Source organism: Mesorhizobium sp. B2-5-3, from assembly GCF_006441005.1.
In the GTDB taxonomy this organism is placed as follows: Bacteria; Pseudomonadota; Alphaproteobacteria; order Rhizobiales; family Rhizobiaceae; genus Mesorhizobium.
This window is the reverse complement of the sequence record NZ_VFUS01000014.1, coordinates 54,489-110,953: the sequence shown is the minus strand read 5'-3', so window position 1 is coordinate 110,953 and position 56,465 is coordinate 54,489. Positions and strand designations below refer to the sequence as shown.

The 56,465-nt window shown below is 63.9% G+C and carries 53 protein-coding genes (1 of these 53 only partly in view); 28 read left to right on the top strand and 25 right to left on the bottom strand.

Annotated features, from left to right (window positions below; genetic code table 11):
- Positions 1–90: 90 nt before the first annotated feature.
- The 4 genes from FJ867_RS25395 to FJ867_RS25380 are packed head-to-tail and all read right to left on the bottom strand — an operon-like array spanning position 91 to position 2,540.
- The gene (locus FJ867_RS25395; protein ID WP_181165134.1) at positions 91–351 is read right to left on the bottom strand and encodes a DoxX family protein; all 261 of its coding nucleotides are present in this window, start codon (positions 349–351) and stop codon (positions 91–93) included.
- A gap of 35 nt (positions 352–386) precedes the next feature.
- The gene (locus tag FJ867_RS25390; protein WP_140728201.1) at positions 387–1,235 is read right to left on the bottom strand and encodes a 23S rRNA (adenine(2030)-N(6))-methyltransferase RlmJ; all 849 of its coding nucleotides are present in this window, start codon (positions 1,233–1,235) and stop codon (positions 387–389) included.
- Entirely contained in the window at positions 1,232–1,843 is a 612-nt protein-coding gene (locus FJ867_RS25385; protein ID WP_140818889.1) for a hypothetical protein, read from the bottom strand. The genes FJ867_RS25390 and FJ867_RS25385 overlap by 4 nt, the downstream gene beginning before the upstream one ends.
- Before the next feature lie 37 nt (positions 1,844–1,880).
- Positions 1,881–2,540, bottom strand: a complete 660-nt coding sequence (locus FJ867_RS25380; RefSeq protein WP_140517860.1) for a TetR/AcrR family transcriptional regulator — start codon at positions 2,538–2,540, stop codon at positions 1,881–1,883.
- A gap of 84 nt (positions 2,541–2,624) precedes the next feature.
- Between FJ867_RS25380 and FJ867_RS25375 the strand changes: the two genes are divergently transcribed.
- Both FJ867_RS25375 and FJ867_RS25370 read left to right on the top strand, forming a co-directional pair.
- Positions 2,625–3,089 carry a carboxymuconolactone decarboxylase family protein gene (locus tag FJ867_RS25375; RefSeq protein ID WP_140494422.1) on the top strand — a complete coding sequence of 155 codons (465 nt, stop codon included), beginning with the start codon at positions 2,625–2,627 and terminating at the stop codon, positions 3,087–3,089.
- A gap of 140 nt (positions 3,090–3,229) precedes the next feature.
- Entirely contained in the window at positions 3,230–3,829 is a 600-nt protein-coding gene (locus FJ867_RS25370) for a YdeI/OmpD-associated family protein (RefSeq protein ID WP_140818887.1), read from the top strand.
- 91 nt (positions 3,830–3,920) lie between these two features.
- Here FJ867_RS25370 and FJ867_RS25365 read toward each other — a convergent pair whose 3' ends face one another.
- Positions 3,921–4,370: a DNA polymerase III subunit chi gene (locus FJ867_RS25365; protein ID WP_140494426.1), complete on the bottom strand. Its 450-nt coding sequence runs from the start codon at positions 4,368–4,370 to the stop codon at positions 3,921–3,923.
- 9 nt (positions 4,371–4,379) lie between these two features.
- Entirely contained in the window at positions 4,380–5,900 is a 1,521-nt protein-coding gene (locus FJ867_RS25360; protein ID WP_140520639.1) for a leucyl aminopeptidase, read from the bottom strand.
- Positions 5,901–6,262: 362 nt separating this feature from the next.
- Between FJ867_RS25360 and lptF the strand changes: the two genes are divergently transcribed.
- The 6 genes from lptF (at position 6,263) to rsmA (ending at position 13,867) form a co-directional block, all read left to right on the top strand.
- The gene (lptF, locus tag FJ867_RS25355; protein ID WP_140494430.1) at positions 6,263–7,465 is read left to right on the top strand and encodes an LPS export ABC transporter permease LptF; all 1,203 of its coding nucleotides are present in this window, start codon (positions 6,263–6,265) and stop codon (positions 7,463–7,465) included.
- Positions 7,462–8,547, top strand: coding sequence for an LPS export ABC transporter permease LptG (gene lptG, locus FJ867_RS25350; protein ID WP_181165175.1), 1,086 nt, complete (start codon positions 7,462–7,464; stop codon positions 8,545–8,547). The genes lptF and lptG overlap by 4 nt, the downstream gene beginning before the upstream one ends.
- A complete protein-coding gene (locus tag FJ867_RS25345) occupies positions 8,547–10,967 on the top strand; it encodes an LPS-assembly protein LptD (protein ID WP_181168442.1) in 2,421 nt (806 codons plus the stop codon). Before lptG ends, FJ867_RS25345 begins: the two co-directional genes overlap by 1 nt.
- 90 nt (positions 10,968–11,057) lie before the next feature.
- A complete protein-coding gene (locus tag FJ867_RS25340) occupies positions 11,058–11,990 on the top strand; it encodes a peptidylprolyl isomerase (protein ID WP_181167198.1) in 933 nt (310 codons plus the stop codon).
- 13 nt (positions 11,991–12,003) lie between these two features.
- On the top strand, positions 12,004–13,020 hold the full coding sequence (gene pdxA / locus FJ867_RS25335; RefSeq protein WP_181168441.1) for a 4-hydroxythreonine-4-phosphate dehydrogenase PdxA: 1,017 nt from the start codon (positions 12,004–12,006) through the stop codon (positions 13,018–13,020).
- Positions 13,021–13,030: 10 nt separating this feature from the next.
- Entirely contained in the window at positions 13,031–13,867 is an 837-nt protein-coding gene (rsmA, locus tag FJ867_RS25330; RefSeq protein WP_140520644.1) for a 16S rRNA (adenine(1518)-N(6)/adenine(1519)-N(6))-dimethyltransferase RsmA, read from the top strand.
- Between the two features lie 57 nt (positions 13,868–13,924).
- Here rsmA and FJ867_RS25325 read toward each other — a convergent pair whose 3' ends face one another.
- The 10 genes from FJ867_RS25325 to fabD form a co-directional block, all read right to left on the bottom strand.
- Entirely contained in the window at positions 13,925–16,174 is a 2,250-nt protein-coding gene (locus FJ867_RS25325; RefSeq protein WP_140818884.1) for a molybdopterin cofactor-binding domain-containing protein, read from the bottom strand.
- A complete protein-coding gene (locus tag FJ867_RS25320) occupies positions 16,174–16,677 on the bottom strand; it encodes a (2Fe-2S)-binding protein (RefSeq protein ID WP_140520646.1) in 504 nt (167 codons plus the stop codon). The genes FJ867_RS25325 and FJ867_RS25320 overlap by 1 nt, the downstream gene beginning before the upstream one ends.
- Entirely contained in the window at positions 16,674–18,050 is a 1,377-nt protein-coding gene (locus FJ867_RS25315; protein WP_140818882.1) for a c-type cytochrome, read from the bottom strand. The genes FJ867_RS25320 and FJ867_RS25315 overlap by 4 nt, the downstream gene beginning before the upstream one ends.
- Positions 18,051–18,277: 227 nt before the next feature.
- Entirely contained in the window at positions 18,278–18,934 is a 657-nt protein-coding gene (gmk, locus tag FJ867_RS25310) for a guanylate kinase (protein ID WP_140494448.1), read from the bottom strand.
- Between the two features lie 3 nt (positions 18,935–18,937).
- Positions 18,938–19,828 carry a YicC/YloC family endoribonuclease gene (locus FJ867_RS25305; RefSeq protein WP_140818880.1) on the bottom strand — a complete coding sequence of 297 codons (891 nt, stop codon included), beginning with the start codon at positions 19,826–19,828 and terminating at the stop codon, positions 18,938–18,940.
- Between the two features lie 170 nt (positions 19,829–19,998).
- Positions 19,999–21,207 carry an endolytic transglycosylase MltG gene (gene mltG / locus FJ867_RS25300; RefSeq protein ID WP_140494453.1) on the bottom strand — a complete coding sequence of 403 codons (1,209 nt, stop codon included), beginning with the start codon at positions 21,205–21,207 and terminating at the stop codon, positions 19,999–20,001.
- A gap of 102 nt (positions 21,208–21,309) precedes the next feature.
- On the bottom strand, positions 21,310–22,572 hold the full coding sequence (gene fabF / locus FJ867_RS25295; protein ID WP_140494455.1) for a beta-ketoacyl-ACP synthase II: 1,263 nt from the start codon (positions 22,570–22,572) through the stop codon (positions 21,310–21,312).
- 34 nt (positions 22,573–22,606) lie between these two features.
- On the bottom strand, positions 22,607–22,843 hold the full coding sequence (locus FJ867_RS25290; RefSeq protein WP_006203723.1) for an acyl carrier protein: 237 nt from the start codon (positions 22,841–22,843) through the stop codon (positions 22,607–22,609).
- Between the two features lie 269 nt (positions 22,844–23,112).
- Positions 23,113–23,850 (bottom strand): 3-oxoacyl-[acyl-carrier-protein] reductase, encoded by a 738-nt coding sequence (gene fabG / locus FJ867_RS25285; protein WP_140494457.1) that lies wholly within the window; start codon positions 23,848–23,850, stop codon positions 23,113–23,115.
- A 132-nt stretch (positions 23,851–23,982) separates the two neighbouring features.
- Positions 23,983–24,924, bottom strand: coding sequence for an ACP S-malonyltransferase (gene fabD, locus FJ867_RS25280; RefSeq protein ID WP_140517846.1), 942 nt, complete (start codon positions 24,922–24,924; stop codon positions 23,983–23,985).
- Between the two features lie 276 nt (positions 24,925–25,200).
- On the opposite strand from fabD, the gene FJ867_RS25275 reads away from it, so the two are divergent.
- Complete coding sequence (locus FJ867_RS25275; RefSeq protein WP_224646406.1) at positions 25,201–27,129, top strand: LTA synthase family protein; 1,929 nt, start codon at positions 25,201–25,203, stop codon at positions 27,127–27,129.
- A 45-nt stretch (positions 27,130–27,174) separates the two neighbouring features.
- Here FJ867_RS25275 and FJ867_RS25270 read toward each other — a convergent pair whose 3' ends face one another.
- A complete protein-coding gene (locus tag FJ867_RS25270; protein WP_140624555.1) occupies positions 27,175–28,884 on the bottom strand; it encodes a pilus assembly protein in 1,710 nt (569 codons plus the stop codon).
- Between the two features lie 449 nt (positions 28,885–29,333).
- Between FJ867_RS25270 and rpsF the strand changes: the two genes are divergently transcribed.
- The 13 genes from rpsF to FJ867_RS25205 all read left to right on the top strand — a co-directional run bounded on the left by rpsF (position 29,334) and on the right by FJ867_RS25205 (position 41,170).
- Positions 29,334–29,828: a 30S ribosomal protein S6 gene (gene rpsF, locus FJ867_RS25265; protein ID WP_140494463.1), complete on the top strand. Its 495-nt coding sequence runs from the start codon at positions 29,334–29,336 to the stop codon at positions 29,826–29,828.
- Positions 29,828–30,076: a 30S ribosomal protein S18 gene (gene rpsR, locus FJ867_RS25260; RefSeq protein WP_006203718.1), complete on the top strand. Its 249-nt coding sequence runs from the start codon at positions 29,828–29,830 to the stop codon at positions 30,074–30,076. Before rpsF ends, rpsR begins: the two co-directional genes overlap by 1 nt.
- Before the next feature lie 214 nt (positions 30,077–30,290).
- Positions 30,291–30,875 carry a 50S ribosomal protein L9 gene (rplI, locus tag FJ867_RS25255; RefSeq protein WP_140494465.1) on the top strand — a complete coding sequence of 195 codons (585 nt, stop codon included), beginning with the start codon at positions 30,291–30,293 and terminating at the stop codon, positions 30,873–30,875.
- A gap of 216 nt (positions 30,876–31,091) precedes the next feature.
- On the top strand, positions 31,092–32,384 hold the full coding sequence (locus FJ867_RS25250; protein WP_140517844.1) for a cyclopropane-fatty-acyl-phospholipid synthase family protein: 1,293 nt from the start codon (positions 31,092–31,094) through the stop codon (positions 32,382–32,384).
- An 85-nt stretch (positions 32,385–32,469) separates the two neighbouring features.
- A complete protein-coding gene (locus FJ867_RS25245; protein ID WP_140624554.1) occupies positions 32,470–32,793 on the top strand; it encodes a YnfA family protein in 324 nt (107 codons plus the stop codon).
- A gap of 3 nt (positions 32,794–32,796) precedes the next feature.
- Positions 32,797–33,768 (top strand): small ribosomal subunit Rsm22 family protein, encoded by a 972-nt coding sequence (locus FJ867_RS25240; RefSeq protein WP_140624553.1) that lies wholly within the window; start codon positions 32,797–32,799, stop codon positions 33,766–33,768.
- 225 nt (positions 33,769–33,993) lie between these two features.
- Positions 33,994–35,484 carry a replicative DNA helicase gene (locus FJ867_RS25235; protein ID WP_140494474.1) on the top strand — a complete coding sequence of 497 codons (1,491 nt, stop codon included), beginning with the start codon at positions 33,994–33,996 and terminating at the stop codon, positions 35,482–35,484.
- 87 nt (positions 35,485–35,571) lie between these two features.
- A complete protein-coding gene (radA, locus tag FJ867_RS25230; protein ID WP_140624552.1) occupies positions 35,572–36,975 on the top strand; it encodes a DNA repair protein RadA in 1,404 nt (467 codons plus the stop codon).
- 43 nt (positions 36,976–37,018) lie between these two features.
- On the top strand, positions 37,019–37,690 hold the full coding sequence (locus FJ867_RS25225) for a CvpA family protein (protein ID WP_140494478.1): 672 nt from the start codon (positions 37,019–37,021) through the stop codon (positions 37,688–37,690).
- 121 nt (positions 37,691–37,811) lie between these two features.
- On the top strand, positions 37,812–39,281 hold the full coding sequence (gene purF, locus FJ867_RS25220) for an amidophosphoribosyltransferase (protein WP_140555758.1): 1,470 nt from the start codon (positions 37,812–37,814) through the stop codon (positions 39,279–39,281).
- Positions 39,282–39,329: 48 nt separating this feature from the next.
- Positions 39,330–40,085: an SDR family NAD(P)-dependent oxidoreductase gene (locus FJ867_RS25215; protein WP_140494482.1), complete on the top strand. Its 756-nt coding sequence runs from the start codon at positions 39,330–39,332 to the stop codon at positions 40,083–40,085.
- Between the two features lie 82 nt (positions 40,086–40,167).
- Positions 40,168–40,803, top strand: coding sequence for a hypothetical protein (locus FJ867_RS25210; protein ID WP_140555762.1), 636 nt, complete (start codon positions 40,168–40,170; stop codon positions 40,801–40,803).
- Positions 40,804–40,951: 148 nt separating this feature from the next.
- Positions 40,952–41,170 carry a hypothetical protein gene (locus tag FJ867_RS25205; protein ID WP_140633408.1) on the top strand — a complete coding sequence of 73 codons (219 nt, stop codon included), beginning with the start codon at positions 40,952–40,954 and terminating at the stop codon, positions 41,168–41,170.
- Between the two features lie 14 nt (positions 41,171–41,184).
- On the opposite strand, the gene FJ867_RS25200 is transcribed toward FJ867_RS25205, so the two are convergent.
- Positions 41,185–41,691 carry an OsmC family protein gene (locus FJ867_RS25200; protein WP_140494488.1) on the bottom strand — a complete coding sequence of 169 codons (507 nt, stop codon included), beginning with the start codon at positions 41,689–41,691 and terminating at the stop codon, positions 41,185–41,187.
- 518 nt (positions 41,692–42,209) lie between these two features.
- Between FJ867_RS25200 and FJ867_RS25195 the strand changes: the two genes are divergently transcribed.
- Positions 42,210–43,721 carry a peptidase S10 gene (locus FJ867_RS25195; RefSeq protein WP_140818878.1) on the top strand — a complete coding sequence of 504 codons (1,512 nt, stop codon included), beginning with the start codon at positions 42,210–42,212 and terminating at the stop codon, positions 43,719–43,721.
- A gap of 153 nt (positions 43,722–43,874) precedes the next feature.
- On the opposite strand, the gene FJ867_RS25190 is transcribed toward FJ867_RS25195, so the two are convergent.
- Both FJ867_RS25190 and FJ867_RS25185 read right to left on the bottom strand, forming a co-directional pair.
- Complete coding sequence (locus FJ867_RS25190; RefSeq protein WP_140818876.1) at positions 43,875–44,762, bottom strand: glutathione S-transferase family protein; 888 nt, start codon at positions 44,760–44,762, stop codon at positions 43,875–43,877.
- A gap of 27 nt (positions 44,763–44,789) precedes the next feature.
- Positions 44,790–45,371: a VOC family protein gene (locus tag FJ867_RS25185; protein WP_140818874.1), complete on the bottom strand. Its 582-nt coding sequence runs from the start codon at positions 45,369–45,371 to the stop codon at positions 44,790–44,792.
- 323 nt (positions 45,372–45,694) lie between these two features.
- Between FJ867_RS25185 and FJ867_RS25180 the strand changes: the two genes are divergently transcribed.
- Positions 45,695–46,582 carry a DMT family transporter gene (locus FJ867_RS25180; protein ID WP_140520663.1) on the top strand — a complete coding sequence of 296 codons (888 nt, stop codon included), beginning with the start codon at positions 45,695–45,697 and terminating at the stop codon, positions 46,580–46,582.
- A 55-nt stretch (positions 46,583–46,637) separates the two neighbouring features.
- Positions 46,638–47,540, top strand: a complete 903-nt coding sequence (locus FJ867_RS25175) for a DMT family transporter (RefSeq protein WP_140818872.1) — start codon at positions 46,638–46,640, stop codon at positions 47,538–47,540.
- Between the two features lie 169 nt (positions 47,541–47,709).
- Here FJ867_RS25175 and FJ867_RS25170 read toward each other — a convergent pair whose 3' ends face one another.
- Entirely contained in the window at positions 47,710–48,573 is an 864-nt protein-coding gene (locus tag FJ867_RS25170) for a LysR substrate-binding domain-containing protein (RefSeq protein WP_140818870.1), read from the bottom strand.
- Between the two features lie 113 nt (positions 48,574–48,686).
- On the opposite strand from FJ867_RS25170, the gene FJ867_RS25165 reads away from it, so the two are divergent.
- Together FJ867_RS25165 and FJ867_RS25160 are read left to right on the top strand one after the other, a co-directional pair.
- Positions 48,687–49,094, top strand: a complete 408-nt coding sequence (locus tag FJ867_RS25165) for a 4-oxalocrotonate tautomerase family protein (RefSeq protein WP_140494501.1) — start codon at positions 48,687–48,689, stop codon at positions 49,092–49,094.
- A gap of 134 nt (positions 49,095–49,228) precedes the next feature.
- A complete protein-coding gene (locus tag FJ867_RS25160) occupies positions 49,229–51,451 on the top strand; it encodes an AMP-binding protein (RefSeq protein WP_140818868.1) in 2,223 nt (740 codons plus the stop codon).
- Positions 51,452–51,570: 119 nt separating this feature from the next.
- On the opposite strand, the gene FJ867_RS25155 is transcribed toward FJ867_RS25160, so the two are convergent.
- Together FJ867_RS25155 and FJ867_RS25150 are read right to left on the bottom strand one after the other, a co-directional pair.
- Complete coding sequence (locus FJ867_RS25155; protein WP_140494505.1) at positions 51,571–52,389, bottom strand: phosphatidylcholine/phosphatidylserine synthase; 819 nt, start codon at positions 52,387–52,389, stop codon at positions 51,571–51,573.
- A gap of 3 nt (positions 52,390–52,392) precedes the next feature.
- Positions 52,393–53,091 carry a phosphatidylserine decarboxylase gene (locus tag FJ867_RS25150; protein WP_140624543.1) on the bottom strand — a complete coding sequence of 233 codons (699 nt, stop codon included), beginning with the start codon at positions 53,089–53,091 and terminating at the stop codon, positions 52,393–52,395.
- A gap of 212 nt (positions 53,092–53,303) precedes the next feature.
- On the opposite strand from FJ867_RS25150, the gene FJ867_RS25145 reads away from it, so the two are divergent.
- Positions 53,304–54,185, top strand: a complete 882-nt coding sequence (locus FJ867_RS25145) for an SMP-30/gluconolactonase/LRE family protein (protein ID WP_140818866.1) — start codon at positions 53,304–53,306, stop codon at positions 54,183–54,185.
- Positions 54,186–54,216: 31 nt separating this feature from the next.
- Here FJ867_RS25145 and FJ867_RS25140 read toward each other — a convergent pair whose 3' ends face one another.
- Both FJ867_RS25140 and FJ867_RS25135 read right to left on the bottom strand, forming a co-directional pair.
- A complete protein-coding gene (locus FJ867_RS25140) occupies positions 54,217–56,100 on the bottom strand; it encodes an ABC transporter ATP-binding protein/permease (RefSeq protein WP_140818864.1) in 1,884 nt (627 codons plus the stop codon).
- A gap of 25 nt (positions 56,101–56,125) precedes the next feature.
- Positions 56,126–56,465 carry the 3' portion of a metalloregulator ArsR/SmtB family transcription factor gene (locus FJ867_RS25135; protein WP_140520669.1) on the bottom strand. The gene runs 8 nt beyond the window's last position, so the window shows 340 of its 348 coding nt (coding positions 9–348); its start codon lies beyond the right edge, outside the window; the stop codon is at positions 56,126–56,128.

Sequence of the window (56,465 nt, the reverse complement as noted above, 5' to 3'; positions counted from 1 at the left end):
CAAGGTCGATTGCGCGCACTGTGCGGGATTCGCCGGGCGGCGGTCAAGCGATTGCATTGACAATGGTTTCCAGGGCGTGGCCGCCGGCCATCAGCCGGGGCGCGCCGCCAGCAGCAGCCCGCCGATAACGGCGATGTTGACCAGGAAGGCGGACCTCAACGCCTGCCTTTCCGGCCCGTGATGGCGCCAGAAGGGCAGGACGAGCAGGTTCGCCGCCACCGTGAACAGGATGAGCGCGCCGGCGGCATAGGGCACCGCGGCGCCGATGGCGAGGCAGAAGCCGGCCACCAATTCCAGCGGAGCGGAGCCGGGCCGGCCGCAGACCCGCTTTAACTGTTTGTCTTGGCGCATCTGTAAGGACGCCGCTCGCAGCCTGCATCCCGCTGCTACTCCCCTGCCAGCCAGTTCAGCGTCCAGTGCGCCGGCTTTTCCAATACCAGCAATTTGTGCAGGGCCGGCAGGAGAATGCGCAATTCACCTTCCAGCGTGAAGGGCGGGTTGGCCACGACCAGGCCGCTGCCGTCGAGGCTGGGCGCTTGCGACGCGGGCCGGATTTCGAATTCGATGTCGAGCAATTTCGGAACGCCGGTTTCCTTCAGCGCCTTGCGGAAGCCAATCACCGCCTTGCGGTCCTTGATCGGATACCACAGCGCATAGATGCCGCCCGGCCAGCGCTTGTGCGCCTTCGCCAGCCCGTCGACGAGGCGGCCGAACTCGCCCTCTTCCTCGAATGGCGGATCGATCAGCACCAGTCCGCGCTTTTCCTTCGGCGGCAGGTGCGCGCCGAGCGCCAGCCAGCCGTCGAGCTCGATCACCCTTGTCTGGAAATCGCCGGCGAATTCCGTCTTCAGCTTCGCGACATCCTTCGGGTGCAGCTCGATCGCCGATAGCCGGTCCTGCTTGCGCAGAAGGTGCCGCGCGACCAGCGGCGAGCCTGGATATTTTTTCAATTGACCGTCTGCGTTGCACGCACGCACCGCGTCGAGATAGGGCGCGAGCAGCATTGCGGCCTGGGCTTCGGGCGCGGCATCGACCAGCCGGCCGATGCCGCCTTGCCATTCGCCGGTCTTCTGCGCCTCGGGCGAGGACAGATCGTAGCGGCCGATGCCTGCATGAGTGTCGATGACGCGGAACGCCTTGTCCTTCTGCTTCAGATATTCAAGCAGCCGCGTCAGCACGACGTGCTTGAGGACGTCGGCAAAATTTCCGGCGTGATAGGCGTGGCGATAGTTCATGTGGAACCCCTGCCCCAACGTGGCGGCGGTGGCTGTGAATTCGGATTTTGCGGCCGGCCGCCGGCAGAACGCAAGGACAGCAGGAAGCCGATCAAGCCGATCGCCATCAGCGCGAAGCCAACCGGTCGCGCACGGCTGTCGGTCTCGCCCACACCGGAGCGCAAGACAAGATCGACCACGCGTATCGGGATGTCGTCGGCGTCGCCGGGACCGACGGTGAAGACATAGGGGCCGGGGCCGACGGTCCGGATCACGCCAGCCTCATCGCGGAAGATCTTGTCGGGCAGTTGCGGGCTCGCCTGACGCGGATTGTCGGAATGATTGAACTGAAGCGTCGAGGCAAGCACCGTGCGGCCGCCGGAGGCGGCTGTCAGCGTCAGCACCGTGCGCTGCTGCGAAACGATGCGCTCGGCCCTCGCGGTCAAGTCGACCAGCACCCTGACCGGCGCATCGCGCGCGGCAAGCGGCACTGTGACCTGCCTGAAGCGGCCACCCTCATAGACCCGCCAGCTGCCGATCTGGTGACCGGAGAAATTGGTCATCGCCCATGGATAGATGGCGCCGACGCTGATGCCGGCGAGCAGGATCAACAGGAACAGAAAGCGCATTCAGGGAATCACCTTGTAATCGGACGTTGCCGGACAATTAGCCTCCATTGGCGCTGTCGCGCAGGCGCTCCATTTCGTCCAATAGCATGTCGAGGCCGAGTTCGAATGTCTTGTCGAAACCGCCAGTGCCGAAATAGGTCCCGGCCGCCATGACACTGGGGAAATCCTTCGCCAGTTGCTCGTCGTCGACGGTGGTCACCGCCGACGGGCCCTTGGCGTAGCCCGCGGTCTCGTCGAGGATCGCGCCCATGAGATAATAGCTGGCGGTGCGAAACAGCCTGGCGCTGAGTTCCGGGCCGAAACCGCCAGCCTCGAACAGGCCGATGACGCCGTTCAGCATCGCAAGGCAAGGCGGCGAATTCATCCGGTAGACGACAAGGAATGGCGCAAAGGCCGGGTGCTCCCTCGCAACACGACGAAACTCATGCATGACCATCCGAATCCTGTCGCGCCACGGCATGCTGTCGTCGGGGATAACCATCCCGCTGACCTGGCGATCGACCAACGCCTCATAGAGGTGCGCTTGCGAGGGGAAGTGATGATAAATGCTCATCGCCTCGCAGCCGAGCACGGCGGCGAGCTTGCGCATCGAAAAACCGGAAAGGCCCTCCTTCTCGATCACCTCGAAAGCGGCATCCTCGATCATCTCGCGGGACAGCCGTCCGCGTGCTCGCTTTTTTTTGATCGATGAGTCCATGGCCGCGCTTGACAACTTACAGCGTAAGGTACATTTTTCACTCACCTTACACAGTAAGGCTAACAAAGACCAGAGGAGGAAAACATGTCACACCATCGCATTGCCAAATCCGTGCATTCGTCCCTCCATCGTGCGTTGGCTCTAACCGCCGTGGCCTGCGTCCTCGCCGCGGCCCCTGCCTATGCCGACGACTACGATGCAACCATAAAGGACATCCAGTCGACCATGGGCGGCGTGCCGAGCTTTGTGAAGCAACTTCCCAAAGCCGGTCTGCCCGGCGCCTGGGCCGAGGTCAAGGCCATCGAACTCAGCGACAAGACGGCGCTGCCGCCAAAGGTAAAGTCATTGATCTCGCTGGCAGTGGCGGCGCAGATCCCGTGCAACTACTGCATCTGGTCGGACACGCAAAACGCCAAGCGCGCCGGCGCTACCGATGAGGAAATCCAGGAGGCGGTGGCGATGGCGGCGCTGACCCGCCATTGGAGCACCATCTTCAATGGCATGCAGGTCGATTTCGACACGTTCAAGAAGGAAATGGGCGGGCAGTGAAACGACACCCGCGGTGGTCCGCGCCTGCGGGCCACCGCAGAACTGCCCTCATCCGACAGCCATCATCTTCGCCTTCGATTGTCATCCAGCGGGAAATGCCGCATTGAAAGTGCAATCGCAAAGCATGGACGAGGCCGCAAATGGCGCCGGTCAAGGTCGACCCCGACAAGGTGCACGAATTCGAGGACGCCGAGAGCTTTTATACCTGGCTCGGTAAACATCATGACAGGGAAACCGAGGTCTGGATCAAAATCCACAAGACCGGCTCGGGACTGAAGTCGATCTCGGCAAAGGAGGCGATCGAGGTCGTGCTGTGCTGGGGCTGGATCGACGCGGTGCGCAAGGGGCTCGACGACAAGAGCTTCCTGCAGCGTTACACGCCGAGGACGAAGAAAAGCATCTGGAGCCAGATCAACATCGACAATGTCGCCCGGCTGATCGACGACGGCCGGATGACGCGGCATGGGCTCGCCGAGGTCGAAGCCGCCAAGGCCGATGGCCGCTGGGCGCGTGCCTATGCCAGCGGCAAGGACATGAAAATTCCCGATGACCTGCAGGCCGCGATCGATGCCGAGCCAGAGGCTCGGCAAATGCTCGAAAAACTCAGCGCGCAGAACCGCTTCGCGCTCGCCTTCCGTATCCACAACATGAAGACCGAAGCCGGGCGCAGGAAGAAGATCGAGACTTTTGTCGAGATGCTCAAGCGCGGCGAGACGATCCATCCGCAGGGGAAGAAGTAAGGCTGCTCATGTACGAGCGACAGGTTTCTTCCGGCTCGATGATCGCGATCCACATTATCGACAAGGCAGCGATCAACCGCCGCTGACGTCCTCAAGCCTTGCGTTCCCAGCGGCGATCGGGCGTCTGCTGCCAATACGTCACCGCGTGGCCGGCGTCTTTCATCGTCTTCCAGTGCCCGCGGGCGGCCTCGACCTGGGCCGCATCGTGGCCGTCGAACAGGAACACGGCGCGCTCGTAGCCGCCAAGGTCCGGCGGCGCAGCGCCGTCCACCAGGAAGCGTATCTGCGCCGCGTTCGGGTTGCCTTCGCCGGTGGTCAAAAGGATCGGCTGCTCGGCGGGATGGGCTTCGCGGTCGGTGGCGTGCGCGAGGAAAGAATCGTCACGGAACGTCCACAGATGCTGGTCGAGCGCGTCGCGCCGCTCCTCGGTGCCGGTCTGCACCACGGCGCGCCAGCCGCGATCGACGCTGCGCTCAAGGAGGCCGGGCAGCGCATCCTCCAGCGTCGATTCAGTCAGGTGATAAAACAGCACGTCGGCCATGGGTCCCGATCAGCTCTCGTAGTGGTCGCGCACGAGCCGGTCGAGCAGCCGCACGCCAAAGCCGGAACCCCAGGACTGGTTGATTTCGTTCGACAGCGCCCCCATGGCGGTGCCTGCGATGTCGAGATGGGCCCAGGGCGTGTCCTTGACGAAGCGCTGCAAGAACTGCGCGGCGATGATGGCGCCGCCATAGCGGCCGCCGATGTTCTTCATGTCGGCATTCTTGGAATCGATCAGCTTGTCATATTCAGGACCGAGCGGCATGCGCCACAGCCGCTCCTGCGTCGACTGCCCGGCTGTCGCCAGGCGTTCCGCCAGTTCGTCATTGTTGGAGAACAGGCCGGCATAGTGCTGGCCGAGCGCGACCATGATCGCGCCGGTCAACGTCGCCAAATTGACCATGAACTTCGGCTGAAAGCGGTCATTGCAGTACCAGAGCGCGTCGGCCAGCACGAGGCGCCCCTCCGCATCGGTGTTGAGCACCTCGATGGTCTGGCCCGACATCGAGGTAACGATGTCGCCGGGACGCTGCGCATGGCCGTCGACGGCGTTTTCCACCAGCCCGATGATGCCGACGACATTGGCCTTCGCCTTGCGGGCGGCGAGCGCATGCATCAGTCCGGTCACCGCCGCGGCGCCGCCCATGTCGCCCTTCATGTCCTCCATGCCGGATGCCGGTTTCATCGAATTGCCGCCGGTGTCGAAGGTGACGCCCTTGCCGATGAAGGCGACCGGGCTGTCCTTGGCCTTGCCGCCGTTCCACTGCATGACGGCCATGCGGGCGCCGCGCGGCGAGCCCTGCGCGACTCCGAGCAGCGACCCCATGCCGAGTTTCTTCATTTCCTTCTCGGCCAGGATCTCGACCTTGACGCCGAGGGCCTCCAGTTCCTTGGCGCGGGCGGCAAACTCGACCGGTCCCAGGACGTTTGCCGGCTCGTTGACGAGGTCACGTGCCAAAAGCACGCCGTCGATCACCGCCTCGGTCTCGGCGAAGGCCTTCTTCGCACCCGCCGGATCGGCGGTGTGGATGGTTATCTTGGCCGGCTTTTTCGGCTCGGCCTTGTCGCCTTGGCCATCGTCCTTGTCTTTCCTGGTCTTGTACTTATCGAAGGAATAGCTGCGCAGAAGAATACCCGCGGCAAGGCTGGCCGCCTGCGCACCGCTTGACGAGGCGCCGACCACGTCGAGCACCACCGCCACGTCCGTCGCCTTGCGTAGCGACCCCGCGATGGTGCCTCCAAGCTTCGTCCAGGCGTATTCGTCGAGCCCGGATACCTTGCCGGCGCCGATCGCGACCAGCCTGTCGAGCGAGCTTGCCTGTGGCGTCAGCACTTCCACCACGCTGGCGAACTTGGCCGTGAATTCGGCCACAGGGAAGGCCCGTTCCAGCGTCTTGCCGGGATCATACGCCGCGGCGGTTTCGCTCAGGCCACCATCATCCGCCGCCAGCACGAAGACCGTCCCCCTTCTGTTCGCGGCGGTCTGCGGCGCGGCGAATTTTGCGAAGGCGATCGAGGGTCTCTGGTTCATCATGTCCTGCTTTCGGGGAATGCGCGGCTCGCGCGAAGAGGTTGGGAGCGATCCGCGACATTTGGTCGTTTTCCGGCATTTGGCAAGACTTTGCCAAACGGGCTCCCCATATGGCACATGAATCGACGGCGATTCGTCGCGGCACGGCTCCGCTTTTTGGCCGCAACCTGTTGTTAACCATCGATGTTCGCCCTTTCTTATCCAATCCCGCCGACACTCCGGCCCAACGTGGCGCGCGATGTGGGACGGGAACCGGATCGTCTGCCTGACAGAGCCCGACGCAGCCAGTTGTGCGGGCGTCGCCGGACGGCTACCCTTATCCGGTGGCATGATGCCGTTCGAGAAAATTGAGAAAAGCCTTCATGAAGGTCGTTGAACGCTACATCATGCGCCGCGCTTTCGTGGTCTTTATTGCAGCGCTGGCCTGGACGCTGGCCATTGTCTGGACGACGCAGGTGCTGGCCAAGATCGACCTCGTCACCGACAGCGGCCAGTCGGCGCTGACCTTCTTCGAGGTTGCGGCCCTCATTCTTCCCTCGATCATTCCGATCGTGGTGCCCTTCGCGCTCGTGGTGGCGGTTGCCCAGACGCTCAGCGTCATGAATTCGGATTCGGAGCTCGCCGTCGTCAACGCAGCGGGCGCCTCGCGCTGGACCATCGTGCGGCCGATCATGATTCTCGCGGCCGCGGCCAGCGTCTTTTCCTTCGCCGTCGACAACGGCATCGACCCTTACGCGCGCCAGAAGAACCGGATGCTGGTGGCGGAGTCACGCGCGGATCTTCTGTCGCTGATCATCCAGGAGGGCACATTCCGCAAGATCGATGATGGGCTGTTCCTGCAGATCGGCGAGCGGCTTCCCGACAACCGGCTGGGCGGCATCTTCGTCGCGGATTCGCGCGAGGAAGGCGTCAACCTCGTCTATTATGCCAAGACCGGCAGCATCGTCGAACGCGGCGGCGAAAAGGTGCTGATGATGAATGACGGTGTCATCCATCGAAAGACGCTGACCGGCGACCTCTCGGTTATCCGCTTCACCTCCTATGCCTTCGACATGTCGGCCTTCATGGCGGCAGCGTCGGAGGTGACGCTGATGCCAAAAGACCAGACGACCCAGTACCTGCTCAACCCGAGTGCCAACGACAAGGTCTACCAGCAGCGCCCGAACGAATACCGGGCGGAGGTCGACCAGCGATTCTCGGAATGGCTCTATTCCATGGTCTTCGCGCTGATCGCACTGGCGGTCGCCGGAGACGCACGCTCGCATCGCGAGGCGCGCGTCAATCCGCTGATCACGGCCATCGCGATATCGCTGTTCGTGCGCTGGCTGGGCTTCTTCGCCGCCAGCAAGGCCGACGAGGTCCCGCAATATGCGTATATGGTCTACGGCGTGCCCATCGTGTCGTCGGCGGTGGCAATCTGGTTCATCGCATCCAACCGGACGATGGAACTGCCAGTGGCCTGGGCAGATTGGCTGACGAATCTCGCCAGCCGGATGGCTGACGCCTGGAATGCCGTCAAGCTGCGCCTGTCCAGGCGCAGCGCCTCGGGCCAGGGGGTCAGCTGATGGGCTGGACGCTGGGACGCTACTTCTTCTTCCGCTATGTCACGATCACCGTGTGGTTCTTCATCGGCCTGCTTGCGCTGGTGTTCCTGATCGATTTCACCGAGCTTTCCGGCCGCACGACCGGCCTGCCCGGCTTCACCTATGGAACGGCGCTGGCCATTTCCGGACTCAGGATGCCGATGATCATGCTGCAGACCGTGCCGTTTGTCGGTCTCTTTTCGGCGATGGCGACGCTGGTCTCGCTCAACCGCAGGTATGAACTGGTCATAGCGCGCTCAGCCGGCGTTTCGGCCTGGCAGTTCCTTTTGCCGTGCTGCATCGGAGCGCTGTTGTTCGGCGTCCTGTCGGTCGGTCTCATCAATCCGCTCGCAGCGCACGCCTTTTCCTGGTCCGAACAGATCGAAACCCAGTTGCGCTCGGGCAAGTCGAATACGGTGTCGGCCGACGCCGCGCCCTGGATCCGGCAGAAAACCAGCTCCGGAGACACCATCATCGGAGCGCGCGCCATCCTCAACCAGGGCCTGGAGATGGCTGACGCTGTCTTTTTCATCCTCGACCCGCAAGGCGATATCGTCGAGCGCAAGGATGCCGCGCGCGCCTACCTGCGGGACGGCTACTGGGAATTGCAGGACGTCAAGACCTTCAGGAACGGCACCATCCAGCCTGCGGCAAACGATCGCGTGCCGACCAATCTGAAGCCCGAATTCGTGCAGGAGCGGCTGGCGCGCCCGGAGACCATTCCATTCTACGATCTGCCGGGAAAAATCGAGGTTGCCCGTTCCTTCGGCCTCAAGGCAAATGCCTTTGCCATGCAGTTCGATTCGCTGGTGGCGTTGCCGTTCCTGCTCGTCGCCATGACGCTAATTGCGGCAACAGTTTCAATGCGATTTGCGAGGATGGGGCAATCGGCAACGATGATTCTGGGTGGCGTCGTTGCCGGGTTTCTGCTTTATGTCGTTTCGGTGCTGGTGAAGGCATTCGGCGTGGCGGGGTTCGTGCCGACTGTCGTAGCTGCCTGGGTGCCGGTCGTGGTAGCTATGTTCTTCGGGGTGACTTTCCTGCTATACAAGGAAGACGGCTAGTGAGGGAGGCCTTTTTGCCCAGTAACAGGCAGGCCGGTTTGGCGCGCCTTTATGCGGCGACCGCCTTGGCATGCCTGTTTGCATGCGCGGTTCCGCTGCCTGCGATCGCGCAGGATGTCGGCGACATGGCGACCAAGGTGCCGTCCGGCTCGCAGATGCTGCTGGCGGCCGATACGCTGGTCTATAACAACGACAATCAGACCGTGACCGCCGTCGGCGGCGTGCAGATCGACTATGGCGGCAACCGACTTGTCGCGCAGAAGGTCGAGTACAACCGCAACACCAAGCGCATGGTCGCAAGCGGCAATGTCGAGGTGATCAATAGCGACGGCACCAAGATCAATTCGGATCATATCGACATCACCGACGACTTCGCCGACGGTTTCGTCAACGCGCTCCGCGTCGAAACCATCGACAAGGCCTATTTCGCCGCCGAAAGCGCCGAACGCATGGGCGGCGTGCTGACCACCTTCCACAATGGCGTCTACACTGCCTGCGAACCGTGCGAGGACAAGCCCGACAAGGCGCCGACCTGGCGTGTGAAGGCCAGGAAGATCATCTGGAACGGCGAAAAGAAGACGGTCCGCTTCGAGAACGCGAATTTCGAATTCTTCGGCTTCCCGCTCGCCTACCTGCCGGCGTTCGAGATCGCCGACCCGACGGTGAAGCGCAAGAGCGGCTTCCTGATCCCCGGCATCGTCTTCAAAAGCGATCTGGGCGTGGGGGTGAAGGTCCCCTATTATTTCGCGCTCTCGCCGACCTACGACCTGACCGTCACCGGCACCGGCTTTACCAAGCAGGGCTTTCTCGGTGAGGCCGAGTGGCGCCAGCGCTTCAACAATGGCGAATACAGCCTGAAGATCGCGGGGATTCAGCAGCGAGACCCCGATGCCTTCATCGACGCCGCCGGCCGCAATATCGATTCGGGCGAGGCCGGCGATCCCAACAAATTCCGCGGCATGATGGGCACACAAGGCCAGTTCGCCATCAATTCGCGCTGGAATTTCGGCTGGGACGTGCTGCTGCAGACCGACAAGAACTTCTCGAATACCTACGCCATCGACAAATACAACGGGTCCGTTCACCAGTCGTCGGTTTACCTGACGGGGCTCGACGGCCGTAATTATTTCGACCTGCGCGCCATGCATTTCGAGGTGCAGGAAAACACGCTCGACAGCAGCATCGCTGCGCGAAGCGGCCAGCAGCCCTGGGTGCTGCCCTCGCTCGACTATGCCTACATTCCGGATACATCGGTCGCAGGCGGCCAGCTGTCGTTCAACGTCAATTCGCGCGTCATCCGCCGCGATGACCTCGACGAGACCTATTTCACTCCCTACTTCCCCCCTTCAGGCACCCAACGTGTGCGCGGCATCGAGGGCGAATCCGGCCGGCTCACCGCCCAAGCCGAATGGAAGCGGTCATTTGTCACCGATGACGGGTTGGTGCTGACACCCTTGCTGGCGCTGCAGGGCGACGTCGACTATGTCAACGCGTCATCAGCTTCACTCGCAGCCGTCAACCAGATGGCGACGAATTTGGGCGAGCAGGACGATATGCGCTCGTCTTTCGCCCGCTATATGGCAACCGCCGGACTCGAGATGAGCTGGCCGCTGCTGTTTTCCATGGCCAGCGGCTCCAGTCATGTGTTCGAGCCGATGGCGCAGGTGTTCCTGCGTCCGAACGAACAATATGTCGGCGGCCTAGCTGTGCCGAACGAAGATGCCCAGAGCATGGTCTTCGACGCGAGCACCCTGTTCGAGCGCGACAAGTTCTCCGGCTATGACCGCATCGAAGGCGGCTCGCGCGCCAATGTGGGCCTTCGCTATTCCGGTTCCTACATCAACGGCTGGGGCACCAACGCCATCTTCGGCCAGTCCTACCAGATCGGCGGCGAGAACTCCTTCGACGCGCCGGACCTGGTCAATGTCGGCGCCTATTCGGGCCTCGAAAACACCAAGTCGGACTATGTCGGCCTGTTTGGCGTCAGCAGCCCGAACGGGTTCGCCGCCTCGGTCAGCGGCCGTTTCGACGAGCAGAGCTTCGAGGTTCGCCGCGCCGAGGTAAAGGCCGCCTATTCCGGCCTACCGGTGTCGCTGAGCGCCAAATACGCCTTCATCCAGGCTCAGCCGCTCTATGGTTTCACCACCGACCGCCACGAGGTCACGCTCGGCGCGTCCACGCATCTTGCCGAGAACTGGCGCGTGTTCGGAACGGGAACCTATGACCTCGAGGAAAGCCTGCTGGTCAAGGACGGGGTCGGTTTCGCCTACAATGATTCCTGCTTCACCTATCTGATGACGTACTCGCAGTCGCGCGACCTGAACACCAGGGAGGTGACGCAGAGCATCGGCTTCAACCTGTCGTTCCGCACCCTCGGCGATTTCGGATCGTCGAGCAGCGCCTTCGATACCACCCAGTAGCCCGCGACATCGTTTCGCCGCATAGGGCTGGCAGGGACTTCACAAACCCCGAAGAAGGATGAAGTTGGGCGGGACCGGGATAGAATTGGGATGTTTGCGATGAGGAAATACCTCTTTTCAGCAGGGTTGGCGCTGCTTGTGGCGGCGACATCCGTGTCGATGACCGTCATCACGCCGCCGGCTTTCGCCAGCGAGATCAAGTACGTCGTCAACGACATACCGATCACCAGCGGCGACATCGCGCATCGCGCCGCCTTCCTCAAGCTGCAGCGCAAGAAGGGCGACGCCGGCCAGGAAATGATCGATCAGACCTTGCGCATGGCCGAAGCCAGACGGCTTGGGATTCACATCAGCGACGCGCAGGTCGAGGCCGCGTACCAGCGCTTTGCCTCGAGCAACAAGATGCAGCTCAGCCAGCTCGACGGCGTCATGGAAAAGTCTGGAGTCAGCAAGGGCCATTTCAAGGAGTTCATCCGCGCCCAGATGGCCTGGAATCAGGCCTTGAGCGCGCGGTACCGTTCCGGCGAGGGCGGCAGCGTGACCGAGCAGGACGCCGTCAGGCGCATGCTCGACAAGGGCGGCTCCAAGCCGAGCGCCACTGAATACATGCTCCAGCAGGTCATCTTCGTCGTGCCGGCCGCCGAACGCAGCGCGACGCTGGGCAAGCGCAAGCGCGAAGCCGACGCCATGCGTGCCCGCTTCAACGGCTGCAACACGACGCGCCAGTTCGCCAAGGGCCTGATCGACGTCACGGTTCGCGATCTCGGCCGGGTGCTGGCGCCGCAACTGCCGCCGGATTGGGCCGAGCAGATCAAGGCCACCAAGGTTGGCGGCGCCACGCCTACCCGCCAAACGGAGCGCGGTGTCGAGTTCATCGGCATCTGTTCGTCGCGCGAGGTGTCCGACGACAAGGTCGCCCAGATGGTGTTCCAGAGCGAAGGCTCCAACGACAAGGCGGCCGACGATCTCAGCAAGAAATATGTCGACGAGCTGAAGGCAAAAGCCCGCATCGTCAAGCGCTGAGGTGGACAGGGCGATGCGCGCGCTGGCGTTGAGCGTCGGCGATCCTTCCGGCATCGGGCCGGAAATCGCGATTGCCGCGTTTCTGGCGCGTACAGCCGCGGCCCTTCCGCCCTTCTATCTCCTCGCCGATCCCGCGCTGATCGCCTCGCGGGCGCGCCGCCTCGGCGTTTCGCTGCCTATCGAGGAAACGACGCCAGCGCAGGCAACCGAGGTCTTTGGCCACGCACTGCCGGTCGTTACGCTGGCTGCCCGCTTCATCGACAGCCCCGGCCAGCCGGACCCGGCCAATGCGGCGGGCATCATCGAAGCGATCGATCGGGCGGTGGCCGCTAGCCTCGCCGGCGACGCCGCAGCCGTCGTCACCTGCCCGATCGCCAAGAAGCCGCTCTACGACGCCGGCTTCCGCTTTCCCGGCCACACCGAATATCTGGCGTATCTGGCGGCGCGGCACAGCGGCGTGGAAGCGATGCCGGTGATGATGCTGGCAGGCCCCGACCTGCGCACCGTTCCCGTCACCATTCACATCGCGCTGGCCGAAGTGCCGAAGGCGCTGACCACCGACCTGATCCTCGCCACGACGCGGGTCACCGCCGCCGACCTCAGGGACCGCTTTGGCATCGCCAACCCACGGCTCGCCATCGCCGGCCTCAACCCGCATGCGGGCGAGGATGGCTCCATGGGCCTGGAGGACCAGCGCATCATCAGACCGGCGATCGAGATCCTGCGAGCCGAAGGCATCGACGCGTTCGGGCCGTTGCCCGCGGATACCTTGTTCCATGCCCGGGCCCGGGCCGGCTACGACGTGGCGCTGTGCATGTATCACGACCAGGCGCTGATACCGGCCAAGGCGCTGGCCTTCGATGAAGCGGTCAATGTCACGCTCGGCCTGCCCTTCATCCGCACCTCGCCCGACCACGGCACCGCCTTCGGTATCGCCGGCAGGGGCATTGCCCGGCCCGACAGCCTGATGGCGGCGCTGCGGCTCGCACGGCAGCTGGCCGACACCGACGCCAAACTTGTCACGCAATGAGGCTCAACTCATGAGCATGGATGGGCTGCCGCCGCTGCGCGAGGTCATCGAGCGCCACGGTTTGCAGGCAAAGAAGGCACTGGGCCAGAATTTTCTGTTCGACCTCAACCTGACCGGCAAGATAGCGCGCGCCGCCGGCAGCCTGGCGGAGACGACCGTAATCGAGGTCGGCCCCGGCCCTGGCGGGTTGACAAGGGCCCTGCTTTTCAACGGCGCGCGCAAGGTCGTCGCCATCGAGCGCGACGAACGCTGCCTGGCGGCCCTCGCCGAGATATCGGCCCATTATCCCGGACGGCTGGAGGTCGTTTCCGGCGACGCTCTGAAGATCGACTTCCCGACGCTTGCCGCGACCGCCGGTGACGGCGGGCCGGTCAGGATCGTTGCCAACCTGCCCTACAACATCGGCACGGAACTGCTGGTCCGCTGGCTGACCGTCGCGGAGTGGCCTCCCTTCTATGCCTCGATGACCCTGATGTTCCAGCGCGAGGTGGCCCAGCGTATCGTCGCCGCGCCTGGCAGCGAGGCCTATGGCAGGCTCGGCGTGCTGGCGGGGTGGCGCACGCAGGCCAGGATAGCGTTCGACGTGCCACCCCAGGCGTTCACACCGCCGCCCAAGGTGACCTCTTCCGTCGTGCATCTCGAGCCGCGCGCGAAACCGCTATGCGCCGACGTGAAAAAACTCGGTCGCGTCACGGAAGCCGCCTTCGGCCAGCGCCGAAAGATGCTGCGGCAGAGCGTTAAGAGCCTCGGCGGCGAAGCCCTGCTCGAACGCGCCGGGATCGACCCGACCCGGCGCGCCGAGACGCTCGATGTCGAGGAGTTCGTGCGGCTGACCAATGCGGTGTAATGCCACCGGCCGTCGAAGCGCGGAGCAATCTGATCCTTGTCGAGCGCATGCTTCGAACTACACGCCCAACACCGCTTTAACGCGCTCGCGCGTGTAGGGCAGGTCATAAATGCGTTTTCCCGCCGCATGGCGGAAGGCGTTGGCGATCGCGCCGGCGGTCGGGCCCTGCGCTGCTTCCGCGACGCCGAGATAGGGCGTGCCGGGATTGTCGACGACATGCACTTCCACGCTGTCGGGAACGGCGCTGAAGCGCAGGATCGGATAGGCCGACCAATCCGCGCTCAGGATGTGGGTGTCGTCGAAATGGACGGCCTCGTAGAGCGTCCAGCTCATTGACTGCAGGATTCCGCCTTCGGTCTGGTTGACAATCGAATCCGGCGCCACCGCTTCGCCGCAGTCGACCGCCGAGACCACATGCGAGATGGCGATGGCACCGCTGTCGCGATCGACCTCCGCTTCAAGCGCGACCGCGAGATAGGCGGCGTGGTTCTTGTACTTGGCGAAGGCGAACCCCCGACCGCGGCCCTCCGGCATAGGATCATTGCTCCAGCCGAATTTTTGAGCCGCAACCTCGATCACCTTCCTGGCGCGCGGGTCCTTCATGTGCCTCAGCCGGTATTCCACGGGGTCGGCGCCGGCCGCGAGGGCCAGCTCGTCCATGAAGCTTTCGATCGAGAAGACGTTGCAGTAGGCGCCGAGACCGCGCAGCGACGAGACGCGCACCGGCATGTCGGCGACGAAATGCCAGTTCACCCGCTGGTTCGGCACATCGTATAGCGGGATGGCGTTGCGGTCGCCATTGCCGAGCGGCGAGATCTGCAGCTTGGCCGGATCGGGCGGGAAATGCTTCGCCACCAGCCGGCCGGCGATCAGCGAACCTGCCGTTCCCGGCCGCGTGCCGTGACTGTTGCTCCACAGATCATATTGCCAGTTGACGATCTTGCCGCCGGCGTCGAGCGTTGCGCTGGCGCGCGTCAGCATGCCAGGGCCATAGGGCTCCCACAAATGCTCCTGATCGCGCATCCACTGCACGCGCACCGGCGTGCCGGGCAGCGCCTGCGCGATCAGCGCGGCGTCGGCCGCCGCGTCGTCGGCGCCATTGTGGCCGTAGCAGCCTGATCCCTCGGTGTGGATGCAGCGCACCTTTTCCGGTCCGACGCCGAGCATCTCGGCGATCGCCTTGCGGTCTGGATAAACGCCTTGAGTGTGCGTCCACACCGTGATGAGACCCTTGTCCGACAGGGCAACGGCAGCGGAGGGGCCGATCGACCCATGCATCTGGTAGGCGCGGGTGAACTGCGCCTGCAGCGTCTTTGCGCCGGCTGCCGTGTCCGCGCCGACCGAAGTCACGGTGCCGACCTCGGCGACCGAGCGTTCGAGGAAGGCGGGGATATTGTCCTGGTCCGGCAAGGCCGGCTGCTCCTGCCACTTCGCCTTGGCGGCCATGGCGCGCATGGCCTGGACCGCCTGGAATTCCTGCCTGGCCACCACGGCCAGGAAGTCGCCGTCGCGGATCACCGCCACCACGCCCGGCATCGTCTTGATAGCGGCCTCGTCGACGCTGACGAGCTTGGCCAAATAGCTTGGTGGGCGAACGACGCGGGCATGCACCATGCCGGGAAGCCGCATGTCCTGCACATAGGCCTCGCCGCCCGTCACCTTTGCCGGAATATCGACGCGGGCGAACGGCTTGCCGATCGCGTGATAGCTGTCCGGCGATTTCAGCGCCGTGTCGGCCGATGCGTCCGCATGCAGCAAATCCGCCACCACGAGTTCGCCATAGCCCACGGACTTCCCGTCCGACCCGGTGATCCTGCCGCTTGCCGCCTTGAGCTGGTCGGCCGGAACGCCGAGCTTTTCGCTGGCCTTAGCGATAAGGATCTGGCGCACCTGTGCCGAGGCGTAGCGTATGGCGGTGCCGCTGTTCTGGATCGTCTGGCTGCCGGCGGTATAGCCTTCGTTAGGAGTCAGCGCGGTGTCGGCGGTGATGAGCTTGATGGAAGCCGGCTCGACCTCCAGTTCTTCGGCGGCGATCTGGCGCAGCGACGTCCTGGTGCCTTGACCGAGTTCGGCCTTGCCGGTGAAGACGGTGATCGAACCGTCGGCATCCAACCTGATCCAGGCGTCGAGCGAGGGCGTATCGGCAAGGCTGCCCGGCAGTTTCTTGGCCGGCGCTGGCGTCGCGGGCGTCTGCGCCGTGGGCGCGGCCTCCTGAGCCTGCACGGGAATGGTGAAGGACACGACCAGCGCGCCGGTCCCGGCGAGAAAGCCGCGTCGTGTCAGGTCGGGAAAGGTTGGCGCGTTCATCATGCCCTCCCCGCGGCCGCGGCCGGCGCCAAGCCGGCCGATTTCGATTTCATCAGGTCGCGCGCGCGGCTCACTGCCCGCAGGATGCGCATATGCGTGCCACAGCGGCAGAGGTTAGGTTCCAGCGCCTGCCTGATATCGGCGTCACCGGCATCGGGTTTGGCCTCGAGCAGCGCCTGCGCCCGCATCATCATGCCGGCGATGCAATAGCCGCATTGCGCCGCCTGCTCCTCGATGAACGCTTTCTGCATCGGACCCGGGTTCTCGATCGTGCCCAAGCCCTCGACGGTCTTGACCTCGCGGCCCTCCACCAGCATCGCCGGCGTCAGGCAGGAGAAGACGGGCTTGCCGTCCACCATCACCGTGCAGGCGCCGCATTGGCCAAGGCCGCAGCCGAACTTGGCGCCGTTCAGCTTCAAATCGTTGCGCAGCACGTAAAGCAGCGGCGTCGCGGGATCGACGTCGACGTGGTGGGAGATGCCGTTGACGTTGAGATTGATCATCTGTCCTTCGCTCCTACATTGTCCGGGCCGCGCTCGATGCCGTCCGAGGGCCGGACGCTGACTTGGTATTTTCCGCTCCTGGTGTCGGCGATCCTGGCGGCCGCATCCTGCCAGGCCGGCTTGCCGGCAAAGGCATCGCGCAGATAGGCCAGCAGGTTATTCACCTGGTCGTCCTTCAGCGTCGCTGCGAATCCCGGCATGATGGCGCTCGGGCGCCCACTCGCCGCCGGCAGGCCAAACAGCACCGTGTTGATAACGTTCTGCGGATCTGGCGCGTTGACCGCGCTCGACAGATGGAAATTGATACCGCCGAAAGGCGGCGGACGGCTGCCGTCGTGGCAGGTGGCGCATGCCGCCTGGTAGATGACGGCTCCACGCGCCGCCGGCGTATCGGCGGATGTCGGCGCCACGCCGGCGGTCGACGCCGGGTCGGCCGCGGCGCGGCCGCGGATGGCCTGCGCGGCGGCCGTCCGTTCGGCGGATGGTTCGCCCATGAGCGACATGACGTAAGTGGCCATGGCGTCGATGTCGGCATCGGGAAGCCGGCCGAGATTGCCCGTCACTTCGCCCATCGGGCCATTGGCGACGCCGTGGTCGGCATGCCAGCCTTGCCTGAGATAGGCAAACAGGCTGTCATGCGTCCACGGTATCGGCGCCGGTGAAGTGCCGTCGAGCGCAAAGGCCGTCCAGCCTTCGGCCTCGCCGCCGGCCATGTGCGACCCCTTCTCTTCCGCGCCGAACCGATTGCGCGGCGTGTGGCAGGCGCCGCAATGACCGAGCCCATCGACCAGATAGGCGCCGCGGTTCCACTGCGTGCTTTGCGACGCATCGTTTTGATAGGCGCCCCTGTCGAAGAACAGCAGCTTCCAGCCGGCCAGCACGAGGCGCATATCGAGCGGGAAAGGCAGCTCGTTCGGAGGCGGCCGGTTGTTCACCGGCTGGCGCGTCATCAGATAGGCGTAGAGCGCGCGGTTGTCCTCATCGGAGACACGCGTGAAATGATCGAACGGGAAGGCCGGGTAGAGATGCCTGCCCTCGCGGTCGACGCCTTCGCGCATGGCGCGCTCGAAGGCTGCCTGCGGCCAGCGGCCGATACCGGTCTGCGGATCTGGCGTGATGTTGGTCGAATAGATGGTGCCGAACGGCGTCGGCACGGCGAGCCCGCCGGCATAGGACTTTTCACCGGGCCTGGTGTGGCAGGAGGTGCAATTGCCGACGGAGGCCAGTACAGCGCCTTTCTCGATCAACGCCGGGTCGAACGACGATCGTTGCGGCGGCTCGACAGGATCGATCGCCGGCTTCCAGGCATAGGCGAAAAATCCGGCGCCGCAGACAATGACGATGGCAAGAACGCCCAGCCAGAAGCGTTTCAAGATCTGCTCTCCCTCATGGCGGTACGCTGAAACGCTGCCGCCCCGGCCGTTACCGGCGCCGCGGATGCGTTCGTGCGGGAGAAACTAGGGGCGCTGCCCTCTTCGTCAATTGTCTGATTTATGGCGCCGAAAAGCGCATCTTGCAGGCGCGACCTGCCCGGGCACATCGTTTGGTGCTGCCGGCCTTCGGCTTGTCCGCCGGCCCATCTTCGTGGGCAAAGGAAAGGCTAGCTCGTCTTCTCGTCCAAAAGTCCCGAGACGAAGTCGAACAAGCCGGGCCGACGATCGCGCCGCAACCGCTCGGCGACAACGATGCCACGCACTTCGGCGAAGGCGCGATCGAGATCATCGTTGACGATGACGAAATCATACTCCTTCCAGTGCTCGATCTCGTTGCGCGCGTTCTTCAGCCGCGTCTCGATCACCGCTTCCTGATCCTCGGCGCGGCGCTTCAGCCTTGCCTTCAACTCCTTCATCGACGGCGGCAGGATGAAGATCGAGACGATGTCGGCGCGCATCTTCTCCTTGAGCTGCTGGGCGCCTTGCCAATCGATGTCGAACAGCATGTCGCGCCCTTGAGCGAGCGCAAGTTCCGCCGGTTCGCGCGGTGTCGCGTAGCAATTGCCATGCACCTCCGCCCATTCGAGCAGGGCGTCCGAATCGCGCAGCCGCTCGAACTCGCGCATGGTGCGGAAATGATAGTGAACGCCTTCGATCTCCGAGCCGCGGCGCGGCCTGGTGGTGACGGAGACCGACAGTTCGAGGCTGGAATCGCTCTCCAGAAGGTTGCGCGCAATCGTCGACTTGCCGGCGCCCGACGGCGACGACAGCACGAGCATCAGGCCCCGGCGGCGAATGCGGGACCCTAAATCCCTGGCGACCATCGGCTACTCCAGATTCTGGACCTGTTCACGGAACTGATCGACCACGGCCTTCAGTTCCAGTCCAATGGCGGTGACCGCGGCAGCGTTCGACTTTGAGCACAGCGTATTCGATTCGCGGTTAAATTCCTGTGCTAGAAAATCGAGCTTGCGTCCGATGGCGCCGCCGCCGGAAAGCAATGCACGACCGGACGTCATATGCGTCTTCAAGCGGTCGATCTCCTCGCGAATATCGGCCTTGGTGGCGAGGAAGGCGGCTTCCTGGTGCAAGCGGCCGACATCGAGGTTGGCCGAAGCATCCATCAAGAGCCGCACCTGTTCGGCGAGGCGCTCGCGGATGGCCGCCGGTTCGCGCGACGGATCCGCTTCAGCGCCCAGCGTCAGCGCCTCGATGGCGTCGATGTGGCCCAGCAGAAGCGTGCGAAGTGCCGCGCCCTCACCCTCGCGGGACCGCTCCAGCCCCTCCAGCGCCACATCGAGGGCCGCCATGACGGCGTTGTCGAGCGCCGTGCGCACATCCTCGGTTTCGGTGGTCTCGGGAATATCGAGCACGCCGCGCAGCGACAACAATCCGTCGACGGTCGCAGGAGCAACACCAAATTGTTCCTCGATCCGCTTGGCGAGCCCGGCCAGGTCCTTGAGGAAGGCCTCGTTGACAACGGGCTGGGACTGCATTCCGGCGGCGCGCGTGATGGTCAGCGTCGCCTGAAAATTGCCGCGCGCGAAACGTTTCTGAAGCGTCTGCCTGATGGCCGGCTCCAGCCGCTCGAAGCCCTGCGGCAGCCGCAGCCGCACCTCGACGCTCTTGCCGTTGACGGATTTGACCTCCCAGGCAATCGAGGTGCCGTCATGCTCGGCGACAGCACGCGCAAACCCGGTCATGCTCTGCAAATTCATGGTGCCTGCATACCCCCTGGCGCGTACTACGGATACTGCTTGATCCGGCCTCGCGCACCTTCAGAAAGCCGAAATGCCCGCCTGCCAATCGGCTTACGAGGCGCCCCGATAAATCCAAACGCTCCTGCTTTCAACCGACAGCGTGGACGAGCTGGAAAAACCGTGCGCCGCTACTGGGCCGCCCCCGCGTCGCCGTCAATGGGCGCGTCGGTCTGCCCCTCCACCTTGGCATCAGCCTTGGCCGCGTCGTCGACTTGCTTCTTCTGCTGGGCTCGATAGCGCGCAACGTTCTCATTGTGCTCGTTAAGCGTGGCGGCGAAGACGTGTCCGCCAGTGCCGTCGGCAACGAAATAGAGGTCGTCGGTCTTTGATGGATTGGCTACCGCCTCCAGCGCCGCGCGGCCGGGATTGGCGATAGGCGTCGGCGGCAGGCCGTTGATCACATAGGTGTTGTAGGGCGTCGGCTTCTGGATGTCCGACTGATAGATCGGCCGGTCGGCGGGTTTGCCCTTGCCGCCGAACAGACCGTAGATGATGGTCGGATCGGATTGCAGGCGCATGCCCTTGGCCAGCCGGTTCAGGAAGACCGCGGCGACGCGCGAGCGCTCATCGCCCTTGCCTGTTTCCTTCTCGACTATCGAGGCCAGCGTGACGAACTCGTCAATGCTGGCGAGCGGCAGGTCGGCGGCGCGCCGCTGCCAGACCTCCTCGACCAGCTTCTTCTGGTCGGCCAGCAGCTTGTCGATCATCTGCTGGCGCGTGGCGCCGCGCGTGAAGCGCAGCGTATCGGTGGCGAGACTGCCCTCTGGAGGCACGGTGGCCGGCATGTCGCCGCTCAAGGCGGGCTCGCCTGCGATGCGCGCCAGCGCCTGCTCGACTGTCAGCCCTTCGGGAATGGTCAGCGAGTACATGACCGACTTGCCGCTCTTCAGCAATTCCATGATGTCGCGCATGGACGCCCGGGGCTTGATCTCGTATTCGCCGGCCTTCAGCGCCGAATCATTGCCGAAGGCCCTAACGCCAAGACGGAATATGCGGGCGTCGCTGATCAGGCCGCGCCGCTCGAGCTGGTCGGCGATATCCTGGACGCCGGTGTTCGGCTTGACCAGGAAGGTGTCGCCATTGGCCGATGGGCCGGGCTCGGTGAATTCCTGCTTGCCGAAGTAAAGCGCGATACCCGCCGCCAGAACCATCAGCATCACCAAGGAGATGACGAAGTTCATGAACACGACGACCTGACTGCGCGAAGCACGCGAGCGCTTCGGCGGCGGCGTGCCGGCCTCCGGCCGCAAGGCTTCGGCGGCTGTCTTCGGTACGATCGGCCCCGATGTCGCCTGCCCTTGCCCGAACTCTCCGTTGCCGGCCGGATTTGTGTTCATTTCGCCCTACCGTTTGATCTCTCAACGAATCCCCTGCGGCAGAGTAGGGGCGAATATGGCAAAATTGACGACACGCCGAAGCGCCGTCCGGCAGGCGGACGGTCAGCCATTGTAGCGCTGGAAGACCAGTGAAGCGTTGGTGCCGCCGAAGCCGAAGGAATTGGACAACGCCACGTCGATCTGGCGGGCACGCGGCTTGTTCGGCACCAGGTCGATCGCGGTCTCACGCTCCGGATTGTCAAGGTTGATGGTCGCCGGCGCGATGTTGTCGCGGATGGCGAGGATCGAAAAGATCGCTTCGGCAGCCCCTGCCGCGCCGAGGAGATGGCCGATCGACGACTTGGTCGACGACATCGAAATCTTCGATGCGGCATTGCCGACCAGCCGCTCGACAGCGCCGAGCTCGATCGTGTCGGCCATGGTCGAAGTGCCGTGCGCGTTGATGTAATCGACATCGGCGGGCGTCAGCTTTGCCCGGTTCAACGCCGCCGTCATGCAACGGAATGCGCCGTCGCCATCTTCAGCCGGTGCGGTGATGTGATAGGCGTCGCCGGTCAGGCCGTAGCCGGTCACTTCCGCATAGATCTTCGCGCCGCGCGCCTTGGCATGCTCGAGTTCCTCAAGCACGACGACGCCGGCGCCCTCGCCCATGACGAAGCCGTCGCGATCGCGGTCATAGGGCCGCGAAGCCGTTTGCGGCGCGTCGTTGCGCTCGGTCGAGAGCGCACGGCAGGCAGCGAAGCCAGCGATCGACAGTCGCGTCACCGGCGCTTCGGCGCCGCCGGCGACCATGACGTCGGCATCGCCCCAGATGATCAGCCGGGCAGCATCGCCGATTGCATGCGCGCCGGTCGAGCAAGCGGTGACGACGGCATGGTTGGGACCTTTCAGCCCATGCCGGATCGAAACCTGGCCGGAGACGAGATTGATGATCTGGCCGGGGATGAAGAAGGGGCTGATGCGGCGCGGGCCGCGCTCCTTCAGGATCATCGCGTTCTCGGCGATGCCTTCGATGCCGCCAATGCCCGAACCGATCAGGACACCGGTGGCGCACTGCTCGGCATGGGTCTTCGGCTGCCAGCCGGAATCCTTCAGCGCCTCGTCGGCGGCTGCGATCCCGTACAGGATGAAGTCGCCGATCTTGCGCAGTTCCTTCGGCTCGAGCACCGCCTCGGGATTGAAGGTGGCGTTGCTGCCGTCACCACGCGGAACGACATGGGCGATCTTGCAGGCAAGATCCTCCACCTCGAACTCGGTGATGCGCTTGGCGGCGCTGCGGCCGGTCAGAAGTTCCTTCCAGCTGTGCTCGAAGCCCATGCCGAACGGCGACAGCAACCCAAGGCCCGTGACGACGACACGCCTCATCGCAGGTCCTCCCCGGTGATGACTGCGGAAAGCGTCAGGCCGAAGCCTTGTCGATGTACTTCACGGCATCGCCCACCGTCAGGATGGTTTCAGCCGCGTCATCGGGGATCTCGACGCCGAATTCTTCTTCAAACGCCATGACGAGTTCGACCGTGTCGAGACTGTCGGCGCCCAGATCATCGATGAAGCTCGCCTGCTCCGTCACCTTGTCGGCATCGACGCCCAGGTGCTCGATGACAATCTTCTTGACGCGCTCTGCGGTGTCACTCATTTGGGGCATCCTCGTCTTTTGGTTGTCTGTCTTCGTTAGCGGGCGGAATGCCGCTAATCAAGCTGAAAGATGGTCCCGCCGGAAACGCAATGGCCGCAGACCGGTTTTTGCCCGAACCGCCGGGTTGCGGGCCGCATTACACGAAAAATCGTGGGCGTCCAAGCCGAAATGGTCGCTTTTCACAGCCCGCCCAGGCGTTGCCTGTCGCCGTCTCAAAGCCACCGCGAATGCCCGGGCCCGGCCCGAAATGCATGCTTTGGCCGACCCGATCAGATCATCGCCATGCCGCCGTTCACATGGATGGTTTGGCCGGTGACGTAGCCGGCCTCGTTGGAGGCAAGATAAGCGACGGCGGACGCCACTTCGGCGCTGGTGCCCATGCGGCGCGTCGGGATAGCGGCCATGATCGCCTCCTTCTGCTTGTCGTTGAGCTTGTCGGTCATCGCCGATTCGATGAAGCCCGGGGCGACACAGTTGACGGTTATGCTGCGGGTGGCGATCTCCTGCGCCAGCGATTTGGAAAAGCCGATCATGCCGGCCTTGGAGGCGCAGTAGTTGGTCTGGCCGGGATTGCCGGTGACGCCGACCACCGAGGTAATGTTGATGATGCGGCCGTGGCGACGGCGCATCATCGGATGGGTCAGCTCACGCGTCAGCCTGAACACGGCCGTCAGATTGACTTCGAGCACGCTGTCCCAGTCGGCGTCCGACATCCGCACGAACAGCCCGTCCTTGGTGATGCCGGCATTGTTGACCAGGATGTCGACGCCCTCGAGATCGGCCTCCGCTTTCTGGCCGAGCGCCTTGACCTCATCGCGGTTCGACAGGTCGGCCGGAAACAGCTTCACCCGGTCGCCCAGGTCGGCGGCCAGCGCCTCCAGTCTCTCGACGCGCGTGCCGTGCAGGCCGACGATGGCGCCTTGCGCATGCAGCACCCTGGCGATCGCCTCGCCGATGCCTCCCGACGCGCCGGTGACAAGTGCCTTGCGGCCGGTCAGTTCGAACATGTGTTTTCCTCTTTGGTTTCGGAAGCTCAGCGAGCAACCTTATCTGTATACGTCTCGCGGGTATCCGATTGCCATCACCAACGGAATATCTTCAGCGATACAAGCCGCGCCATCAAATTCACACGCGGCGCCTCACCCGAGCGCCGCCAGTGCGGTTTCGACCTCGGCCGCGGAACCGACCGATGCCGTGGCGATTTCGCGGTTGATGCGCCGGGCCAGCCCTGAAAGCACTTTTCCCGCGCCGACTTCATAGAGCGTGGTGACGCCGTTCGCGCCGAACCACTCCACCGTCTCGCGCCAGCGCACGCGGCCGATCACCTGTTCGAACAGACGGCGCGCAATGATTTCGGGATCGCTGGTCGGAGTGACCGTGACATTGGAGACGAGCGGCACGACAGGCGCGTTCTTGGTTACCCCGGCCAGCGCCTCGCGCATGATCTCGGCGGCGGGCGCCATCAGCGCCGAATGGAAGGGCGCGGAGACCTGCAGCATCAGCGCTCGCTTGGCGCCTTTTTCCGTGCACAGTTTGGCAGCCAGTTCGACCGCTGCCTTGGCGCCGGAAATCACCAGCTGGCCACCGCCATTGTCGTTGGCGATCTGGCAGACCGATCCTTTGGCAGCCTCGGCGCAGGCGGCTTCGACATCGGCCTGCTCCAGTCCGATGATCGCCGCCATGGCGCCTTCGCCGGCGGGCACCGCCGCTTGCATGGCATTGCCGCGGATGCGCAGCAGCCTGGCGGCATCGGCAACCGAGACGAAGCCGGCGGCGGCAAGCGCCGAATATTCGCCCAGCGAATGGCCAGCGACGTAGGTAATCTTGTCCTTCAGCGAGAAGCCGCGCGCTTCCAAGGCCCTGATCGCGGCCAGCGATACGGCCATCAGCGCCGGCTGCGCGTTGGCGGTGAGCGTCAGCGTCTCTTCCGGCCCTTCCCAGATCAGCTTCGACAGGTTTTCGCCGAGCGCGTCGTCGACTTCGCTAAAAACCCTACGCGCCTCGGGGAAGGCATCGGCGAGGTCCTTGCCCATGCCGACAGCCTGGCTGCCTTGTCCCGGAAAGGTGAATGCAACGGCCATGTGTGGGCTCCCAAAGCTCGGTTCTGCTTGCCTGATACACGAATTTTCCTGCCTGTGACGCAACGCGGCCTGCCAAGTCAAGCCCGGTTCGACCCGGCCCCTTGGCAGCTTTGCCGGCCGAGTGCCTGTTCCAAAAGGCTTTTTGGCGATCACTCCTGATGAAAACCGCTCACGAATCGTTTGCTGGCTCTTCTTATTTCCGCCACAGGCGCTAGCTTTGCGTGACAATTCCATGACAATCGAGTGACGGGTCTGTCGCTGGGTGGGGAAGTTAAAGTGGCTAGGATTTCGAAAGGCGCAGGCAAAGCCGCGCCACAGTTTCTGGAAGACGATCCTTCCACCGGCTACCTGCCGGGACGGAAGTGGCCGACCATACGCTATGGGCTGACCAGCCTGCTGATCGCGGCCGTCCTGGTGTTCGCCATCGAATTGATCGTGCGCGGCGACTTCGCCGGCACGGTTTCCTTCTTCCTGCAGCCGCTCAAGCCGGGCTGGACCACGATCGTGGTGTTCGCACTGGTTCTGGTCGGCCTCGATGCCGTTTTCGGCCGCAGCTATCAAAGCCTGATGATCGTCGCGCCGCTGACGCTCTCGCTGGCTTTCATCGGTCACCAGAAATCGCATTATCTCGGCGATCCCCTCTACCCGACCGATTTCCTCTACTCCCGCCAGATCGTGGCGCTGCTGCCGCTTCTGGTGCGTGACCGTCCGATGACTGCCCTTGCCATGATTGTCGGCATCGTCGCCGGCCTGTCGCTGCTCATCTATGGCTGGCGGGTCTGGCGTCGAAAAGTGCCCATACTCAGCCGCAAGGGCCGTCTCGCCCGGCTGACGCTGGCCGTGCCGCTGCTCGCCTTCTTCGTCTCGATCATGGACTATGCCACCTTCTCCTGGACCCGGGACCGGCTGCAGATCATCCCGATTATGTGGGACCAGAAGGAAAATTACGCCTCCAACGGCTTTGCGCTCGCCTTCGCGCTGAACGTGCCGATGGCGCATGTCTCGGCGCCGCCAGGCTATTCGGAAAAGGCGATCGCGGCCATCGACAGGCCGCAGGTGACCGCCTCGGTGCCCCAGGAAAAGCCCGACATCATCGTCGTCATGAGCGAATCCTTCTGGGATCCGACCAAGCTGCCCGGGGTCACCATCACGCCCGATCCGATCCCCAACGTGCGGGCGCTGCGTTCGGGCTCCATGTTCTCACCCGAATTCGGCGGCATGACCGCCAATATCGAGTTCGAGGCACTGACCGGCTTCTCCAACGCCTTCCTGCCGGCCGGCAGCATCCCCTACCAGCAATATGTGCGCACGCCGACGCCGTCGCTGGCGACCTTCCTGAAGAGGGAGGGCTACAGGGCGCGCGCCATCCATCCGGGCACCAACTGGTTCTGGAACCGCGGCGCGGTCTATGCCGATTTCGGCTTCGACGACTTCAGATCGGAAGAGACGTTGCCGCCGATGCAAAAGCGCGGGCCGCTGGCATCCGACGCGGCGATGACGGACGAGATCATCAGCGAGGCCGATGCCAGCGATGCCCCGGTGTTCTTCTTTGCCGTCAGCCTGCAGAACCACGGCCCTTACGAGCCGAACCGCTACTACAACCCGACCCACACCGTGCAGGCGCCGATCAGCCAATGGGCGCGTGAATCGCTGCTGAGTTACACCGAGGGCTCGGCCGACGCGGACCGCGGTCTCGAACGCCTGATCGAATGGGCAAAGAAACGCTCTCGCCCCACCGTCATCGCCTTCTTCGGCGACCATCTGCCGCCGCTTGGGCCGGTCTATGTAGAGACCGGGTTCATGAAGGACAATGTCGCGCCGCGCAAGGAGGCTTCCGCCGAGGCGGCGCTGGAGCATCATCAGACGCCACTGGTCATCTGGTCGAACCGCACAGGCCCTGCCAAGGACATGGGCGCCGTCAGCCCCGCCTTCCTGCCCTATCACATCCTGAAAACGGCCGGCATCACCCACCCCTACTATACCGGCTTCCTGGGCGAGATGCGCGAACGCTACCGCGTGGTCGACCGCAATCTGCTGCTGACGCCGGCGGGAGAAGCCACGCCCGATTGGGCGCGGCAAAAGCAGATCGACCCGGCGATCCGCGACTTCCGGCTGCTGCAATACGACATGATGTTCGGCAAACGCCACGCGGCGCCCGACTTCTTCCCCGAAACGGTGGACAAGGTCGTCGCCCATATGAGCTGAAATTCGCGGCATCCTTCCAGGATGCCGCCCAGCGGGGTCGAGCGTTCAATTCGTCAGTTGCAATTTCGAGAATTTGTTGGCGATCTGCTGGAACACGTTCGGCAATTTGTTTGGATCGTTGACGGCGTAGTAGTCGCTGGGATCCGAGGCGCAGGCGCTGTAAAGCGTGCGGTTGGCGGCGGTATCGGATTGCAGCACCATCGTGTAGATTTCGGCGCCCTGCTTCTTCAACTGCGTGCAGACGCTTTTGGTCCATCCGTCGACATTGCGCGCGGCGGTGGTCTGATTGTCCGATCCAAGCCGACCGGCAGCGCCATAGGTTGAGCCCGCGAGAAAACCATAGGACGTATAGTCTGACTTGGTCGTCTCGTTGCTGGCGCCGTAGACGACATTCTCGCCGTCGGTGAGCAACATGACGATCTTGCTCACCCCAGGCGTCTTCCAAGGCGTACCCTCGGCGTATGGCGCACCCGGCGACAACACCCGCTGGCCCCAGGCCAGGCCCTCGGAAACATTGGTGCCGGACCCCGCCCATGCAAGCATCTTGGCGGCCTCGTTGCGAAGTTTTGTAAAGTCTTCGGTCAAGGGGACGATTGGCGAGGGACAGGACCGGTTTGGCCCCACCGTCAATTGCAAGGCGTTTGGATCGTTTGTGACCGCGGTGGCAATGGCGGTGTTCTGCGGCGCCACATATTTGGCGACTGTTTCAAGATCACCCCGCAAAAGCCCGGCAGCACTTCCAAGCAAGCCGCTCAGGTCTATTCCGAGAATATTCAGTCCGCCATTCCGAGCAAGTTTGGCCTCATCAGGGGCGTCGTCGATAAAGGAATTGTTGTAGTGATAGGCATCGTTTGAATAGCCGCTGGAAGGTCTCGTCCCCTTTCCCGGACTGTCCGGCGCGAAATAAGGCACGAACAGAGTGTCAGGGTAACGTGGATCAGGCGGCGTATCGGCGATATTAAGGACACCAGGCCGCGCCTCGACGCAGCCTTTCCAACCCGTATCCTCCCCCTTGCCGTCCTTCCACCCCGTCAATTTGGCGGCAGAGGCCGGATCTTTCATCAACTGCCTGAACAGCGCCATATGATTGGGACGCTTGTCGTTGATGACGGGGAAATTGATTCCATTGGTGGATGACTTGCCGTCCATGTCGATCCAGGACGGGTCGAACCCGTCGCCGTTGACATTGACAGCCGTGACGAAGGGTACCAGCGCCACGCGGACCTTGCGCGTCGGTGATTGCGCCGCTTCCAGATATTTGAGCAGATTGTCCGTCGCTGTCTTGAGGGCAGCAATTTTGGCGCCGGCCATCGAGCCGGTGTTGTCCAGAACCAGCACGACTTCGAGCTGGTTGTTCGATTCGACCGTCGAGGCATCGACCACGATGTGCCTGCTCTCACCGAGCAGGAAGGCGAAGTTCAAATCGACGTCAGCCGAGGCGACGGCCTTCGTCTTGACGAAGTTGACGCCCCTGTCGACCGTCAACGTGGCCCGCGCATTTGTGAGTTCGCCATGTCCGGCTACGTTGGCCTGGAAATAGCGGTTGAAGGCGTCGGTGCGGGTGATGTCCAGATCGCCGAGATGCGAGGAGGCGAGATTTGCCGCGTCGAGCGCATTCTGCAGGTTGCTCTTGGCCCGCATGATGGTGGAGACATCGGCTGCGAAGGCCACCGCCGACAGGATGGCCGGCAAGCCGATCCCGAGCAAAAGCGCGAAGTTGCCGCTTTTCGAGCGCCAGAATTTCTTGAGAAGCATCCTTACCCCCGGAAATGCCTAGCCCGTTGCTGACAGCGGGATGCCGCTTTTTGCGCCAGACATGATGAATCGGCGGTTGATGCCGGGGCCGCAACCCCATACAACCTGTCATGGTGGTTAAGGCCTGGTTTCCGGGAACCACGGAGTCCTATCGCCGCACATGCCGGTTTTCCGGCCCTGCGACATCCGGGATTGCCGCCTGCTCTTGCCTTCCACGTGGATTGCTATATAGACGCCGCCAATCTGCCGGTCCCAGCTGGGGGCTGAACGGAGGGCCGGAGGTTTTCGAAAACCTTCGCGTGAAGCCAGAAGCGCTTCCGCCTCCCGTGTCTCCGCTCTCGACCGTCTCGTCATGCTCCTTTCTTCCCCGCTCCTGGCGGGTCAGAGAAGTTGCAGAGGCTTTTGCCGCCGGGAACCGGGAGAGAAACGAAGAAAGGCGAAAAGACATAATGGCTCTTTACGAACATGTGTTTCTTGCCCGGCAGGACCTCTCGCAGCAGCAGGTCGATGCGCTTGTCGAACAGTACAAGGGCGTCATCTCCGCCAATGGCGGGTCCGTCGGCCGGGTCGAGAACTGGGGACTGAAGTCCCTCACCTACCGGGTCAACAAGAACCGGAAGGCATACTACACGCTGATGGATCTTGACTGCCCGCCGGCAGCGCTCAACGAAATGGAGCGCCAGATGGGCCTGTCCGAGGACGTGCTGCGTTTCCTGACCATCAAGGTCGATGCGCATGAGGAAGGTCCCTCCGCCATGATGCAGAAGCGCGAAGAGCGCTCGGAACGCGGCGGCTTCGGCGACCGCGACCGCGGCGACCGTGGTCCGCGCTCGTTCGGCGACCGTGATCGCGGCGATCGTCCGCCACGCAGCTTCGGCGGCGACGCTGGTGGCGATCGTGGTCCGCGCCGTCCGCGCGAAGGCTTTGAAGGGGGTGCAGAATAATGGTCGACATTAACCAGATCCCGACCCGGCGCCCGTTCCATCGCCGCCGCAAGACCTGCCCGTTCTCGGGCGCCAACGCGCCCAAGATCGATTACAAGGACGTGCGCCTCCTGCAGCGCTACATTTCCGAGCGCGGCAAGATCGTGCCGTCGCGCATCACCGCCGTCAGCCAGAAGAAGCAGCGCGAGCTCGCCAAGGCGATCAAGCGCGCCCGCTTCCTCGGCCTGCTGCCCTACGTGGTTCGCTAATCCTTGGCGCGGGCGGCTCCGCCGCCCGCTTCTCTTCCACGGCGACGGGCGCCGCTGGGTTGCGCATCAAATCCCGAGTTGAGGCCAAAAGCCTCTAACTGCCGCGACAGGCAGGACAGCGACACCGGCGGCAACGCCCTTTTGCTTCCTGACCTGTTCCAAAGAATTTCGCACCGATCCCGTGATTGGCGCCCTAACCAAAAGGAACAAAACCATGGAAGTCATTCTTCTCGAACGCGTTTCCCGCCTCGGCCAAATGGGCGACACCGTCAAGGTCAAGGACGGCTTTGCCCGCAATTTCCTGTTGCCGCAGGGCAAGGCGCTGCGCGCCAACGAAGCCAACAAGAAGAAGTTCGAAGGCCAGCGCGCGCAGCTCGAAGCCCGCAACCTCGAGCGGAAGTCCGAAGCCTCGCAGGTCGCCGAACAGCTCGACGGCAAGAGCTTCATCGCCGTTCGCTCGGCCGGCGAGACCGGCCAGCTCTACGGCTCGGTGTCGACGCGCGATATCGCCGACCTGCTGACGGCAGAGGGCTTTTCGGTCAACCGCAACCAGATCCAGCTCAACCAGCCGATCAAGACCATCGGCGTGACCAATGTGGCGATCGCGCTGCATCCGGAAGTCGAGGTCACGATCACGCTCAACATCGCCCGCACGGCCGACGAAGCCGAGCGGCAGGCCAAGGGCGAGACGCTGACCACCGCCGAGGCCATCTATGGCGAGGACATCAACGACAATGCCCGGCCGGAGAACTTCTTCGACCCGAACGCCGAGTTCGAGGGCGGCGAAGAGAACGCCTGACATCGGCGCGGCGCGCCTGCCGGCGCGCCGCATTCGGCTTCGGCCAATCAGCTCCGATCAGACTGGCAGCTCCGATCAGACTGGCAGTTCAAGCCAGACTGGACCAATGCCCGGGTTCACCACCTGGGCATTTTTGTGCCAAAAGGAACTTTTCGAAACCCTATATATTGATGCAGAGTAGGACAGCCTGTCTGACCGAGAGGGGACATTTGGGTCATGAATATTCTGTTGAAACGCGTTCTGGACCGCCTGGTGCGCACAGGCAATCTCAAGGTGACCGGCCCACAGGGCACGACATTCGTGTTCGGTGACGGCAGCGGCGAGCCGGTGCACCTGCACATCAAAACCAGGCACGCCGAGCGCGCCATTACTTTCGATCCGATGCTGGCCGTGCCGGAAGCCTACATGGATGGCGAACTCGACATCCTCGAGGGCGGCGTCCTTGGCCTGATGCGCATCGCTTTCCAGAACATGGGCAGCGGCGGCATCGACGCGACGTGGTCGAAAGCCATCGAAGGCCTGCGCCACGCTTTCCGCCGCCTGCAGCAGATCAACACCGCGTCGCGTTCGCGCCGCAACGTGCAGCGCCACTATGATCTGTCGGGTGACCTTTACCGGCTCTTCCTCGATGAGGACATGCAGTATTCCTGCGCCTATTTCGAGCAGCCGGACATGACGCTGGACGAGGCGCAGGCAGCCAAGAAGCGCCACATCGCCGCCAAGCTCAGGCTGAAGGCCGGGCAGACGGTGCTCGACATCGGCTCCGGCTGGGGCGGGCTAGGCCTCTACCTTGCCAAGGCCTTCGACGTCGACGTACAGGGCGTGACACTGTCGACCGAGCAGCACGGCGTCGCCACCGACCGGGCGCATGCCCAGGGCCTGGAAAACCACGTTCACTTCGAGCTGAAGGATTACCGCGAACTCAACGAACGCTTCGACCGCATCGTTTCGGTCGGCATGTTCGAACATGTCGGGGTCAATCACTACCGCACTTTCTTCGACAAGAGCGCGACGTTGCTGAAGCCTGATGGCGTCATGCTCCTGCACACGATCGGCCGCTCCGGCGTGCCGTGGGCGACCAGCGCCTTCATCCGCAAATACATCTTCCCGGGCGGCTACATTCCCGCGCTTTCCGAAGTCATGCCGGCGATCGAGAAGTCAGGCCTCGTCGTCACGGACATCGAAATCCTGCGGCTCCATTATGCCGACACGTTGAAGCATTGGGGCCAGCGCTTCGCCGCCAACCGCGACAAGGCCAAGGCGATCTATGACGAACGCTTCTGCCGCATGTGGGAATTCTATCTGGCAGCCTCGGAAGCCGCCTTCCGCTGGCAGGATCTGGTCATCTTCCAGATCCAGCTTGCCAGGAAGAACGACACCCTGCCGATGGCGCGCGACTATATGGTCAAATGTGAAAAGGCGCTCGAAATGCGCGACATGGGCCATCGCGAAGCGGCTCCGGTCGAAGAGGCCGCCAAGCCCGCCCGGCGCCGCAAGGTGGCGGAATAGGAACAGACCGCTTTGCCGCATTGGCGCTTGCCATTCCCGGCTCGTGCCCTGAAAAAGGCCTCGTGATCGTCGCGAGGCCTTTTTCATGACCTACCTCCTCTATGCAGCCGCGGCGCTCGCCGAGATCGCTGGCTGTTTTTCGGTGTGGGCGTGGTGGCGGCTGGAGAAATCGCCGCTGTGGCTGCTGCCAGGTTTCGTTTCGCTCGTTCTCTTCGCCTGGCTTCTGGCCCTGGTCGACACCAGCGCGGCCGGCCGCGCCTATGCCGCCTATGGCGGCATCTACATCGCGGCGTCGCTGGCTTGGCTTTGGTTGGTGGAAAGCGTGCGTCCCGACCGGTGGGACCTTGCGGGGGCGACGCTCTGCATAGTGGGCGCCTCTGTCATCCTGCTCGCACCACGAGGGGCATGAGCCGTGGAACTGCCTGCCCCGCTTCGACAGGCTGTCGATCGTGCCCTCGAAAATGTGCCGCTACCGGTGCTCAGGCAGGCGGCGAAAACCCTGTCGGACCGTTACCGCGCCGAGATGCGCGACGGTCGCCTGCATATGGCGCAGGATATGGCGGTCAAGGCTTATCTGGCGACGCGGCTGCCGGCGACCTATGCCGCCGTCCGCGCCAGTCTCGACGCGGTGAACGAAGCGCAGCCGGAATTCGCGCCGGAAACCCTGCTCGATGTCGGCGCCGGCCCGGGCACGGTGCTTTGGGCGACGGCGGACCTGTGGCCCGGTCTTCAACAGGCGGTTTTGCTGGAAGCCAGTGCTGCGGTGCGCAAGGTCGGCGAGGCGCTTGCCGCCGATGCGATCGCTGCCCGGATCGCCTGGCAGGCCGGCGACGTGACCATCGACCTTGACGGTTTGCAGCCGGCGGACCTGGTCACCTGCGCCTATGTGCTGGACGAGATCGCACCGGCATCCCTGCCCAAAATGGTCGATCGGCTGTGGCAGCTCACGACAGACACGCTGCTGATCGTGGAGCCGGGCACGCCGGCGGGCTGGCAGCGTGTTCTCGCGGTTCGCCGGCAACTGATAGAAGCGGGCGCGCATGTGCTGGCACCTTGCCCGCACGAAGCCCCCTGCCCGCTCATCGCGCCCGACTGGTGCCACTTTTCGCGGCGCGTCGCCCGCTCGCGCCTGCACCGGCTGGCCAAGGACGCCGAAGTGCCATGGGAGGACGAGAAGTTCATCTATGTCGCGGCTTCGAGGCAGCCGGCGCCAGTCCGCGCGGCGCGGGTGATCGCGCCACCGAAAACCGGCTCGGGCAAGGCGGCGCTCAAGCTTTGCCGGCCGGACGGCAGTGCCGGAGAGACGCTTTTCAGCAAGCGTGACGGTGAACTGTTCAAGGCGGCACGGCGGTCGGACTGGGGCGATGTGCTCGATACAGCGTAGGGATTCGGGTGACGATCGTTCTTGCTTTGTTCCAAACCGTCGCGTAGAATCAGCACCTTGTCGAGTCAATCGGAATCAGGGCACGGGAATACTGTCCTGTGGACGGTTTTTTGTTTCTGTGAACAGTGGGCATCAAATCTGCTTGGGTGATAACTGTTGCAGATAAGTCAGCACTCAATTTTCCGATTCTGATATCGAGAGACCGGGATCGAAATCGGGGACATCATGGCAGAGGCAGCGCGGAAATTCGGCGTGGCGGAGCAACCGCTCTATCGCGAGGCGCCGAACAACATCGAGGCGGAACAGGCGCTGCTCGGCGCGATCCTGGTCAACAACGATGCCTTCTATCGCGTCTCCGACTTCCTGAAGGCCAGCCACTTTTACGAACCCCTGCATCGCAAGATCTTCGAGATCGCGGCAGAGCTCATTCGCATGGGCAAGGTGGCAACGCCGATCACGCTGAAGACCTTCCTGCCGGCCGACGAGAAGGTCGGCGACATGACGGTAGCACAATATGTCGTGCGCCTGGCGGTCGAAGCCGTCACGGTCGTCAACGCCGCAGATTACGGTCGCGCCATCTATGACCTTGCGACGCGTCGCGCCCTGATCACCGTCGGCGAGGACATGGTCAACATCGCCTATGACGCGCCGGTCGACATGTCGCCGTCCGAGCAGATCGAGGATGCCGAACGGCGCCTGTTCGAGCTGGCCGAAACCGGACGCTATGACGGCGGCTTCGAGAGCTTCACCGACGCGGTCAAGACCGCGGTCGACATGGCCAACGCCGCCTACATGCGCGACGGCCACCTGTCGGGGCTGGCCACCGGCATGCGCGACCTCGACCGCCGCATGGGCGGCCTGCAATCGTCCGATCTGATCGTCCTTGCCGGCCGTCCGGGCATGGGCAAGACGTCGCTCGCCACCAACATCGCTTTCAACGTCGCCGAGGCCTATGTGCCGGCGCAGCAGGCCGACGGGTCGTTCAAGGCGGCGAATGGCGGTGTCGTCGGCTTCTTCTCGCTCGAAATGTCGTCGGAACAGCTCGCGACCCGTATCATCTCCGAACAGACGGAAATCTCCTCCTCGAAGATCCGCCGCGGCGAGATTACCGAAATGGACTTCGAAAAGCTGGTCGCCTGTTCGCAGACCATGCAGAAGATTCCGCTGTTCATCGACCAGACCGGCGGCATCTCGATCGCCCAGCTCTCGGCCCGCGCCCGGCGCCTGAAGCGCCAGCGCGGCCTCGACCTCATCGTCATCGACTATATCCAGCTGATGCAGGGCTCCAGCGCCAGGGCCTCGCAGAACCGCGTGCAGGAAATCACCGAGATCACCACCGGCCTCAAGGCACTGGCCAAGGAGCTCGCGGTGCCGATCATCGCGCTGTCGCAGCTCTCGCGACAGGTTGAAAGCCGCGACGACAAGCGCCCGCAGCTCTCGGACTTGCGCGAATCCGGCTCGATCGAGCAGGACGCCGACGTCGTGATCTTCGTCTACCGCGAGGAATACTACCTCAAGAACCGCGAGCCGAAGCTCGGCACCGACGAGTACATCAAGTGGGAAAACGAGATGAACGAGATGCGCGGCAAGGCCGAGGTGATCGTGGCCAAGCAGCGTCACGGACCAACGGGCACGGTCACGCTAGCCTTCCACGGCGAATTTACCCGCTTCTCGGATCTGGCGGAGGAACATCATATCGCGGAAAGGTTTGAGTAGCTTTTTTGACTCACCGTCACGCTCCGTCAAACCCCCTCTGTCCCGCCCACCTATCCAGCATCGGCGATCCCGAAGCAGGCCTCGCTAATGGCTAAATCCCGCGTCCAGTTCATCTGCCAGAACTGCGGATCGGTGCATCAGCGCTGGGCCGGAAAATGCGACGCCTGCGGCGAATGGAACACGCTGGTCGAGGAAGGTACGTCCGGCGGCATCGGTTCCGGGCCGGCCAATACGCGCAACGCACGCAAGGGCCGCGCGGTGGTGCTGACCACGCTTTCCGGCGATATCGAGGACGCGCCGCGCATCGTGTCGGGCATCGGTGAGCTCGACCGCGCCACGGGCGGCGGCTTCGTGCGCGGCTCGGCGCTGCTGGTCGGCGGCGATCCCGGTATCGGCAAGTCGACGCTGCTCACCCAGGCTGCTGCTGCCCTTGCCTCGAGGGGCCACCGCATCGTCTATGTCTCGGGTGAGGAGGCGGTCGCCCAGATCAGGCTGCGCGCGCAGCGCCTCGGCGTTGCTTCCTCGCCGGTCGAGCTCGCGGCCGAGACCAATGTCGAGGATATTCTTGCCACGATCGCCGATGGCAAGCGGCCGGACCTGGTGATTCTTGATTCCATCCAGACGCTGTGGACCGACCTCGCCGATTCGGCGCCCGGCACCGTTACCCAGGTGCGTGCCGCCGCCCAGGCGATGATCCGCTATGCTAAATCCACAGGCGCTGCGATCGTGCTTGTCGGCCATGTCACCAAGGAAGGCCAGATCGCCGGCCCGCGCGTCGTCGAGCACATGGTCGACGCCGTGCTCTATTTCGAGGGCGAAGGCGGCCATCACTACCGTATCCTGCGCACCGTCAAGAACCGTTTCGGGCCGACCGACGAGATCGGCGTCTTCGAAATGTCGGACAAGGGGCTGCGCGAGGTTGCCAATCCGTCCGAGCTGTTCCTCGGTGAGCGCCACGCGAAATCGCCGGGAGCGGCGGTTTTCGCCGGCATGGAAGGCACAAGGCCGGTGCTGGTCGAAATCCAGGCGCTGGTCGCGCCCTCCTCGCTCGGCACGCCGCGCCGCGCCGTCGTTGGCTGGGACGGCGCCCGGCTGTCGATGATCCTGGCGGTGCTCGAGGCGCATTGCTGCGTGCGCTTCGGCCAACAGGACGTCTATCTGAACGTAGCCGGCGGCTACCGCATTTCCGAGCCCGCGGCCGATGTGGCGGTGGCGGCCGCACTGGTTTCCTCGCTCACCGGTCTTGCCCTTCCCGCCGATTGCGTCTATTTCGGCGAAATCAGCCTTTCTGGCGCCGTGAGGCCGGTTGCGCATGCGCAGCAGCGTCTCAAGGAGGCCGAAAAGCTGGGTTTCGCAAGCGCGGTTCTGCCCTTGGGCAGCGAGGAACTTGCCGGAGGAATCGGGGCCGGCGCTTTCCAGCCCACCGAGCTCGCCGACCTCGTGGCGCGCATAGCCGGCTCACGGCGCAGCCGCGCCAACGACGAAGAATGACGGGCTCACCTGGTGGTGAGCGACAGGGAGTGGGGCGACAAAGATGCCGATAACGCTGCTTGACGGAATTCTCGTCGGCTTCACCCTGGTCTCGGCGATGCTCGCCATGGTTCGCGGCTTTTCACGCGAGGTCCTGTCCATCGTGTCCTGGGCGGCGGCAGCCGCGGCGGCGTTCTTTTTCTACAAGCCCGTGCTGCCCTACCTGAAACCCTACATCGACAATGAAAAGATCGCCATGGCGGCCTCCGCCGGCGTCGTCTTCATCATCGCTTTGATCGTCGTCAGCGTCATCACCATGAAGCTCGCCGACTGGATCATCGATTCCCGCATCGGCGCGCTCGACCGCACGCTCGGCTTCCTCTATGGCGCCGCCCGCGGCATTCTGGTGGTTGCCGTGGCCCTGCTGTTCTTCAATTGGCTGGCCGGCGCCAAGGCACCGGCCTGGGTCACGGAGGCCAAGTCGCGGCCGCTGCTGGAACAGATCGGCGCCAAGCTTGAAAGCCTGCTGCCCGAGGATCCGGAAAACGCCATCCTCAAGAAGCTCAATCCGAATCAGCCGGCCGCCGAAACGCCCGCCGCACCGGACGCACCGGCCACGGATGCCCCGGCGGGAGGGGACGATGCCAATGCGCCGGCTCCTGACGATAGCGATGCCGGAACGCCTCCCGCTGACAACGCACCGGCCAATCCGGCCCCGGCGGCGCCGGCGAATTGATGAGTGATCGGGCGCCGCAGAACAGGCGCCCGAGACTGGCGGTGATCGTGAACCATCGCCGGGCGCGTTGCTTTTACGGCGCTGTCGCCTTATATGGCGATTTTAGCGGAGCTTGAGCCCCATGGCAGACGCAGACCACGTGCTTTCCGCGGAAGCTGACGATCACTTCCACGACGAATGCGGCGTGTTCGGCATTTTCGGCCGGCAGGACGCGGCGGCCATCGTCACGCTCGGCCTGCACGCGCTGCAGCATCGCGGCCAGGAAGCGGCCGGCATCGTCTCCTACGACGGCACCCAGTTTCATGTCGAACGCCATGTCGGCCTGATCGGCGACACCTTCACCAAGCAACGCGTCATCGACAGCCTGCAAGGCAATCGCGCCATCGGCCACACGCGCTACGCCACGACCGGCGGCGCCGGCATGCGCAACATCCAGCCCTTCTTCGCCGAACTGGCCGATGGCGGTTTTGCCGTGGCCCATAACGGCAATCTGACCAACGCCATGACCGTGCAGCGCGCGCTGCAGAAGCAAGGCGCGATCTTCTCCTCGACCTCCGACACCGAGACGCTTCTGCACCTCGTCGCCACCAGCAAGGAGCGCGATCTCAACTCGCGCTTCATCGATGCGGTGCGCCAGGTCGAGGGCGCCTTTTCGCTGGTGGCGATGACGGCCAAGAAGATGATCGGTTGCCGTGACCCGCTCGGCATCCGCCCGCTGGTACTGGGTGACCTCGACGGTGCCTGGATCCTGGCCTCCGAAACCTGCGCGCTGGACATCATCGGCGCGCGTTTCGTGCGCGACCTGAAGCCAGGCGAGATGGTCGTCGTTACCTCCAAGGGCATCGAGAGCCTGTTCCCGTTCGAGCCGCAGAAGACCCGCTTCTGCATTTTCGAATATGTCTATTTCGCACGCCCGGACTCTTCGGTCGAAGGCCGCAACGTCTACGAGGTGCGCAAGCGCATCGGCGCGGAACTCGCGCAGGAAAATCCCGTCGAGGCCGACATCGTCGTGCCGGTGCCGGATTCCGGCACGCCGGCGGCAATCGGCTTTTCGCAAGCCGCGGGCATCCCCTTCGAGCTCGGCATCATCCGCAACCACTATGTCGGCCGCACCTTCATCCAGCCCGGCGATTCGATCCGCCACATGGGCGTCAAGCTGAAGCACAACGCCAACCGCCGCATGATCGAGGGCAAGCGCGTCGTGCTGGTCGACGATTCCATCGTGCGCGGCACCACCAGCCAGAAGATCGTGCAGATGGTGCGAGACGCCGGCGCCAAGGAAGTGCATATGCGCATCGCATCGCCGCCGACCAGGGCCTCCTGCTTCTACGGCGTCGACACGCCGGAAAAATCGAAGCTTTTGGCATCACGCATGTCGATCGAGGAGATGGCCGAATTCATCCGCGTCGATTCGCTCGGCTTCCTGTCGATCGACGGACTCTATCGCGCCGTCGGCGAGGCCAACCGCGACAACGAGCAGCCGCAATTCTGCGACGCCTGCTTCACCGGCCAGTATCCGACCCGCCTGCTCGATTTCGAAGGCCACGACAATGTGCGCACGCTGTCGCTGCTGGCGACGAGCGGCGCATAGGATTGCCGCACTGCAAGTTGCCATAGCCATATTTCCGGAATCTATCGCATGACCTTCGACCTTTCCGGCCGCGTTGCGGTCGTCACCGGCGCCTCGCGCGGCATCGGTTACTTCATCGCCAGGGAACTGGCTGCCGCCGGCGCCCACGTCATTGCCGTGGCGCGCACCGTGGGCGGGCTGGAAGAACTCGACGACCAGATCAAGGCCGAGCGCGCCAAAACCGGCAAGGGCGAAGCGACGCTGGTGCCCCTCGACCTTGCCGACATGGCCGGCATCGACCGCCTGGGCGGCGCCATCCATGAGCGCTGGGGCAAGCTCGACATTCTCGTCGCCAATGCGGGCGTGCTCGGCGTGATCTCGCCGATCGGCCATGTCGAGGCCAAAACCTTCGAGAAGGTGATGACCATCAACGTCACCTCGACCTGGCGGCTGATCCGCTCGGTCGACCCGCTGCTGCGGCTCTCCGACGCCGGCCGGGCCATCATCCTGTCGTCCAATGCCGCACATTCGGCGCGCGCCTTCTGGGCGCCCTACGCGGCTTCCAAGGCGGCGGTCGAGACGATGATGCGCTCCTGGGCGCATGAGACACAGAGCCTGCCGTTGCGCGTCAATGCCGCCGATCCGGGGGCCACCCGCACCGCGATGCGCGCGCAGGCCGTGCCCGGCGAGGACCCGGAAACGCTGCCGCATCCCTCCGAGATCGCCAAACGCATCGTGCCGCTGGCAAGCCCCGATCTGAAAGAGACAGGATTGATCTTCCAGGCCAAGCACAACCGTTTCGTCGCCTACCGACAGCCGGAATAGCCGCATCTTTTTTATCGGAAGAATTCGGCTCCGGGCGGCGTTCCTCGAATGTACATTCGAAGCTCAAACCCGGAGGACCGACATGCGCAGACTTATTCTCATCGCCGCCACCGCCATTGCCTCAGCCTTGGCCGCCGGCACAGCCTTGTCACAAGATGCCAAGATGAGCTTCTTCGTCACCAGCGTCGGCTCGGGCAAAGGGGCAGACCTCGGCGGCCTGAAGGGCGCCGACGCGCATTGCGCCTCGCTGGCGGAAGCAGCCGGCGTCACCGGCAAGACCTGGGCCGCATATCTGTCGACCAGCACCGAGGATGCGCGCGACCGCATCGGCAAGGGACCGTGGGTGAATGCCAAGGGCGTAAAGATAGCCGACGACGTGGCCTCGCTGCACGGCGATGCCAACGGCATCACCAAGCAGACGGCGCTCACCGAGAAAGGCGAGATGGTGAACGGCCGCGGCGACACGCCGAACCGCCACGATATGCTGACCGGCTCGAAACCCGACGGCACCAGGATCGCCGACCAGACCTGCGGTGACTGGACGATGAGCGGCACGGAAGGGGCAGCCATGATGGGCCATCACGACCGCACCGGGCTCGACGATTCAGCTGCCGCCAAATCCTGGAACTCTTCGCATGCTTCGCGCGGCGGCTGCGGCCAGGAGGCGCTGAAAGGCACCGGCGGCGATGGCCTGTTCTATTGTTTCGCAACGAATTGACCAGACCTCGCCCGCCCCGCCACATCACGCGGCTGTGATGTGGCGGCGGAAAGCTGAGTCGCGGTCATGCTTTCGTCATTTCCGCAGAGTTGATAGGATCGCATAGATTCCCACAACAAGCCCGGCTGGGCAGAGCAAGGAAATTCCCATGGCTTCGAGCGTAGCGTTGGTCTGGTACCTGGTAATCGCCGGCCCGCAAGGCGGCATGGTCGTGTTGCCCAGCACGTTCGACAAGCGCGAACAATGCACCGCCGCCATCACCGAATACCAGAAGCAGCCGACCCCGACCGGCTGGTCGCTGCAATGCGTGCCGAGCGCGTCACCCTTCACCGATGAGGGCGACGCGGAGGAACCGGCAGCGCAGTAAGGCGCGATGCGGCGTCAGCGCCGTGCGCTGACCGTCAGCTCCGGCTTCTGGTTGATGGTCTGGAACACCACGCAGTAGCGTTCGGTCAGCTTCAGCAAGGAATCGATGCGCTCCTGCGGCTCATCGGTGTCGAGACTGAAATTCAGCCTGATGGCGCGAAAACCGACCGGCGCATCCTTGGCAACGCCAAGCGTGCCGCGAAAATCAAGGTCGCCTTCGGCCTCGACCGTGGCGGCGCCGAGCTTGAATTCGAGCGCCGTCGCCACCGCCTTGAGCGTCACGCCGGCGCAGGCCACAAGTGCCTCCAGCAGCATGTCGCCCGAGCAAAGCTCGAGCCCCGAGCCGCCGGTTGCGGGATGCAGACCGGCAATCGCGAGAGCCCTGCCCGTCTCGACCTTGCAGGCGATCGACTGGTCATCGAGACTGCCTCTGGCCCTGAGCGTGATGAGCGCGCGCGAAGCATCATCGCGATAGGTCTCTTTCAGCGGCGCCTGCATGGCCTTCAGTGCGGTGGCGTCCATTTCGCTGCCCCTTTCGACGATCGTTTCTGGCGCTGGCATGCGTCAACCCACCGAGATTTGACCCGATCACACCGGAAAGCAAACATAATCATCGCGTTGGGACACAGGCGCGCAATCACTATCCCAAATGGACATTGACGGACGAGGTCTCAAAGACCGTCTGAGCCGTGCGAGTGCCGTCGTCCCATTTTTTGGTGACCGACTCGGGTCAACAAGGGCTGGCGATGGGCAGTCGGGTGTGCCAACGGTTTCTCCTGATAGGAATTTTTTCTTGCCAGGGTGAAGGCAGCTATGGTACATTTCTGGTTATGGTGCTGAGTTGCGCCACGGACCCGCCGTACAGGCGGTTTTTTTCATTCAATGCTCTCTCAATAGCGCGTCGAGAAGGCTTGCACGGAACCCGCTGACCCGGATTCGTTGCTTGATGGCGGGCGATCCGTCTTCAGCCGGACAAGCCTTTCCTTTGACTTCGATCGCATCGGCTATAGCTATGCGACAAGCGTTCTCGCGGAGGCGTCATGCCGTTCAAGTTGAAACTGATCTCTCTCATCCTGCTGATGCTTGCTGCCTTCGCACAGCCTGTCCTGGCTGAAACGCCGGAGAGGCCGGCGCCGACCGGCGGTGTGCTGTCGCTGCTGCCGCCGCCGCAGGTCACCAGCCATTCGATCACGGTTGCCGGACGCAAGCTGGACTATCAGGCCAAGACCGGCACGCTGGCGCTGCTTTCAGGCAAGGCCGACGTCACGGCGGAGATCTTTTATGTCGCCTATACGCTGCGGCCACCGGCCGACGCGGCAAAAACGGCACCACGCCCCATTACCTTCGTCTTCAATGGCGGCCCCGGGGCGGCTTCCGCCTATCTGCATCTCGGTGCGCTCGGTCCGCGCATCATCACGACCGGAGCCGATGGCGAATTCCTGCCGCCACCGCAAAAGATCGTCGACAATCCAGACAGCTGGCTCGACATGACCGACCTCGTCTTTGTCGATCCGGTCGGCACCGGCTACAGCCGCGAGGCTCCCGGGCAGAACACCCACGATTTCTGGGGCGTCAACCAGGACGCCAGCTCGATCGGCGCCTTCATCCGGCTCTATCTGGCGCAGAACGGCCGCAGCGGCTCGCCGCTTTTCCTTGCCGGGGAAAGCTATGGCGGGTTTCGCGCGGCACTGCTGGCCAGGACTTTGCAGGAAGATGTCGGCCTTAGCCCGAGCGGCATCGTGCTGATCTCGCCGGCGCTGGAATTCATGCTGGTGCAACCCGACGAATTCGAGCCGCTGCACTGGGCTCTCGAACTCCCCTCGCTGGCGTCGGTGCGGCTCAGTGCCGACGGCGTTACCGGCGAGGCGCTGCGGGCGCAGTTGGCCGCGGTCGAGCGCTATGCGCTTGGCGACTACCTCACGGCGCTGGCCAGCGGGCTGGAGCAAGGCGGGCGGCTGGCGAGCCAGCGGGTGGCCGAGATCACCGGCCTGCCCCTCGACCTCGTGCAGCGGAATTTCGCGCGTATACCGACCAGCCTTTTCGCGAGGGAGTTTGCCCGCTCGAAAAGCAAGGTGCTCAGCCCCTATGACGCCATGATCGGCACGGCCGACATCGCTCCTGAAAGCGCTCGCACCGCCGGACCCGATCCTGTGCTCGACCGCAGCGTTCCAGCATTGACCTCGGCTTTTGTCGGCTATGCCCGCGACGAATTGAACTACCGCACCGATGTCAGCTACCGGCTGCTCAATGGCGAGATCAGCCGCAATTGGGACTACGGCACATCGCGGCAGGGCTATGCCGGCGTGATGAACGATCTGCAGCGGGCGCGCTCGCTCAATCCCGCGCTCGGCGTCGTCATCGTCAACGGCTACACCGACCTCGTCACGCCCTATCTGGCATCTCGCTATCTGGTGAACCAGGTACCGACGCTCGCCGGTGCAAAGCCCATCCGCGTCGATGTGCTGGACGGAGGACACATGATGTATTTCAGGCCGGACGGAAGGCGGGCGCTCAAGGCAGCGGCGGCGGAGCTTTACCAAGCGACGCAGTAAGCGTCGCTTGGAAACACCGGAGTGACGGGCAGTCCGCGATACGCTGGCGGGACAGTTCGCTCCTCTGTCCTCCAGGCAAAGGAGCCGCGAAGGACATCGCAGTTCATCTTGGCCGCCGGCTGCCTTCAACCGGCCTGCGGCGCCGAAGCGATCTCACACCCGTGGCTGTGACTTCACATGGGCAATGTAGCCGCGCACGTCGCTGGCCGGGTCTGCATAGGCCTTGCCGAGCTTCTTCTCCATCGCGGCCATGTAGTCGCTGGCCCATTCGGGCAGGGCATAGTCGATGACGGCGAGAAATTCGAGTGTCGCCGCCAGGCGGATATCGGCGATAGACGGGTTCTTGCCTCCAATGAAGGGCTTGCCGTCCCTGAAGAAGGAGTGGAACACCTCCAGCGGTTCGGAGATGGCGGCGATCGCCGCCTTCTGGGCCTCGGCCTTCCTGTCGGGATGAGCGTCGCTGTGGCCGACCTCTCCGGCATATTGCGGGAAACCGAGCGCCGGATAGGTGGCGCGCGCCACATAGGGATAGAGCGTACCGATCAGGTAGAACATGGCGCTGTCGATCATCGCCCGCTTGGCAGGCGCCTTGGGGTAGAATTTCTCCAGCCCGTGCTTGTTGGCGAGATACTGCATGATGGCGCAGCTTTCCCAAAGCACCCCTCGCGGCAGGCCCTTGTCCTCGATCATCGGGGTCAGATGGGCCGGGTTGCGCGCCATGAATTCGGGCGAACGCGTGCTGCCCCAGGCGTCGGCCTCGGCATGGTCCAGCCCGGCGGCGCGGGCAAACACCCGAACCGTCATGTTGTTGACGCTGGGCTTCAGCATGCTGATCATCAGGGCGGGGTTCTTCGCCGATTTCCCCTTGGTCCTGGACGCGGTTTTGCCGGCGGTTGCTGCTTTTGACGTCGCCTTGGCCGAAGGCTTTGCCGATATTTTTGGTGCCGGCTTGGCTGAAGCTTTTGCTGCTGGTTTTGCCATAGCCTTTGGTGTGCCCTTGGCCGCCGGCTTCCTCGCACCCTTCGTCGCTGTCTTTGCCATGTGTTCCTCCCTTTGCTTGTTCAAAAATCAATATGGATTGCGCGGCGTCCTGTCGGCCGACAATGTCGCGCGCGAGCGCTCGACCAGCGCCTGGATGGCGTCGGCCAGATGCGCCTCGGCGATGTTGTAGTCGCCACGCGCGACGCGGAGCTTGTGCGCTTCCATCAGCACGTCGGCATGGCTAAAGCCGGCCGGCGGCTCGAAACGGTAGGAAGCAAGTTCGATCAGCAGGCCAAGCGGATCCTCGAAATAGATCGAATCCATGAAACCGCGGTCCTTGACGCCACTGTGCTTGATGGCGCGCTCGTCAAGCCGGGCGACCGCCTGCAGGAAGGTCACGCGCGACACGGCAAAGGCGATGTGGTGGACGCAGCCGGTATCGGTCGGGGTGCGGCGCTTTGCCGGCGTGCGGGTCTCGTCGGTAAAGATGGTGATCAGCCGCCCGTCGCCCGGATCGAAATAGAGATGGCTTTCGGCTGCCTTGTCGAGGTTGGGTTGCTCGAAAATGAAAGGCATGCCCAGCACGCCTTCCCAGAAATCGATCGATGTCTGGCGACCGGCGCCGACCAGCGTGATGTGATGGACGCCTTGCGATTGCAGTTTCTGCATTGCGTTCTCCCCCTGATGTCGGCGTTTCGATATCCGTAAGTGCCGGCTGTCAGGCCCACCGCGCATGATGCGAATGGCGTCTCTTATGCGAGCGCTGGCTTCCTGATCCGCACCGTTCCCTTGGCTCGCCGAACCTTACGCGCCGGCTTTGTGAGACGATGCTAAACCAATCAGTCGCGCCGCGCCAGAAGCCGCATCGGGATCGGCCCTGCCCCAACGCAAGCACGGCGCTGGAGCAGCGCCATGCAAGGTTTCGCCCCTATAGCTGGCGGGAGCGGAGCCGACAGGGGCCGGAGCCGTTTTCACACAAGGCCGCTTGTCGCATGGCCGATGTCGCCATTCTCGAAACACGCGAAAGGGTTCTCGCCGGTATCCTCCTGACCGGCGCCGCCTATTTGCTTTTTTCGACGCAGGACGCTTCGATCAAGCTGCTGGTAGCCGGCATGAGTGTCTGGCAGATCCTGTTCTTCCGCAGCATCACCATACTGACCGCCTGCGCGGCGATCGGCGGACGGCATCTCTATGCGGAGACGGCGCGGTCGCCGATCGTGTGGCCGATGCTGTTGCGCAGCGTCTTCACCCTGGCGGCGTGGCTTTGTTATTACAATGCCGCGCGCAGCCTGCAGCTCGCCGAACTGACCACCGTCTATTACGCGGCCCCGATCATCGTCATCGTGCTTTCGGTGGTGATGCTTGGCGAAAAAGTGCCCATGCTGCGCTGGCTGGCGGTGGCGATCGGCTTCGCCGGCGTCTTTGTCGCCTGCGACCCTGCCCATCTCGGCCTGTCCGTGCCGGTGCTGCTGGTGCTGGCCGCCGCTTTCCTGTGGGGCGTCGCCATCGTGCTGTTGCGCAAGACAGCACTTGCCGAGCGCTCGATGATCCAGCTCATGCTCAACAATTTCTATTTCCTGATATTCTCGGCGGTGCCCGCGCTGGTTTGGTGGCAGACGCCCGGCTGGAGCGAGCTGCTTCTGCTTGCCAGCGTCGGCGCGCTCGGCGGCTTGGCGCAGTATCTTCTCTTCGAAGGCATGAAACGGACGCCGGCCTCGATCATCGCGCCGCTGGAATACACTTCGCTGTTGTGGGCCTTCGCGCTCGGCTTCGCCATCTGGGGCGACGTGCCGCGTCGCGAAGTGTTTTTCGGCGCTGCTCTCATCATCACCGCAGGGCTGCTGATCGTCGGCGGCGAGCATTTCCGCAAACGGCTGTGACGGGCCAGATTTCTGACACTACGATGTCAGGACAGAACCACGTAAATTGGCTTTCATGACCGATGTAGCAGCCGCCACCGACACCGCAGAACGGACACTTGGCATCATCCTGGTGTCGTCGTCGGCGGCGGTGTTCGGATTGACCGGCGTGCTGACCAAATCGATCCATGCCGATCCGCTGACCATCACCTGCTGGCGCGGTTTCGTCGGCTCGATCCTGATCAGCCTCTATGTGCTGTGGCGCCGCCACCGCTCCGGCAACCGCCAAACGCTGCGGCTCGGCTGGCGCGGCTGGCTGCTGGCGGTGGAAGGCGCGCTGGCCAGCATCGCCTTCATCTGCGCCTTCAAATTCACCTTCGTCGCCAATGTCACGGTCATCTACGCGACGTCGCCTTTCATTGCCGCGCTGCTCGCCCTCCTGCTGGTGCGCGAACCCTTCCGCCTGCAGACGATGTTAGCCGCCGCCCTCTCGCTTTGCGGCGTCGCGGTCATGGTCTGGTCGAGCTTCGGCACTGGCAATCTGTTCGGAGACGGGCTGGCGCTGCTGATGACGATCGGCAGCGCGCTCTACATGATCATGGTGCGCGCCTTCCGCGACACGCCGGCGGTCTGGGCAGGCGCGGTCTCGGCCCTGCTGTTGTTCATACTCGGCTGGTTCGTCACCGACCCGCTTGCCGTCTCGGCAAGGGATGCCGTGCTGCTCGTCGCCTTCGGCTCGAGCTTCGCACTCTCCTCGATCCTGTGGACGGAAGGCGCGAGGCTCATCCCGGCGGCTGAATCCGGCCTGCTCGGCTCTGCCGAAGTGCCGTTCGCGATCCTGTTTGCCTTCCTTTTCCTGGCCGAGATACCGCCCATGGCCAGCATGATCGGCGGCGCAATCGTGCTTTGCGCGGTCTTTGCCCATGCCGGCCGCGACTGGCTGTCGGCAAAGCAGCAACAAGCGCCAGGGCCGTTGTGAAAGCCGAGCCCAAAAAAATTTGCGCAGTCACGGAACCATCATCCCGTTCAGGCATTGTTGAGCTGACGGACCACCCCCCGAGTCCCCCCAAACCCCTCGGTCCGTCCTACTCCAAGCCGACCGCAAGGTCGGCTTTTTCTTTGGCCCCGCGCGGGACGACAGGCGGCTGTCAGCCAAAAAGTCCTGGCACAGCCAGGCCGGTGCCGAGCAGTGCGGCCAGATCCCGCGCCGGGTTCTCGGCATCGGCGCGCAGCCGGATGGCGAATTCGGCAACGGGCACGGGCGGCAGGTCGAACGTGCGCGGTGCTTCGACGATGCCGGAATGGGCAAAGCGCGCGGTGCGCAGCGTCAGCGCGATGCCGGCCTTGACCGCCGTGCGCAGGCCGGCCAAGCTCGCGCTGCTGGCCGCGATGCGATAGCGCCGGCCGGCCGCATCGAGCGCCGAGATAGCCGCTTCGCGGAAGCCGCAATGCGGATCGAGCAGTGCAAGCGGCAACTCGTCCTGTCGCGCTGCCAGTCCTTTTTGCGAACAGAGCCACATCATCGGCTCGCGCAGCATGCCGATTTCGTCCGGCGTCGCAGCTTGCCGCATAACGATCGCCAGATCCAGGCTACCGCCCTGAAGGGCTTGCGCCAGCTCGGCGGAGCGGCCGACGCGCAGCTCGATCCTGACACGCGGATGGCTTTCGGCGAAAGCACGCAGCAGATCGGGCAAGCCGCTGTCGGCGAAATCCTGTGTCGTGCCGATCGCGATGCGTCCATCGGCCTTTGCGCCCTTCAGGCCGAGCCAGGCTTCACGATGCGCTGCAAGGATACGCCGGGCATGGCCGACAAGCTCCTCACCGGTCGGCGTCAGGCTGCGGCCCCTGCCCTGCGGTGCCAGCAGCGGTTCGCCGACAGCCTCTTCCAGACGCTGCATCTGCGCCGTCACAGCCGACGGTGAACGGCCGACGATAGAGGCCGCCTGCGCCAGCGAGCCGCCGTCGGCGAAGGCGAGGAATGTCCTCAAGAGGTCGGGATCGAGCGTTTTCATAATTCGATATTATCGAAGTATTCTCTGAAAACAATTCGATTTTCATGTTTCCTGGTTGGTGACAGGGTTGCGTCATCGGCTGACAGAGGCCGCCAGAACCAAGGAGAAGGACAATGCCCATCATCAACGTCAGCGTCACCGGGAAGCCCGACGCGACGCTGTCCGCCAGGATCGCCAAGGAGGCGACCGAACTCACCGCCACGCACCTTCGCAAGGATCCGACCATAACGGCGGTTGCCGTCTCTTATCTCGATCCGCAGCACTGGTTCGCCGGCGGCACGTCGCTGGCCGAGCATGGGACCAATACGTTCTGGCTCGACATCAAGGTGGTCGACGGCACCAACACCAAACTCGAGCTGGAAGCCTATCTCAAGGCGATCTTCGCCGCCTTTGGGCGCCTGCTCGGGTCCGTGCACGAAGAAAGCTACGCCTTTGTCCATGAAGTGCCGGCCGCCGCCTACGGTTATGGCGGCAAAACGCAGGAATTCCGCTTCATCAGCGGGAGACTGAAGGCGGCGTAAAGGATGCCGCTTTTGCCCTTCCCTTCGTGAGAGGCGCAGGAGGCCTTCCTCATTGACCTTGCCCGCACATCGTCTAGGTTCTTGCCGAAGCGGCCGCAGAGCCGAGGTGCAAGGAACGTTGGGAGAGACGCGGTATGATCCTGACACTGGCGCTGCTTGCGGGTCTGGTCGTGGCCTGGCTGCTGATCGGGGTGATGGAAAAGTTCCGCCTCGGCCTGCGCTTTACCCAGGCGCTGCTCTACGTGCCGTTCAAGCTCGCCTACCGGATCAGCGACAGCCGCATCGCAATCGCGCGCGATGCGGCGGCGCCAGTCATCTATGTCATCTCACATCAGTCGCACTTCGAACCGGCGCTGATGCTGTCGCTGCTGCCTGACGACACGCTGCACATCCTCGACGGAGCCTCGGCCAGGGCACCATGGCTGGAGCCGTGGCGCGAGCTTGGCCGCACCATCGCCTTCAACGCCGAACACGTCTTCGTCAGCCGCAGGCTGGTGCGCGTGCTGAAGGGCAAGGGCCGGCTTGCCGTCTACCTGCCGGACGCGGTCGAGCCCGACGTCAAGTCGTTCCGGCTGTTTCGCGCTGTCACCCGCATCGCCATGCAGGCCGATGCCCGCATCGTGCCGATCTTCGTCGGCGGCGCCCGCGACCTTCCGGTCTCGTTGACGCCGGCCAGCATCGTGCCACGGCGCTGGTTCCCGCGCCTGTCGATCAGCGCATTGGAACCAATGACCATCGCCGAGCTGGTGGCGCGCATTCCCGACCAGGCCTCGAACACCAACGCGCTGTTCGACCGCTTCGCCGAGGCGCGCTTCGCAGCCGCCGATCTCGATCGCGGCCTGTTCTTGGCCATGCGTGATGCCGCAACCAGGGTCGGCGCATCCCATCCGATCATCGAGGACGTCGTCTCGGGCGCGCTCAGCTATCGAAAACTGTTCATCGGCGCGCGCGTGCTGGGCAGGCGTTTCGAGGCGGTGACGGCGCCCGGCGAAGCGGTCGGCCTGCTCCTGCCCAACGCCAATGGCGTGGTGCTGTCCCTGGTCGGGCTGCTCTCGGCCGGGCGGGTGGCCGCGATGATCAACTACACCGCGGGTCCGGCCAGCGTCACCGCCGCCATCCGCACGGCGGTGATCCGCACGGTCGTCTCCTCCCGCGCCTTCATCGAGAAGGCCGACCTCGGCGATATCGTGACGGCGGTCGAAAAGGGCGGCGCGAAATTTCTCTGGCTGGAGGATACACGCGCAAGCGTGACAGCGCTGGAAAAGCTTACCGCCGCCTTGCTGTGGCGCTGGCCGCTGCAGCGCCAGGACGCGGCCAAACCCGCGGTCATCCTGTTCACCTCCGGTTCGGAAGGCACGCCGAAGGCGGTGGTGCTGTCGCACAAGAACCTTTACGCCAACGCCATGCAGGCGGAAGCCCGTATCACCATCTCGCCGGCCGATATCCTGCTCAACGTATTGCCTGTGTTCCACTCCTTCGGGCTGACGGGCGGCACCATCCTGCCGCTGGTTACAGGCGTAAAGCTGTTCCTTTACCCTTCGCCTCTCCATTACAAGATCATCCCCGAGATCGCCCGTAAGGTGAAGCCGACGGTCATGTTCGGCACCGACACTTTCCTCGCCAATTACGCGCGCACCGCCAAGGACGGCGATTTTTCCAGCCTGCGCTTCGTCGTCGCCGGCGCCGAAGCGGTGAAGCCGGAAACCCGCCGCACCTATCGCGAGCGTTTCCAGGCCGAGATCATCGAAGGCTTTGGGCTGACCGAGGCCGCGCCCGTGGTTGCCGTCAACACCGCCATCCATAGCCGCGACGGCACCGTCGGGCGGCTGCTGCCGGCCATCCGCATGAAGCTCGAACCCGTCGACGGCATCGATGGCGCCGGCCGTCTGTGGCTCGACGGCCCGAATATGATGATGGGCTACATGACCGCCGACCGACCGGGCGAATTGCAGCGGCTCGAGGGCTGGCACGACACCGGCGACATCGTCTCGGTCGACCGCGAGGGCTTCATCACCATTCGCGGCCGGGCCAAGCGTTTCGCCAAGATCGCCGGCGAGATGGTGTCGCTGGGTGCGGTCGAGATGCTGGTGCAGTCGCTGTGGCCGGAAGAGCGCCATGCCGCCGTGGCGGTGCCCGACAAACGGCGCGGCGAGCGCATCGTGCTGGTGACCACCGCCGACGATGCGAGTGCCGAGGAACTGCGCCAATTCGGCAAGAAGGCCGGGGCGGCCGAACTGATGGTGCCCAACGACATCGTCAAGGTGGAAGAGATCCCGGCGCTGGGCTCGGGCAAGACCGACTACGTGTCGGCCCGCAGACTGGCCATCGATCGTCTGGGGCTGAGTGCGGCGGCGTAGGCGAACGGCCTGAAGGGTTGTCTCGCCTAAATCGCAGGCCCGGGCGCAAAGCGCTGGCCTTCAAATGCACCCTCTGTCGCCTTCGGCGACATCCCCGCCTTCAAAGAGGGATAACAGCGTTATCCTATATCCGAAGGCGGCACCTGCTCGCCTTCCAGCCTGGCGCGCTTCGAATAGGCACGCACGCTGAAGGGCAGGAAGAGGAGATAACCGGCGACGGAGGCCGTCAGCGTGTACCAGGGATAGGTCATCAAGAGCAGGATGTAGAGCACGACCCCCAGGATGACCGGCAATACCTTGTCACCCGGCACCTTGACGCTCTTACCCGAATAGACCGGCAAACGGCTGACCAGCAGGAAGGCGACCAGTACGGTGAAGCCGGTGGCGATGAAGGCGGCCGGGCGGCCGGGCTCCAGCCCAAGCCGCAGGAAATACAGATAAAGCGGCAGCATCACCAGCACGGCGCCCGCCGGCGCCGGTACGCCAACGAAATATTCGGTCTGCCATGCCGGCCGCTCGGCCTTTTCCTCGTCAAGAACATTGAAGCGGGCGAGCCGCATGCCGCAGGCGATGGTGAACAAAAGGGCGGCAATCCAGCCCGGCGATCCCGCGCGGTCGAGCAGGAAAGCGTAAAGCACCAGCGCCGGCGCGACGCCGAAATTGACGATGTCGGCCAGCGAATCCATCTGCGCGCCGAATTTCGACGTCGCTTTCAGCATCCGCGCCAGCCGGCCGTCTATGCCATCGAGAAACGCGGCGAGCAGCACCATGACCACCGCGGGCTCGAAGCGGTTCTCGAAGGCGAAGCGGATGCCGGACAAGCCGGCACAGATGGCGAGCACCGTAACCAGATTGGGCAGCACCATGCGCATCGGGATTTCGCGGATGCGCGGGCCGCCGCTGGCATGCGCCTCGAATTTCTTGAACGGCGCGCCCACCGGTCAGGAGATCCGCACGAGAGGCGTGGCGGCGATACCGCCGAATTCCGCCAGCACCGTTTCGCCGGCGACGGCCGTCTGGCCGACGGCCACGCGTGGTGTCGCCGCCTCCGGCAGGAAGACGTCGACGCGCGAGCCGAAGCGGATCAGGCCGAAACGCTCGCCGATGGCGATCGAGCCGCCGGTCTCGGCCCAGCAGACGATGCGCCGCGCCACGAGGCCAGCGATCTGCACTGCCGCGACGGTGCCGTTGGGGCTGTCGATGACCAGCCCGTTGCGCTCGTTCTCGGTGCTTGCCTTGTCGAGTTCGGCATTGAGGAATTTCCCCGGCCGATGCTCGATACGGGAAATCTTGCCGCGCACCGGGGCGCGGTTCACGTGGCAGGAAAAGACGTTCATGAACACCGATATGCGGGTCATTTCGGCATTGCCGAGGCCAAGCTCGCGCGGCGGCACGGCCGGGCCGACCGCCGAGATGACGCCATCGGCGGGGCTCACCACCAGACGGTCGTCGACCGGCGTCACCCGCTCGGGATCGCGGAAGAAATAGGCGCACCAGGCGGTGAGGATGAGCCCGATCCAAAACAGGATCGAGGAGAAATAGCCGAGGAAAAGCGTGCCCGCGCCAAAGGCGGCGATGAACGGATAGCCCTCGCGATGGATCGGTACGAACGCGTTCTTGACCGTATCGACAAGGCTCATGGGATGGGGCAGTCCCTGTTTCAGGTCCGGCCTCAATAACCGAAACACCCTCTGCCCGCAACGCGACAATGGGGAAGGAGGGGCGCGCAGTAGCCTTTTAGAATTGTCGGCCGCCATGTCGGCAAGCCATACGCTCGCCCGTCCTTGGCAGGACAGTGCCCCGCGACGCCTTCGGAACGGTGACGTGGGTCACGCAGCCAAGGAGCCAGCCAATGTCATCCGTTGCCGAGAACGCCAAGATTATCGCCAAGGGCCTCGCTTTCGGGGAATCGCCGCGTTGGCATGAGGGACGCCTGTGGCTCTGCAACTGGGGTACCGGAGAGATCGTCGCCGTGAGCGACGAGGGCAAGAGCAGGGTGATGCTCACCGTGCCAGCGGTCCTGCCCTACTCCATCGACTGGCTGCCGGATGGCAGGTTGCTCGTGATTTCAGGCCGCGAAGGCCTGCTGCTAAGGCAGGAGGTGGATGGCAGGCTCGTCACCCATGCCGATCTGCGCGACCTTTCGAAAAGCCCCTGGAACGAGATCGTCGTCGATGGGCGCGGCAATATCTATGTCAATGGCGGCGGCCCGGCGCCGGCACCCGGCCAGCATTTCGGCCCGGGCACGATCGTGCTGATCACGCCGGACGGGACGGCCAGGCAAGTGGCTGGGAATATCGCGTTTGCCAATGGCATGGCTGTGACCCCGGACAACAGGACGCTGATCATTGCCGAATCCCACTCCAACCGGCTGACCGCCTTCGACATAGCCGCCGACGGCACTCTGGCTAATCGGCGGGTGTGGGCCGATGTCGACGGCTATCCCGACGGCATCTGCCTCGATGCCGAAGGGGCGGTCTGGTACGCGGATGTTCCCAACAAGCGCTGTGCGCAGGTACGCGAAGGCGGTGAAGTGATGCAGACCGTGACCGCCGATCGCGGCTGCTTCGCCTGCATGCTGGGCGGTGTCGACGGCAGGACGCTGTTCATCACCGTCGCCGAATGGCGCGGCTTCGACCACATGTCGAGCGACGCCCGCACTGGTCAGGTGCTGGGCGTCGCTGTTTCCTCGCCTGGCGCGGGATGGCCGTCTTACATTTCGGGCACACGCTGATTGGCGAAAGCGATGGAGATAGCCAACGCCGCTACGACAGCTCCGACGTGCGCCTGCGCACCACCACACCCAGTTCGTCGCTTTCGCGGGCGATGCGCAGACGCTCCTCGGCTTCGGTCGCCTCGCGCTGGCGGTCCCACATCGAGGCGTAAAGCCCGTGCTTGCGCATCAGATCGGCATGTGTGCCGCGTTCGGCGATCCGGCCGTCCTTGAGCACGATGATTTCGTCGGCCGTGATCACCGTCGACAGCCGGTGGGCGATGACGATGGTGGTGCGGCCCCGGCTGACCAGGTCGAGCGCGGCCTGGATCTCCTGTTCGGTATGGCTGTCCAGCGCCGAGGTCGCCTCGTCGAGCATCAGGATCGGCGGCGCCTTGAGGATGGTGCGGGCAATCGCCACGCGCTGCTTCTCGCCGCCGGAAAGCTTCAGACCACGCTCGCCGACCATCGAGCGGTAACCCTCGGGCAGCCGCTCGATGAAGGGGCCGATCTGGGCGAGTTCGGCCGCCTTGCGCACCTCCTCCTCGCTGGCGCCGATGCGGCCGTAGCGGATGTTGTAGGCGATGGTGTCGTTGAACAGCACGGTGTCCTGAGGCACCATGCCGATCGCCGCGCGCAGGCTCTCCTGCGTCACCTCCCTGACATCCTGGCCGTCGATCAGCACCTGGCCCGACTGGATGTCGTAGAAGCGGAACAGCAGCCGCGAGATGGTCGACTTGCCCGCGCCCGAAGGACCGACGATGGCGACCGTCTTGCCGGCCGGCACCTCGAAGCTGATGCCTTTCAGGATCTTGCGGTTCGGGTCGTAGGAGAAATGCACGTCACGGAATTCGACCTTGCCGGCTTCGATCGCGAGCGGCCTGGCATCAGATTTGTCGACGATCTCCTGCGGCACGTCGAGCAGGTCGAACATCTGCTCGATATCGGTGAGGCCCTGGCGAATCTCGCGGTAGATGAAGCCGATGAAATTGAGCGGCACCGAGAGCTGCATCAGCATGGCGTTGATGAAGACGAAATCACCGACGGTCTGCGTGCCACGCTGCACTTCGAGCGCGGACATGCACATCACGATGACCGTGCCCAGCCCATAGATGACGCCCTGGCCGAAATTCAGCCAGCCGAGCGACGTCCAGATTCTCGTCGCCGACATCTCGTAGCGCGCCATGGAGCGGTCGAAGCGCTCGGCCTCCATGGCCTCGTTGTTGAAATATTTGACCGTCTCGAAATTGAGCAGAGAGTCGATCGCCTTGGTGTTGGCGTCGGTGTCGCTGTCGTTCATGTCGCGGCGGATCGAAATGCGCCAGTCGCTGGCGCGAACCGTGAACCAGACATAGAGCCAGACGGTGACCGCCACCACGGCTACGTATTTCCAGCCATAGGTGTAGGCGAAGATGCCCGTGGTCAGCGCGAATTCGAGGATGGTCGGCGCCGTGTTGAGCATGATGAAGCGCACGATCGTCTCGATGCCCTTGGTGCCGCGCTCGATGATGCGCGACAGGCCGCCGGTGCGTCGTTCGAGATGGAAGCGCAGGGACAACTGGTGCATATGGACGAAGGTGCGGAAGGCAAGCTGGCGCACAGCGTACTGGCCGACGCGGGCAAACAGCGCGTCGCGCAACTGGTTGAAGCCGAGTTGCACGAGCCGCACCACATTGTAGGCGACAACCAACATGACCGGGGCGAGCAGGAAGGCGGGCAGCGGCGGCGTCGATCTGCCGTCACCGGCCAAGGCGTCGGTCGCCCATTTGAAGAAATAGGGTCCCGCGACCAATGTCAGCTTGGCAACCACCAGCAGAATTGTCGCCCAGGTGACGCGCGCCCGCAGATCGGCACGATCCGCCGGCCACATATAGGGCCAGAGGTTAAGCAGCGTCTTGAAGGTCGGGGAATCGGCGGAGACGGTTTTTTCGGCCACTTTTCTTGCCTTTTGGGTGAGAGGGTCAGCGGCTGGTCGAGCAGGAAACGACGAGCGCGCTCAGCGAAGCCGACACGCCGGCAAGCGCGGCTTGGTCCACCTCGTAGCGCGAGCGCTGGCGGTCAGGCGCGAAGCGCACCAGCCCCGCCTCGACCAGGATCTTCAGATGCTGCGAGACGGTCGACTGGGCGAGATCGAGGTGGTCGACAACGTCCCGACAGCAGCAGAAACCGCTGGCAGACAGGCGTTTCAGGATCTCGATGCGCGCAGGGTGCGAGAGCGCGGCGAAGCGGGCAGCGATGGAGTGGCTGTCGGTGGTGCAAGAGGTTGGCGCGCTCGTCGCGCGGTCTTGTTCAGGCAGGGAT

Excerpts from the sequence above, each read along its gene's own strand:
- FJ867_RS25320 (WP_140520646.1), bottom strand. The coding sequence starts at position 16,677 with ATGATCAATCTCAACGTCAACGGCATCTCCCACCACGTCGACGTCGAT.
- FJ867_RS25305 (WP_140818880.1), bottom strand. The coding sequence starts at position 19,828 with ATGAATTTGCAGAGCATGACCGGGTTTGCGCGTGCTGTCGCCGAGCAT.
- FJ867_RS25200 (WP_140494488.1), bottom strand. The coding sequence starts at position 41,691 with ATGGACGCCACCGCACTGAAGGCCATGCAGGCGCCGCTGAAAGAGACC.
- rsmA (WP_140520644.1), top strand. The coding sequence starts at position 13,031 with ATGAGCATGGATGGGCTGCCGCCGCTGCGCGAGGTCATCGAGCGCCAC.
- FJ867_RS25165 (WP_140494501.1), top strand. The coding sequence starts at position 48,687 with ATGCCCATCATCAACGTCAGCGTCACCGGGAAGCCCGACGCGACGCTG.
- FJ867_RS25195 (WP_140818878.1), top strand. The coding sequence starts at position 42,210 with ATGCCGTTCAAGTTGAAACTGATCTCTCTCATCCTGCTGATGCTTGCT.
- FJ867_RS25160 (WP_140818868.1), top strand. The coding sequence starts at position 49,229 with ATGATCCTGACACTGGCGCTGCTTGCGGGTCTGGTCGTGGCCTGGCTG.
- FJ867_RS25290 (WP_006203723.1), bottom strand. The coding sequence starts at position 22,843 with ATGAGTGACACCGCAGAGCGCGTCAAGAAGATTGTCATCGAGCACCTG.
- FJ867_RS25205 (WP_140633408.1), top strand. The coding sequence starts at position 40,952 with ATGGCTTCGAGCGTAGCGTTGGTCTGGTACCTGGTAATCGCCGGCCCG.
- FJ867_RS25385 (WP_140818889.1), bottom strand. The coding sequence starts at position 1,843 with ATGCGCTTTCTGTTCCTGTTGATCCTGCTCGCCGGCATCAGCGTCGGC.
- mltG (WP_140494453.1), bottom strand. The coding sequence starts at position 21,207 with ATGAACACAAATCCGGCCGGCAACGGAGAGTTCGGGCAAGGGCAGGCG.
- FJ867_RS25365 (WP_140494426.1), bottom strand. The coding sequence starts at position 4,370 with ATGGCCGACGTGCTGTTTTATCACCTGACTGAATCGACGCTGGAGGAT.
- FJ867_RS25180 (WP_140520663.1), top strand. The coding sequence starts at position 45,695 with ATGGCCGATGTCGCCATTCTCGAAACACGCGAAAGGGTTCTCGCCGGT.
- rpsR (WP_006203718.1), top strand. The coding sequence starts at position 29,828 with ATGGTCGACATTAACCAGATCCCGACCCGGCGCCCGTTCCATCGCCGC.
- rpsF (WP_140494463.1), top strand. The coding sequence starts at position 29,334 with ATGGCTCTTTACGAACATGTGTTTCTTGCCCGGCAGGACCTCTCGCAG.
- fabD (WP_140517846.1), bottom strand. The coding sequence starts at position 24,924 with ATGGCCGTTGCATTCACCTTTCCGGGACAAGGCAGCCAGGCTGTCGGC.
- gmk (WP_140494448.1), bottom strand. The coding sequence starts at position 18,934 with ATGGTCGCCAGGGATTTAGGGTCCCGCATTCGCCGCCGGGGCCTGATG.
- radA (WP_140624552.1), top strand. The coding sequence starts at position 35,572 with ATGGCTAAATCCCGCGTCCAGTTCATCTGCCAGAACTGCGGATCGGTG.
- FJ867_RS25270 (WP_140624555.1), bottom strand. The coding sequence starts at position 28,884 with ATGCTTCTCAAGAAATTCTGGCGCTCGAAAAGCGGCAACTTCGCGCTT.
- lptF (WP_140494430.1), top strand. The coding sequence starts at position 6,263 with ATGAAGGTCGTTGAACGCTACATCATGCGCCGCGCTTTCGTGGTCTTT.
- FJ867_RS25390 (WP_140728201.1), bottom strand. The coding sequence starts at position 1,235 with ATGAACTATCGCCACGCCTATCACGCCGGAAATTTTGCCGACGTCCTC.
- purF (WP_140555758.1), top strand. The coding sequence starts at position 37,812 with ATGGCAGACGCAGACCACGTGCTTTCCGCGGAAGCTGACGATCACTTC.
- FJ867_RS25250 (WP_140517844.1), top strand. The coding sequence starts at position 31,092 with ATGAATATTCTGTTGAAACGCGTTCTGGACCGCCTGGTGCGCACAGGC.
- pdxA (WP_181168441.1), top strand. The coding sequence starts at position 12,004 with ATGCGCGCGCTGGCGTTGAGCGTCGGCGATCCTTCCGGCATCGGGCCG.
- FJ867_RS25185 (WP_140818874.1), bottom strand. The coding sequence starts at position 45,371 with ATGCAGAAACTGCAATCGCAAGGCGTCCATCACATCACGCTGGTCGGC.
- FJ867_RS25145 (WP_140818866.1), top strand. The coding sequence starts at position 53,304 with ATGTCATCCGTTGCCGAGAACGCCAAGATTATCGCCAAGGGCCTCGCT.
- FJ867_RS25325 (WP_140818884.1), bottom strand. The coding sequence starts at position 16,174 with ATGAACGCGCCAACCTTTCCCGACCTGACACGACGCGGCTTTCTCGCC.
- FJ867_RS25375 (WP_140494422.1), top strand. The coding sequence starts at position 2,625 with ATGTCACACCATCGCATTGCCAAATCCGTGCATTCGTCCCTCCATCGT.
- FJ867_RS25210 (WP_140555762.1), top strand. The coding sequence starts at position 40,168 with ATGCGCAGACTTATTCTCATCGCCGCCACCGCCATTGCCTCAGCCTTG.
- fabF (WP_140494455.1), bottom strand. The coding sequence starts at position 22,572 with ATGAGGCGTGTCGTCGTCACGGGCCTTGGGTTGCTGTCGCCGTTCGGC.
- FJ867_RS25245 (WP_140624554.1), top strand. The coding sequence starts at position 32,470 with ATGACCTACCTCCTCTATGCAGCCGCGGCGCTCGCCGAGATCGCTGGC.
- fabG (WP_140494457.1), bottom strand. The coding sequence starts at position 23,850 with ATGTTCGAACTGACCGGCCGCAAGGCACTTGTCACCGGCGCGTCGGGA.
- FJ867_RS25235 (WP_140494474.1), top strand. The coding sequence starts at position 33,994 with ATGGCAGAGGCAGCGCGGAAATTCGGCGTGGCGGAGCAACCGCTCTAT.
- FJ867_RS25190 (WP_140818876.1), bottom strand. The coding sequence starts at position 44,762 with ATGGCAAAGACAGCGACGAAGGGTGCGAGGAAGCCGGCGGCCAAGGGC.
- FJ867_RS25175 (WP_140818872.1), top strand. The coding sequence starts at position 46,638 with ATGACCGATGTAGCAGCCGCCACCGACACCGCAGAACGGACACTTGGC.
- FJ867_RS25395 (WP_181165134.1), bottom strand. The coding sequence starts at position 351 with ATGCGCCAAGACAAACAGTTAAAGCGGGTCTGCGGCCGGCCCGGCTCC.
- FJ867_RS25370 (WP_140818887.1), top strand. The coding sequence starts at position 3,230 with ATGGCGCCGGTCAAGGTCGACCCCGACAAGGTGCACGAATTCGAGGAC.
- FJ867_RS25380 (WP_140517860.1), bottom strand. The coding sequence starts at position 2,540 with ATGGACTCATCGATCAAAAAAAAGCGAGCACGCGGACGGCTGTCCCGC.
- FJ867_RS25215 (WP_140494482.1), top strand. The coding sequence starts at position 39,330 with ATGACCTTCGACCTTTCCGGCCGCGTTGCGGTCGTCACCGGCGCCTCG.
- FJ867_RS25150 (WP_140624543.1), bottom strand. The coding sequence starts at position 53,091 with ATGAGCCTTGTCGATACGGTCAAGAACGCGTTCGTACCGATCCATCGC.
- FJ867_RS25225 (WP_140494478.1), top strand. The coding sequence starts at position 37,019 with ATGCCGATAACGCTGCTTGACGGAATTCTCGTCGGCTTCACCCTGGTC.
- FJ867_RS25170 (WP_140818870.1), bottom strand. The coding sequence starts at position 48,573 with ATGAAAACGCTCGATCCCGACCTCTTGAGGACATTCCTCGCCTTCGCC.
- FJ867_RS25360 (WP_140520639.1), bottom strand. The coding sequence starts at position 5,900 with ATGAACCAGAGACCCTCGATCGCCTTCGCAAAATTCGCCGCGCCGCAG.
- FJ867_RS25340 (WP_181167198.1), top strand. The coding sequence starts at position 11,058 with ATGTTTGCGATGAGGAAATACCTCTTTTCAGCAGGGTTGGCGCTGCTT.
- rplI (WP_140494465.1), top strand. The coding sequence starts at position 30,291 with ATGGAAGTCATTCTTCTCGAACGCGTTTCCCGCCTCGGCCAAATGGGC.